The organism is Clostridium sediminicola, assembly GCF_050402865.1.
In the GTDB taxonomy this organism is placed as follows: Bacteria; Bacillota; Clostridia; order Clostridiales; family Clostridiaceae; genus Clostridium_AF; species Clostridium_AF sediminicola.
In genome coordinates this window covers 115,343-173,013 of sequence record NZ_BAABMF010000002.1, presented here as the reverse complement: position 1 = coordinate 173,013, position 57,671 = coordinate 115,343, and the positions used below count along the sequence as shown (strand labels likewise).

Below are 57,671 nucleotides of genomic sequence, written 5' to 3'. Positions count from 1 at the left end.
AGCTAATATTAAAATAGATGGAAGATGTGCTGTTATTGAAGGGGTGAATAATTTGACTGGGTGCAGAGTTAATGCTACAGATTTAAGAGCAGGTGCTTCATTGATATTAGCGGGATTGTCAGCAGAGGGTATAACAGAAATTCGAGATATTTACCATATTGATAGAGGTTATTGTAATATTGAGAAGAAACTTAAAGACCTAGGAGCTGATATAGAAAGAGTATAATATTCAGTGTGCAGTTAACAGTTTAAGAAATTTTTGCAATGAAAAATAATGAAATTTAAAAAAGACGTGAATTTTCACGTCTTTTTTTGCATATATTATCTTTTTCAATAGTAAGTTTAATAATGAGATTAATTGAATAAAGTTTAGTTTAACTTAAGTACTTTTGCACAGAATGGTTAAACCACAAAAAGTAAGTTCAACTAAATTTCTTTTTGTGGTTTAACCATAGAATGGGAGTGATACATATGAAAAGAGTAGCATTAGGGACAATTTTATTTATTGTTTTAATATTTATAGTGTCAAGAGTTTTAGTTGGTTGCAACAATGATAGCACCTCAATAGATTTTAAGGAAGATCAAAATTTAATGAAAGAAATTATCTATCAAATCAATAAGAATTCTAATAATATTCAAGTATCTTTATTAAAAACGAAGCAGAATACAATTGATAGCATTGGTTTAGAAGATTATGTAGTAGGTGTTGTAGCGGCTGAAATGCCTGCAAGTTTCGAAGTAGAAGCACTTAAGGCACAAGCTGTTGCTGCAAGAACCTATGCTGTTGCTCATTTAGAAGAGTTTGGTGGAAAAAGTAGTTCAGGTGCAAAAGGTGCAAATTTAACGGATACTACTGATTGTCAAGTTTATGTATCAAAAGAAGAACGGTTTAAAAGCTGGCCTTCAAATAAGTGCGATGAGTATTGGGAGAAAATTGTTGAAGCTGTGAATAGTACATCGGGGCAAGTACTTACTTATGATGGAAAGTTAGTTTTAAGACCATATTATTTTTCTACAAGCAGTGGAAATACAGAAAATGCTATTGATGTATTTAATGTAAATGTATCATATTTGAGGAGCGTTAAAAGTATTGGAGAAGAAAATTCACCTAAATACAAAACAGAAAATACTATAAACACTATTGAATTTATAAATGTAATTAATTCTAATTTCTCAGATGCCAATATTAGTTTTAGTAATTTTGACAAAGACATTGTTATTGAAGAAAGAAGTGAAGCAGGTACTGTTAAAAAAATAAAATTAGGAAATATAACTACTACAGGGGCAAAAGTCAGGAAAGCTTTTTCTTTAGCTTCATCCAATTTTCAGTTAAAAATTGAAGATAACAATGTTAACATTACTTGCTTTGGATATGGACATGGAGTAGGAATGAGTCAATTTGGGGCCAATGCTAGAGCTAAAGAAGGGAAAAAATATATAGATATTCTAAAGTATTATTATACGGATACAGAGGTTGGGGTAATTCAGAATTAATTGTATATTAAAGAAACTGATTTGTGAATAAAGATAATTATGTAGAATATAAATACTTAAAAAACATATAGAACAAAAAAATGTCGAGAAATCGACATTTTTTTATTGGATTCAATACATATTGTCGGAATTAATAGAAAAATTAGGAAAACTTTTTTGAAAATTTATGTATTTTTTAAGGTATACAGGACAAACTACAAAACAGGAGGTGTATTTATGGAAAATAATAATAACAAAAAGAAAGGAAATATTTTCAAAAAAGAAGGGTTTTACATAATCCTGTTTGTATGCTTGTGCTTAGTTGCAACAATAGTAGCAGTAACAACAAATAAAAAACTCACTGCTGATAAAAAAGGAGCAGAATCAGAAATTGCTGAAATAATGGATGAAAAAAGAGATTTAATTGGAATGGATTCAAGTGATGATGAATTTTATGATAATGCTTTACAAGTTCAAGATGGAGAAAACAAAGGTATAGCTGAAAAAGAGGACGAAGACGAAAAAAAAGAAGAATCTATTAATACTGAAGATGCTGAAAATACTGCTTCTGCAGAAACTGCATCTGTATCTAATACGTCTAATAAAAAATTTGTAAACCCTGTTCCAGGAGAAATTGTAAGACAATATTCAACTGCACCAGTATTTTGGAATACTACTGAATCAAACAGACCAAATTTTGGTATGGATATTAAAGCTGAATTAGGTAAAGAAGTTGTTGCTTGTTTAGATGGTACTGTTCAAAAGGTATCTTTAGATACTATTGATGGAGTTACTGTTGTTATTTATCATCCACAATCTGGACTTAGAACTGTTTATGCTAATTTAGATAAAAAGGTAAGTGTAAAAGACGGAGATAAAGTTCAGCAAGGAGATAAAATAGGATCTATTGGTGCTACTACAGTTAGGGCAGCATATGAATCTTATGGAAATAAATTTCTTCACTTTGAAGTTTTAAAAGGTGAAAAAGAACTAGCTCAATATTCTAGTGTTGATCCATTAAAATATGTAAAATACTAAAAAACACTAGCCAATTCCCAAACTCTTGGGAATTGGCTAGATACTAGGAATTGAAATATAAAAAAATGCATACTTATTAATATAGATAGTTAAGGAGGAAGTACTTTGAAGGATTATATTGAGGAGAGGGTTTTAGAAGTAGCAAAGTATATAATAGAATCAAAAGCTACAATTAGGAAAACTGCAAAAGTTTTTGGTGTAAGTAAAAGCACTATACACAAAGATATGACTGAGCGCTTACCCAAAATTAACCCTCAAATAGCTGAAAAAGCTAAAAATGTTTTGGATTTAAATAAGGCAGAAAGACACATAAGAGGTGGAAAAGCGACAAAAATGAAATACAAAACAATTTAAGAGTAAATTTATTGTAAAAAAACTAGATTTTTTCGTTAGGTTATAGAAATTCATCTCGCAAATGTATATAATAATATATAGTGAGTATTTAATCAAACTAAAGAGCAGGAGTGAAATAGGGATGTTTTGGAGTGTTAATACAGATGTGGGTATTGATTTGGGAACAGCTACAGTATTGGTTTATATTAAAGGAAAAGGTGTCGTCCTAAAAGAACCTTCTGTTGTAGCAATTAACAAAGACACCAATGAGGTTTTAGCAGTTGGAGAAGAAGCTCGAAAAATGATCGGAAGAACACCTGGCAATATTGTAGCTATTCGTCCATTGAGAGATGGAGTAATCTCGGATTATGATATTACTGAGAAAATGCTCAAGTATTTTTTCCAAAAAGCTTTTAAACAGAAGAGAGTTAAAGCATCTAGAGTTGTAATTTGTGTGCCATGTGAAGCTACTGGTGTAGAACAAAGAGCTATAAAGGATGCAGCAGTTAATGCCGGAGCCAAAAGAGTAACCCTTATTGAAGAACCTAGGGCTGCTGCAATAGGTGCTGGATTAGATATTACAAAAGCTAGCGGAAAAATGGTAATTGATATTGGAGGGGGAACTACAGATATTGCTGTACTTTCTTTAGGTGGTATGGTTGTTAGGAGTTCTATAAAAGTAGCAGGTGATAAGTTTGACGATGCTATTATAAGATTTATAAGGAAAAAGCATAAATTAATGATAGGAGAAAGGACTGCTGAAGCTTTAAAAATTAATATAGGTGCAGCATACAAGCGAGAAGATGATCTTACAATGGATGTAAGGGGAAGAGATTTAATAACGGGATTACCGAAAAATATAACTGTTACTTCAGAAGAAATTAGAGAAGGGTTAAGTGAAGCAGTGCATGCAATAGCAGAATGTACACACTCTGTATTAGAAAAAACTCCGCCTGAGTTAGCTGCAGATATTGCAGATAATGGAATTTATATGACTGGTGGAGGAGCTCTATTAAATGGGCTAGACAAGCTTATTGAAAGTGTTACTAAAGTTCCTGTTTATGTTGCGGATGATGCCATATCTTGTGTGGCGCTAGGTACAGGAGAAGCTTTGAATTATATAGATAAATTAGACGATGATCTTAGTTTTATGGAATAACAAAAGATGCCTCAATCAAGAGGCATCTTTTGTTATTTTCTTATTTGTACTGCAAATTGTTTGCAGGTAAATGTGTAAACTATATTAATGTTAATAAAGTATTTTATTCTTTTCACTTTATGGTATAAAGATAGTAAGAATGTATAATTGCATTAGTAATTACTTTTGACATCTCTATAATCAAATTTAATCTTATGTTTCTATTAGTAAACAGCTCATTATTATCACTAGAATCTATAATGCCGATTATTGAACTGTTACCTACATTAGGAAGTGATTTTCCAACGCCTTTTCCGGGATGTATTGGATAATCTCTTGCTTGGATTTCCCCAATACTTTTTTCGTCACCTAAGCAAGCGTCTATTCCGATTATTTTAGAATTTGGATTGTTCTTTTTTATCAGCTTAAGATTTGAGTCAAGGTTCAATGCGTGGATTGGAGATGAAATTGTTCCGTAAACTTTTAATGGAAAGTTTTTATTAACTAACATAGACCCTACTACTGGACCTAAACAATCACCTATACATCTATCTGTACCTATACAGATTATAATTGAGTTAGAATCAATATAATCTTTTAGAAAATACGCAATTTTATAATAAGAAAGAGTTTCGTTATAGTGGACTTTTAATTTGTTCAAAAGAGACACCTCCCTTTTAATGTATATGAATAATTGTTAATGAATATTAAAGATTGGTATAAAATTTTTTGATATTGGTAAAATTATTAAATAGAGGTGATTTGTTGAATAAAGAAAGAGTATATACTATAAGTTTTATATTAAGTTCAATTTTAGCTATATCTGCAATGATGTATAGCCTAAGCAATAATAAGAATATAGTTCATGGCGATATTAAAAAATCAGTATCAGTGAGAGAAGAAATTCCTACAGAAAAACAGTCCTTGTTCAAGGAAAAAGAAATTGAAAGTTCGAATGATAAAGAAAATAATGGTGAAAATAATGAGATGATTGAAAATATTGATGAAGTTACAAAAACAAATGAAAATGAGCAAAATTTATCTAATAATAATGATATAGTTATTAATAATGTAAAAGAGAAAACAGTTGAGGATATACCTGTTTTCAAAATAGCTTCATCAGAAATATTATCAAACCTGTCTTTGATAGATAAAGAAAATCTATTGGTTATTGGAAGTAAATTAGCACCTTTAGATTATGCAAGAGTAAAGGAATATTTGTATATGAAAGATAGAGAAGAAGGCGTAAAAAAAACAATTTTATTATTAAAAGAACGTTTATCTAGTAAAGATTATAAAAAGGTAAAAAATATAATGGATGATTATATAAATATGGAATTAATGGAGAAAGAAGATGAAAAATAGACTATTTTTCATCTTCTTTCTCCATATGCCAAACATTTATTTGATCTGTGTTTTTAAGTGCATTTAGTAAATTATCGTCAAGTTTTGGGATAGAATTTCTTAGATTCTTAATTAAATTTTTCATATCTTCTCTTTTTGTCAGTCCATCTGCTGGGCAAGGATTATGGATAATTGAGAATGAGAATCTTTCAGATAAACTTTTTATTTCATCTTCGTTAATATAAACCATTGGACGAATTACTGTTAAATCGCATCTACTCAGATAAGTTTTAGGTAGAAAGCTATTTATTCTTCCTTCATAAAATAGAGAGAGTAATAGAGTTTCAATAGCATCGTTTTTATGATGACCTAAAGCAAGTTTGTTGCATCCGAGTTTTTTTGCATTGTCATTTAATGCACCACGTCTTAGATTTGCACATAATGAACATGGATTTTTTTCTTTTTTGATATTAAATACAATATTTTGAATGTTAGTTTGGAATAAATAATAAGGAACTTGTATATCTTTACATAAATCTATCATCGGTGCAAAATTCATTCCAGAGCCAGGGTCTAGTGTGATAGCAATTAGTTCAAATTTTTGTGGAGAAAATCTTTGGTAGGCCTTCAATAGCCTTAATAGTGATATGCTATCTTTACCACCAGATAAACCTACTGCAATCTTATCTCCATCTTCAATTAATTTATAATCACTTATTGCTCTTCTTAATTTGCTTAGTAATTTTTGCATATGAATCCTCCGTTTATTTATAGTTACAAGTGATAAGTGACAAGTTGTGGATACCTGTCCCAATCGAAAGCTTTTAATTAAATAAAAGATAAATGATTTCTTTTGCATAGCAAAAGTTCATTAACTCTTAACTAACTTGGTTCGTATTTTATTTCAATTGAGAACTAGAAAAGTATTATTAACATCTTTTAAAAACATCTCCTCGTTATAAGGGGATATGAACTATTATAGTATAGAAATTGTTTTTCATAAAGAATAATTTATTTGTTAAATTTTACGAGTGAGCAATTTATTTCTTTATATAGTGATAATATAAAAATTGTTATAAAAAAGGGAAATGATTATATAAGAAATAGCTAGTATATAGAAGGATTATAAAGAAAGGTTGATTTAATAGTCGATAATGGGCGTATACTGAGGTTGAAATATATCTAATAACTAGTTATACTATATTTCGTCGGCGAATTAAATACCGACACAACTTAATAAGCTGGCATGGCTCAACTGGTAGAGCAACTGACTTGTAATCAGTAGGTTCCGGGTTCAAGTCCTGGTGCCAGCACCAATTGTGGAGGAGTTCCCGAGTGGCCAAAGGGGGCAGACTGTAAATCTGTTGCGTTAGCTTCGATGGTTCGAATCCATCTTCCTCCACCATTTAATGAATGGGCGCATAGCTCAGCTGGGAGAGCACCTGCCTTACAAGCAGGGGGTCACAGGTTCGAGCCCTGTTGTGCCCACCATTCAAAAATACAATTGGGTTAAGTTTAAAAATAAATATTATTTGGAGGAGTTCCCGAGTGGCCAAAGGGGGCAGACTGTAAATCTGTTGCGTTAGCTTCGATGGTTCGAATCCATCTTCCTCCACCAAAAACATCAATTTAAATATTGATGTTTTTTACTTTTATTAAAAAATTATATTGACACTTATTTTTTACTGTGTTACTATAATTACGATTTGATAATAAAATAAAAAACTCTTAATACTTATCAAGAGAGGTGGAGGGAATGGCCCGGTGAAGCCCAGCAACCAGTACTAATTTGTACCAAGGTGCTAAATCCTGCAGGAAACTGCGAGATAAGTGACGATTCAGTTCACAACCTCTTCGATAATTATTGAAGAGGTTTAATTTTTGAGGGGAGCGATGGCTATGAGAAAATTATTTACATCTGAATCTGTTACAGAAGGACATCCAGATAAAATTTGTGACCAAATATCAGATGCTATATTAGATGCGATTATGGAGAAAGATCCGAATGGAAGAGTAGCGTGTGAAACGGCTGTTACAACTGGAATGGTAATGGTAATGGGTGAGATATCTACTAATTGCTATGTTGATATACCAAAAGTAGTGAGAAATACTATAAGAGAAATCGGATATACGAGAGCTAAATATGGATTTGATTGTGATACTTGTGCAGTAATGACTTCTATTGATGAACAATCAGCTGATATAGCAATGGGAGTTGATAATGCCTTAGAATTTAAAGAAGGTGAAAAAGCTAATGTGGAATCGGTAGGAGCTGGAGATCAAGGTATGATGTTTGGTTATGCTAGTAATGAAACTGAAGAATATATGCCTTTACCTATAAGTTTAGCACAAAAATTATCAAGAAGATTAACAGAAGTTAGAAAGAATGGGACTTTATCATATTTAAGACCAGATGGTAAGACGCAAGTGACGGTAGAATATGAAGATGATAAACCGGTTAGAATTGATACTGTTGTAATTTCAACACAACATGACTCAGAGGTTTCTCAAGAAAAAATCAGAGAAGATTTAATAGAGAATGTTGTAAAACAAATTATACCAACTGAATGGTTGGATTCAAAAACAAAATTTTTCATTAACCCAACAGGAAGATTTGTAATTGGAGGGCCTCAGGGTGATTCAGGGTTGACAGGTAGAAAAATTATTGTAGATACTTATGGTGGAATGGGTAGACACGGTGGTGGCGCATTCTCTGGTAAGGATTGTACTAAAGTTGATAGATCAGCAGCTTATGCAGCTAGATGGGTTGCTAAAAACTTAGTTGCTGCTGGAATTGCTGATAAATTAGAAATTGAACTAGCTTATGCAATAGGCGTAGCTCAGCCGGTTTCAGTAACAGTAGATACTTTTGGTACTTCAAAATTAAATGAAGAAGAAATTGTTAAGATTATAAATAAAGTATTTGATTTAAGACCAGGGGCTATTATTGAGGAATTGGAATTAAGAAGACCTATATACAAACAAACAGCTGCATATGGTCATTTTGGTAGAAATGATTTAGAGCTTCCATGGGAAGAACTTAACAAAGTAGAAGAAATAAAAAAATATCTATAAAATTTTAAGAAGAGGTATTTCACATTATTGTGATATACCTCTTTAATGTTTAAGCAGATTATTAAATGTCAAAACTAATATATGTAAAGTGGTTAAAGCATGATATCATAAAAGTTGAGAAAATAAATATTTGCATTATAATTATATTATATATACGTTTAGTTAAACAATTTTAAGTAAAATACTTATGAAGTGTAACCATAAAATAATTAGGAGAGAGTTTATGTCAGAAATTTTAGGTACAGTGACAGATATTATTTTTCATAATGATAAAAATGGATATGTGGTAGCCAAGATTAAAGAAGATGATAATACTTATACAATAACAGGGATTGTTCCATACATTAGAGAGAAAATCAACTTAAAACTTCAAGGTGAGTGGGTTATTCATCCTCAGTTTGGGCAGCAATTTAAAATTGACTCATGTGAGGAAATTGTTCCCAGTTCTTTGGAAGGTATAAAAAAATATTTATCTTCAGGAGTAATATCTGGAATTGGGCCAGTGACAGCAAAAAAAATAGTTGATTTTTTTGGAGAAAATACTCTGAAAATTTTAGATACAAGTATAGAAAGACTGACTGAAATTGAAGGTATCGGTGAGAAGAAAGCAAAAAAGATTGCAGAATCATATTCAAATAGTATAGAGATTAGAAACATAATGATTTTTTTTCAAACATATGGCTTAACGGCAAAAAATTGTGTAGAAATTCATAAAAAATTCGGTAAAGACTCAATAGGCGTAGTGAAAGATAATCCATATTTACTTGTTGAAGAGGTAAGAGGAATTGGATTTAAAATAGCTGATAAAATTGCAAGAAATATGGGAATAGAAATTGATTCTCCATTTAGGATTCAAAGCGGAATCGTATTTGTTATCAACCAATTTTGTTCCATGGGGAACACCTATATGCCTATGGATAATTTGATAAATGAATGTAATAAAATACTATTAGTTGATAAAAATAAAATATTAACAAATATAAGCGAGTGTGCTTTAAAACATAAAATAAGAATTGACGAAATCAATGGAGTAAAGTGTGTTTTCGCTTTATCTTATTATTACTATGAATTAGGTGTAACAGTAAATATACTAACTTTAGCAACTGATGAATATAAAAAGATTAAGATTAATATAGAAGAAGAAATTAAAGATTTTGAAGAACATAATAAAATTAAATTTGCAGATATCCAGAAGGAAGCGATTAAAGGTGCATTTGAAAATGGAATCGAAATAATTACAGGAGGTCCAGGTACAGGTAAGACGACTATAATAAAATGCATAATTGAAATATTCGAAAATGCCAGTATGGCTGTACTTATGGCTGCGCCTACAGGAAGAGCTGCTAAAAGGATGTCGGAAGCAACTGGACGTGAAGCAAAGACTATACATAGATTATTGGAGTTTGGTTTTAATGATGAAGACGATTATGCTTTTCAGAAAGGTGAAGAATCTCCCTTAGAATGCGATGTTTTAATTGTTGACGAGGCTTCTATGATAGATGTTATGTTAATGAATAGTTTGTTAAAGGCTATCCCAAAGGGGACTAGACTTATAATTGTTGGAGATGCAGATCAACTACCATCAGTTGGGCCTGGAAATGTTTTGGGGGATTTGATAGGAAGCAAATGTGTGAAGGTAGTAAAACTAAAAGATATTTTTAGGCAGTCTGGAGAAAGTATGATTGTTGTAAATGCGCATAAAATAAATAGTGGAGAGATGCCTGTACTTAATAAGAAAGATACAGATTTTTATTTTTTAAATGAAGATAACCCTCATTTGATAATGAATTTATTGATAGATTTAATATATAAAAGGTTACCTAAGTTTAATAAAGCATGGGATAGTATAAGAGATATGCAAGTTTTGTCTCCTATGAAAAAGGGGATATTAGGGATTTCTAATTTAAACCCAAAACTTCAAGAGATATTAAACCCTAAAAGTGAAGCTAAGGCAGAAAAGGAATTGAAAAATGGTGTTTTTAGAGTTAGAGATAAAGTAATGCAAGTGAAGAATAACTATACACTAAAATGGAAAACACTAGATGGAGAAGAAGGTACAGGAGTTTATAACGGAGATATTGGGTATATTGAGAATATTTACAAAAATAAAATAAGTGTACTATTTGATGATAATCGGAGAGTTGAATACGATGATCTATATTATGATGAACTAGAACTGGCTTATGCAATGACAATTCATAAAAGTCAAGGCAGTGAGTTTCCAGTAGTAATTGTACCGATGTTTATGGGACCACCATTATTAATGAATAAAAATTTATTATATACTGGGATAACAAGAGCAAAAAAATTAGTTGTTTTAGTAGGAAATAAGAAAGCATTACATTTTATGATAAGCAATACAAAAAGTTATGATAGATACTCTGGTTTGAAATGGAGAATTTTAAATATATTAGACGATGATATTATAAAATAATGATGGAGTGGGTGAATTTGAGTGAATTCTTTTTTGATTGATAATGAGAAGAAAAAAATTAGCAAAGAATTGATTAAATGGTGCTATGGAAAAGAAAAATTTCTAAATATAGTAACTACTCCATACAATTCTTCCAATATTCTATATGAAATTATTCTTAGTAATTTAGAAACTAGAAAAAAAGTACTATATGTTACTGATGAAAATGAAAATGATATTGAGATAATAGATTTAATTAAAAAGTATAGTAAGTTTAGAAATTATATGTATATTAGAGAAAATTATGAAGAGAATTCTTCTAGTTTGGTTATAACTAAAAGTACAAAATTTAAGTCAATTAATGGTAAATTTGACCTTATAATATACAACGGAATTAGCAGCGTGATTAAAGTTTCATACAATGAATTGATAAAAAATATGATAAGATTGATAAATATTAGAGGAAAGATAATTTCTTATAATTTTGAATGTATTTTTAATGGAAATAAGGAGATAATTTTACCTATAAGAGATAATGGGTGTCCTTTAGTAGAACCTACTCTTTTTAAAACCAAAATAGACTTGAATAAGGATATTCCTTATGTTGCTTACGAGTATATAAAATGGTCATTAGAAAGTAGTAGGAAAGTTGTTATATATGTTCCAGATATAGAAAAAGTCAAGAAAGTATATAATTATTTATTTAAATACTGTAAGAATTTAGCAAAAGATGTTTATTGTTTTTTTGATAATGGTTTAGATGATAAGGAAATAAAAAAATTTCTAAATAGAAAAAAAACTATAATAATTACTAACGATTATAAAAACAAAGACTTGGATATAAGTAATATTAATGTCATGGTATTCTTTGCTGATAATATTTTATTTAATTATAAAAAACTTGTTTATATATGTGGAAAAGTAGGAAGAAAAGAGAAAAGACATTCTGGAGAAGTGATTTTTATTGCAAAAGATGAAAATATAGAAATTGAAAAATCAAAAAATATAATAAGGAATTTTAATAAAGAAGCATGGGAAATGAAATTATTAAAAATGCAAAATATATATTAGATTGTATTCTTGATATAATATTTGCAGAAGAAAATAAATGCCCTTGTTGTGGGGAGTATCTGTACGAAAATATAGTATTATGTTGCAAATGTAGTGGTAAAATTGAATTATGCAGAGAACCTATGGACGTAAATAAAGAAGATATAAACTTTATTTGCCATAGTTATTCGTATTATTCTGGTGTGGTTAAAAATCTAATAATTAAATTAAAATATGAAAGTGATTTTAAAGCAGGTGCTGTTTTAGTGGAATTTTTATATGATTATGTAAAGAATAATGATTTAAATTTTGATTACATTACCTTTGTACCATCTTCTAGAACTTCATTAAAAAAAAGAGGGTATAATCAAAGTAAATATTTAGCTAAGAAATTAGGAGAAAAAATAAATATTGGTGTTATTGATGTGTTATATAAAGTAGTTGAAACAAAAGATCAAATAGGGTTAGATAAAGAAAGTAGATGGGATAACCTTAGAGGTTCTTTTAAAATAAGAAAACATAGTTATATTGAGGATTCATCAATATTATTGGTAGATGATGTTATTACTACGGGATCTACGAGTTATTTTTGCAGGGAAGAATTGTTAAAAGGTGGAGCAAAAGAAATTGTGATTTTGTCGGTGGCGAGGGGACGAATTTAACCCACCAATACTATTATAGCATATTTTTCAAAATGATTCTTCTCATAAAAGTGGGTAAAAAAGGGTGTTTTAATAAGGATTATTAAATAAGAACAGAATAAATTGCTTAATTATTTAATATATTCAAAAAATGAATTTGTTTTTAGGATAAATTAGTAATAAAATATATATATAACAAAAATCATCTAGATAAAAATTAATATCAATTTTACATAATAAGAGAGGGGCTGACTTTATGAAGATTACAGTTAGTGGCAAAAACATTCAAATTACTGAAGGACTAAGAAATGCGGTAGAAAATAAATTGTGGAAATTGGAGAAGTATTTTAAGCCAGAAGTAGAAGTGAGTGCTACTTTGAGTGTTCAAAAGAGTAGACATATTATAGAAGTCACAATACCTTTCAATGGAGTTATATTAAGAGGTGAAGAAGTAAATGAGGATATGTATGTAGCACTTGATGTTGTTACAGAAAAACTTATCAGACAAATAAGAAAACAAAAAACAAAACTTGAAAGAAGAAAATATACAGGAGATTCTTTGAGATATCAAGTCTTTAGTGGAATTAGTAAAGAGGAAGAGCAAGAAGGTAAAATAGTAAAAACTAAGAAGTTTGCTATGAAACCAATGTCAGATGAGGAAGCAATTCTTCAATTAGAAATGCTAGGTCATAACTTCTTTGTTTACAAAAATGCTGATACAGATGATGTTAATGTTTTATATAAAAGAAAAGATGGAAATTATGGTTTAATAGAACCTGAATTTTGAATAAAGGAGGATAATCCTCCTTTATTTATTTGTTTTAAAAAAATTAATAATTTTTTAATGGTATATAGATGTGTGTGGCTTTATAATTTATTGAAGGAGTTATACCCAAATGGTATAATAATTAAGTATAGTCAAAAACTATGTTTTAATTCAATATATATAAATTAGATTATTTAACAGTATGTTAAAACATAAAAAAACACATAGCGAGGTCGGTAAAATGGGATTATTTGAAAAACTGTTTGGTACATATAGTGATAGAGAATTAAAAAAATTAGTAGGCACATTAGATAAAATAGATTCATATGAAAGTGAAATGAAAGCTTTATCTGATACTCAATTAAGATTAAAAACTGATGAGTTTAAACAAAGACTATCTAAGGGAGAAACTTTAGATGATATATTAACTGAAGCATTTGCTGTAGTTAGAGAAACATCAGTTAGAGTTCTTGGATTAAGACATTTCAGGGAGCAAATGATGGGTGCCATTGTGCTTCATCAAGGCAGAATATCTGAAATGAAAACTGGTGAAGGTAAGACATTAGTTGCAACACTTCCTGCTTACTTGAATGGATTAACAGGTAATGGAGTACACATTATTACAGTAAATGATTATCTTGCAAGTAGAGATGCCGAAGAAATGGGAAGAATATACGAATTCCTAGGATTAAAAACAGGTGTAATTATTCACGGTTTAAGTAATGAAGAAAGAAGAGAAGCATATAATTGTGATATTACATATGGAACAAATAATGAGTTTGGATTTGACTATTTAAGAGATAACATGGTTATCTATAAAAAAGAAAAAGTTCAGGGAAAACTTAATTTTTGTATTGTAGATGAAGTTGACTCAATTTTAATCGATGAAGCTAGAACACCGCTTATTATATCAGGTGCAGGGGATAAATCAACTGATTTTTATAAGGTAGCAGACTTTTTTGCAAAATCTCTAACTAATGAAGACTATACAGTAGATGAAAAAAGTAATTCTGTAATTTTAACTGATGAAGGTGTAAAGAAAGCTGAAAGTTATTTTCATTTAGATAACTATGCAGATGCTGAAAACATGCAAATACAACATCATGTAGTCCAATCTTTAAAAGGTAATTATATCATGAAGAGAGATATTGATTACATGGTAAAAGATGATGAAGTTATTATAGTTGATGAATTTACTGGAAGGCTTATGGAAGGTAGAAGATATAGTGATGGGCTGCATCAGGCAATTGAAGCAAAAGAAAATGTTAAAATTCAAAAGGAATCAAAAACACTTGCAACAATAACATTCCAAAATTACTTCAGAATGTATGATAAACTATCTGGTATGACAGGAACTGCACAAACAGAAGAAAACGAATTTAGAGAAATATATGGTTTGGATGTAATGGTTATTCCAACTCATGAACCTATAGCAAGAGAAGATTCACCAGATTTGGTTTATAAAACTAAGAATGGAAAGTTAAATGCAATAGTTAATGATATAGCAGAGACGTATGAAAAAGGTCAGCCAGTACTGGTAGGTACTGTTAGTATAGAAACATCAGAATTACTATCTTCATTATTAAAAAGAAAAGGAGTTCCGCATAAAGTTTTAAATGCTAAGTACCATGAAATGGAGGCTGAAATAATTTCACATGCAGGAGTAAAAGGTGGAGTTACAATAGCTACTAATATGGCTGGTCGTGGTACTGATATTAAACTTGAAGAGGGAGTAAAAGAATTAGGAGGATTAAAAGTTATTGGTACTGAAAGACATGAGTCTAGACGTATTGATAATCAGCTTAGAGGTCGTTCAGGACGTCAAGGAGACCCAGGTTTCTCAAGATTCTATGTTTCTCTTGAAGATGATTTGATGAGAATATTTGCATCTGAAAGATTCCAAACTATAGTTGATAAGCTTGGGCTAGAAGATGATGATGTTATTGAAAGTAAAATGGTTTCAAATGCTATAGAAAGCGCTCAAAAGAAAGTTGAAGGCAATAACTTTGATATAAGAAAAAATGTACTTCAATACGATGATGTTATGAATCAACAAAGAGAGGTTATATATAAACAAAGAGCTGAAGTACTTGAAGGGGAAGATTTAAAAGGTCAAGTTGAGAAAATGATTCATGAAGTTATTTCTCAGACAGTTGATACTCATTTATCTGGAGTTGCAGAAGAATTACATACTGAATTAAATAAGTTAATAGCGTATTTAGAAGAAATATGTATTCCTAAAAACATAATCAAAACAGAGGAAATAAAAGGGTTACCTAATGATGAAATAAAGCAAAAGTTAATTAATATAGCTATAAATTTGTATAACGAAAAAGAAGAACAATTTACTTCTGAACAAATGAGAGAAGTTGAAAGAGTTATTCTTTTAAGAGTTGTTGATACAAAATGGATGGCACATATTGATGATATGGATCACTTAAGAAGAGGTATTGGACTGAGAGCATATAGACAGCAAGATCCAGTTCAAGCTTACCAATTTGAAGGTAGTCAAATGTTTGATGCGATGATTTATGGAATAAAAGTAGATACTGTTAAATATTTATTCCATGTTCATATAGAAAAACGTCCTGAAAGAGAAAGAGTAGTTAAGGAAACATATACAAACAGAAGCGATGATTCTGTGAAAAAAGGACCTGTTACAAGAAAAGATAAAAAAGTAGGAAGAAATGAACCATGTCCATGTGGAAGTGGTAGAAAGTATAAAAATTGTTGTGGAAGAAATCAATAATTTATAGTTTTGAAAGGTGTGAAATAAATGGATGGGCTAGATGAATTTTTAAGTATTATTCAACAGCTAAAAGGAGAACTAGATGAAGTGAGGGTTTCACTTTGACATAACTGGTATAGAAATTAGAATAGATGAACTTGAGAAAAATATGCAGGAACCAGACTTTTGGTCTGACATTGAGAATGCGCAAATGATTTCTCAAGAAACAAAAAATTTAAAAAACAAACTTCAAAGATATACTTTAGTAAAAGATAAGATTGAAGATACAGAAATTTTGATAGAATTAAGTAATGAAGAAGAAGATTTAACATCTTTAAATGAAATAAAAAATGATATAAAAACTTTGAAAAATAGCATTGAGAATTTTAAAATTGAGATTCTTTTATCAGGTGAATATGATAAAAATAATGCTATTATGACTCTTCATGCTGGAGCTGGTGGATCAGATGCTCAAGACTGGAATGAAATGCTTTTAAGAATGTATTCAAGATGGGCTGAAAGCAAGGGATATAGTTTAGAAACGTTGGAATATATTCCTGATACAGAAGCTGGAGTTAAGAGTGCCACAATTAAGGTTACTGGTGAACATGCTTATGGATATTTAAAAGCAGAAAAAGGGATTCATCGATTAGTTAGAATATCACCCTTCAACGCTAATGGAAAGAGACAGACATCTTTTGCGGCCGTTGAAGTTCTTCCTGAACTAACAAAGGATCAAGATATTGAAATTAAATCGGAAGATTTAAAAGTTGATACCTATAGAGCTAGTGGCGCTGGTGGCCAACATATAAATAAAACGGAGTCAGCGGTAAGAATAACTCATATTCCAACAGGTATAGTTGTTCAGTGTCAGAATCAGCGAAGTCAGCATTCTAATAGAGAAACAGCTCTCAATATGTTGAAGGCAAAGTTAGTAGAGATAAAAGAAAGAGAACATAAAGAACGAATTGAGGATTTATCTGGTAATCTAATGGAAAATGCTTGGGGAAGCCAGATAAGATCTTATGTATTCCATCCATATAGTATGGTGAAAGATCATAGAACTGGAGCAGAATCGGGAAATGTTCATGCCGTAATGGATGGAGATTTAGATTTGTTTATTACTGAGTATTTAAGACAAAAATAAAATGGATGAACTAATTCAACTAAACAATAACACAAGTTCAAAACTCATGGATGCCTGAGATTTGGAACTTGTGTTATTTAAGTTTCACTGGATTATATACAAAATTGCGTATTTGGTTTTATTTATTTTGAAATAAATTTTTAAAGAAAATTATAATTATTATAAAGATGCTGATTGACATTATTTCTTTGTAATAAAGTAATAAGGGGTTCCCTTTATAGGCATATTTAATTATTTCTTTTGAAGCGACATTATAACATCTATAAATATTCTCTAAACTAATATTTTCTACGGTATCATTTGGTGTGTGTATAAGTGAAAGGTCATTGTCGCAAAAAGTAATAGCATCAATATTTTTTTCTCTAAAAGATTTGTGATCTGAAGAGTTTTGAAACAAATAATTATATTTTACATCTTCATCAGCACACGTTCCAGTTACAGAGCGCATAAATAGATTCGTTTCATTATCATTTATACCTCCCATTATGCTAAGAGGGACTGCATTATTAGAGCCAATCATATCAAAATTAAAAACTTTACTTCTAAGAATGTTATCTTTATATTTTTCAACAAAGGCTTCTGAACCTAAACAACCGAATTCTTCAGCATTGAATGCTACAAATAAAATATCTCTTTTAGGAGTTCCTAAAGAATTTACATAATTTATTAGTTCTAAAATAAATGATGTTCCGGAAGCGTTATCAAGAGCACCTGAGTAAATATTGTTATCCAAATCTACTCCTAAATGATCAAAGTGAGCAGTTATTATAATTGGATCTTTATTTGATTCACCTGGGATAAGGCCCATAATATTTCTAGCAGTTGTTTCTGAAATTTCATATGGAATAAAACAATTAATATAGTATCCGTTGTTTATATAATCTTTTATAGAGGTTAACGCAGTATCAGAAAGTACTATGGCCATACTCCAAGGGGAATCATGCATAAAGGAACTTCTGAAGTTAAGATTATGTTCTTGAGATGAGTATAACAAAAAATAATCTTTGCCTGTATTAGCTTGAAGCATGTTTTCTCTCATGAAAATTTCAGAATTTTTAGAAAAAGTAAATGTATTATTTTTGAAATTTATCATATCCTCTTTAAAATCTTTTCCATATGAAAATTCTTCGATTTTATTACCTTTTCCATCAGAAACGAATAAATAAGGTTCTCCATCAATTTTTTTTGGAAAACTTGTATTAAATGAATCTGTGTATTCACCCATAAATGGCTTTAAATCATTTTCAATAAATTTTAATTTAATGTATTCTTCAATTTCTTTATTTTCTATAGTTCCAGTTAACCTACCCTTAAAATAATCAGAGGAAATATATTTAATATTTTCATATGTGTTTTCAACATTAAAACTATGTATAGAAGAATTTACTCCATAACTAAGCGTAAACATTAATAATGCAAAAGATAAAATAATTTGATTTAATAATCTTTTCATAAAAAGCTCCTTATAAAGTTTTTTTATATAGTTTATGCCTATGCAGGCTTCCATTATGATGAAATAATGGACTTTTTAACTTTTATGGTATAAAATAATGTAAGCTAAGGACAGATAATCTGCTGTGAACTTTGAACTGTCAACTAATCATTATCGTAAGGATGTGTTAAGATGAGTATTATAGTAAACAAATTAGTTAAAGAATTTAATATTTCAAAAAAACAGATAGAGAATGTATTGGCTCTACTAGATGATGGAAATACTGTTCCATTTATTGCTAGATACAGAAAAGAAAAAACTGGTGGATTAGATGACGAGATACTAAGAAACTTGTATGAGAGACTAACATACCTTAGAAACTTAGAAGATAGAAAAAGTGATGTTATTAGAATTATTGAAGAACAAGAGAAGTTAACAGATGAACTTAGGATGAGTATAGAGAATTCGGAGACATTAACTGAAGTTGAAGATTTATATAGACCTTATAAAGCAAAGAAAAGAACAAGAGCAACAATTGCAGTGGAAAAGGGATTAAAACCGTTAGCAGCGGTAATATATAGTGGTGAATTCAAGGAAGATTTAGAAAAATTAGCTGCTGAATTTATTAATGAAGAAAATGAAGTGAATTCTGTTGAAGATGCTTTTAAAGGAGCAAAGGATATAATTGCTGAAATGATATCAGATGAAGCGGAATATAGAAAATGGATAAGAGATTTTGTTAGAAAAACAGGCAAGATTAAGTCTTCCGGAGATAGTAAAGAAACGAATCCATATGAAATGTATTATAATTATGAAGAACCAGTTATAAAAATACCATCTCATAGAATACTTGCTATAAATAGAGGGGAAAAAGAAAAAATTCTTTCTGTTAAAATAGAGGCTGACATAGAAAGAATCCTTGGATATTTAAAAAAGAATTCTCTGAAAAATAATGATATTACAGATAAATATATTGAAGAAAGTGCAGCTGATTCACTAAAAAGATTGATTTATCCATCTATTGAAAGAGAAATTAGATCAGAACTTACTGACAAAGGGGAAGAAGGGGCTATAGGTATCTTTAAAGCCAATTTAAAGGCTTTATTAATGCAAGCACCCATTAAGGGTAATGTTGTATTAGGTTATGACCCTGGCTTCAGAACCGGCTGTAAAATTGCTGTATTAGATGAAACAGGAAAACTATTAGATATAGCAACTGTTTATGCGACAGCTCCACAAAATGATGTAAAAGGTTCTATTAAAAAATTAAAAGAATTAGTATATAAACATGGAGTACAGGTTATTTCTCTTGGAAACGGTACTGCTAGTAGAGAGTCAGAAGAAGTTATCGCTCAATTGATAAAAGAAGTTAGAGAAGAAAAAGGTGTTAATCTTTCTTATGTTATAGTTTCAGAAGCAGGAGCATCAGTATACTCAGCATCAAAATTAGCATCTAAAGAATATCCAGATATAGATGTTTCTATTAGAGGAGCTATATCTATTTCTAGAAGACTACAGGATCCTCTAGCTGAACTTGTGAAAATTGATCCAAAATCAATAGGAGTTGGCCAGTATCAGCATGATGTTACACAGAAGAAACTAGATGAATCATTAAAAGGTGTAGTTGAAGATTCGGTAAATAGTGTAGGGGTAGATTTAAACATAGCAACACCAGCTTTGCTATCATATATATCAGGAATATCATCTTCTATTGCAGATAATATAGTAGCATATAGAGAAGAGAATGGTAAATTTACTACTAGGAAGCAGCTTTTAAAAGTTAAAAGACTTGGACCAAAAGCTTTTGAGCAATGTGCTGGTTTCCTAAGAGTACCAGAGAGTAAAGAAGTACTTGATAATACAGCAGTTCATCCAGAATCATATAAAGCAACCAAAGCTTTGTTAGCTACTTTGAAATATCAAGAGAACCAAATAGGTAAAGAAGATATTAGTATTATAGATAAAACTGCTGAACTTTATGGCTTAGAAAAATTATCTGAAAGTATAGGAATTGGAGTTCCAACTTTAAAAGATATATTAAAAGAAATTAAAAAGCCAGGTAGAGATCCTAGAGAAGAATTACCAAAACCAATACTTAAACAAGGGGTTATTGAAATGAATCAATTAAAACCGGGTATGGTTCTTGCAGGCACTGTTAGAAATGTTGCAGATTTTGGTGCATTTGTAGATATAGGAGTGCATCAAGATGGTTTGGTACATATTAGTCAATTATCAGACTCATTTGTAAAGCATCCACTTGATATTGTTAAAGTAGGTGATGTGGTGAATGTAGAAATTATTGATGTTGATGAAAAAAGAGGAAGAATATCATTATCAATGAAAAATATTAAACAATAAAAGCTTGATTATAACGAAAAGAGTTGTTATAATTATCTTATAAAATAGAATAAAATATCTTCAGGGCAGGGTGAAATTCCCGACCGGCGGTTATAGTCCGCGAGCCGAAAGGCTGACTTGGTGAAACTCCAAGACCGACAGTAAAGTCTGGATGGTAGAGGGTATAAGTATAATTATGTTATTACGTCCTGATGTTTATCGTCAGGACTTTTTTATTTATACTAACCTCTAATTTTATAGGTAAACCTTGCGTAAACTTAATCTATACATGTATAAAATCACAGGTATTAATGAGTTTTGGACTTGCATAGATTAATAGTTGAAGTGGCTTATCCTTATTTTCTTGAAGAATAAAAAATTAGGAGGGTTTTGCACATGAAAAATATTAAATTAAACAGAATGGTTAAAATTTCATTATTATCGGTTATGGCGTTTTTATTAATGTTTATCGACGTTCCACTTCCAATTTTCCCGGCTTTCTTGAAAATTGATATAAGTGATCTTCCAGCATTATTAGGGGCATTTGCAATGGGGCCTATAGCCGGAGTTGCAATTGAATTATTTAAGAACATACTTATTTTAATTCTTAAAGGAACTTCATCAGGATTTGTTGGAGAATTTGCTAACTTTACAGTAGGTGCAATTTTTGTTTTAGTTTCTGGTTATATATATAAATTGAATAAAACTAAGAAAATGGCAATCATAAGTTTATTTGCAGGAGTTTTGGCATTTTCAATAGGTGCAACAGTATTAAATTATTTTGTATTCTTACCTTTATATTCAGTTGCATTTAAGATGCCTGTAGAAGCATTCATTGGAATGGGAGCTGCGGTAAATTCGAATATAGATAGTTTATTAGATTTTGTATTACTTTCAATTTTACCTTTCAATTTATTAAAAGGTGTAGTAGTTGCAGCTATAACAATACCTGTATACAAATCTGTTTCGGGTTATCTTCAAAGTGAAGAGTTAACAGCTGATCAAAAGAAAACAGCATATAGATAATATTGAGACTGTTTATACACTTGGTGTATAAACAGTCTTTTTGCATTTATTAATAAGAAGTTTTCATATAATTATATAGAATCTATATATACCATAGATAGAACTATTGGATGGTGGCATGGTTTTTGCTAAATTAATTCAAAAGGAGGTTTTACAAATGAATAATTTTGAGTTAAAGAAAGTGCAAATTGATAACGGAGAAACACTTGGCTATAGAGAATGCGGTAGAGGCGATAAAACATTGGTACTCATTCATGGGAATATGACATCTTCTAAACATTGGGATATAGTAATGGAAAAGCTTGAGAATGATTTTAAAATTTATGCTATTGACTTAAGAGGTTTTGGTGTATCTACGTATAATAAAGCTATAGATTCACTTAAGGATTTCTCGGAAGATGTTAAAATGTTTGTAGATAAGCTTGACATTAAATGCTTTGCACTTGCAGGATGGTCTACTGGTGGGGGTGTTGCATTGCATTTTGCAGCTGATTATCCTGATTATGTAGAAAAACTAGTATTAATAGAATCTGTTGGAATAACAGGTTACCCAATTTTTAAGAAAGATAAAAAAGGACAACCAATAATTGGTGAATTCTTAAGAACAAAAGAAGAGATAGCTAAAGATCCTATACAAGTAGTACCTATATTAAATGCCATTAAAAATAGAGATAAAAAAACTTATAGGGTTGTTTGGAATGCATTGATTTATACAAAAAATAGGCCAGTAGAAGAAAAATACGAAGAATATCTTGATGATATGTTAACACAAAGAAATCTAGTAGACGTAGATTACGCTTTAACTAGGTTTAATATATCAAATATACACAATGGTGTTGTAGAAGGCACTGGAGATATTGAAAAAATAAAAGTTCCTACTATAGTATTCCAAGGAGATAGGGATCTAGTAGTACCAAGACGAATGGGAGAAGAAATAGCCGCAGCTTTGGGTGAAGAAGCAAAGCTAGTAATTTTAGAGGATTCAGGACATTCTCCATTTATAGACTGCCTTGAGAAGGTGGTTAGTTCCATTAAAGAATTTTTATAGAAGGCATATAAAATGTTATAGTAAAGCAATAATTATAAAGAGTAAACTTGCTATTTTAACCAATTCAATTTCTGTTATTTAAATATTTTTTAGTATTAACAGTGATGTTTTACGTACTTTTTTCTTAGATTTTTTGCCTAATTTGTTTATTATATAATATTCAACTTATGAATAAAAAAGAGTGGATTATAACCCTTTGTATGGGATGATCCACTCTTTTTTAAGATGCTTGTTTTCATATAATTATTTGAATTCTATTTACACCTTCAACAAAGGCTATACTATCAACTCGCATATATATATTCGATAGCGATAGCCATTTTCATTTTTGATTAAATATTTTTATGAATTGTTAGACAAATTCATGTACGGTTCTGTCGAAGAGCGTGTGAGGCGACGCACATGTTTACTCAAGCTAAGTGAATAATTTAGTTTGCTAATAGGAAGACGTACACTTGGATTAATATCTGAACTAAAGTACTTGCTCAATGTTATCATCCTTTCTAAAAGATATTGTTATATGTAGAATTTTATCATATAACTGGAAAGAGTTTTTTTAAGTCACTAATAAGTTGTCATACCTTAAAAAGCTTAATAGAGGGAATAATATTTTTGTTTTTGGGTGAATAGTAACAATAAATACAATACATGTAACATTTACCTTGATTATTGTTACACTTATGTTTTTAAGTGTAGGAGTTAATGCCAGTAATGTTTCTGATCCTTTAGAAAATTGGGGGACTGGTAATGGCACTTTTGGAGAAAAATGGGGAAAATTCAGTGGTAGCGATGGTGATTTCTTCTCACCTCAAGGTATTGCATGTGGCGATAATGGAGAAGTTTATACTGTTGATACTTTACTCAACAGAGTAATCAAATTTGTTCCATAAACACTTATTAAGTATCTTTTAAGAGAGTATTTTAAGTGCTCTCTTATTTTTGAAAATAATAATGTAACATAATATAAAAATGTAACAACCTTGTTACATTAGTTGAAAAGCAGGCTTGATTCACATTTGGGAAAATGTTTTGATAATATAATCAATAAAAGGTATATAATCATATGAAACGCTATAGAAAAGAGCGGGCTAGTACTTATCTATATTTAAAAATATATTGGTATAATAATTGCTACCAATGTATTGTATAGATTTATGTGAAAGGAGGATAGCTTTTGTAATAATAAAATCAAAAGGAGGAGTATTATGAAAATAGGTGATAAAAGAACAGGTATTTTTTTAGTTATTACATCTCTTTGGGTATTTATTACTATTAGTGGATGGGTGGGTACTTGGTTTATTGGTATGATTTCTAGTGTTATTTTAATGTTGCTTTATATGATGTTAGGTGCATCTAAGGAAGGAAAGCTAAATAAAAAATTGTTTTTGTATCCATTATTGTCATGGGCAGTTTTATGGAGTGTAGGCTTTTATTTTTCAAAATATTATGCAGAAGTTTTTGCTGGTAAAATGCCTAGTTTCACAATATTGGGTCTTCATCCTTCTTTTTCTTTTATAATTTTAACATATTGGATTGGTGGAGTACTTACACTGACAGTAGGATTTTATTTCTTTTCTGATAGTTGGCTATCCGATGAAGATTGGAATAATTTTAAAAAGAAAATTCAATCAATTAATAGTTCAAAGGAGGAAAGTTAGATGACCAGTGGAGTTAAGTATTTGATAATGTTCTTTTCTGTTGGAATGATTGTAGTGTCTTTCTTAATAGGATGGGCTGCAAAGAAAAAAGCTTCTGATGCTCAATCTTTTTTTGGGGGCACAGCACTTTTTGGCCCATTAACTGTTAGTTTATCTACCATAGCAGCAGTTGCAAGTGCATTTGCAATAGTTGGTGTTCCAGGTATTATTTATTCATTTGGTAATACCATGGGGTTATGGATGTTATCATCGTCAGCATTTGCAATGGCTTACTTAGCAATTGGTAAAAAAATCAGAGCAATGGCAGAAGTAGGTCCAATAGCAAGTTTAGGGGATATATCTGACCTAAGATTTAATAGGCACAGAGGCATTAAGGCCACATTATCTGTAGTGCTTTTCTTGGGTGCGATAGCATATTTAGCGTCTCAAATAAGTGCTGTATCAACATTGTTTGCTCATTTGCTAGGATGGAGTCCAATGTTGGCAGGCTTTTGCATCTTCGGTATTCTTACAATATACACAGCTATAAGTGGAGAGGTGGGTGGAGTTCTCACACAGGCTTTCCAAGGATTGGTAATGGTAGTGGCCGGAATAATTATGATTATAGCCTTCTTCTCAATTACTGGAGGATTCCAAAATGTTGTTGAAGTTGTTTCAAACGCAGGAAATATTACAGCAAATGTTGATGGACAAGAGGTTACCAAAGCATTTAGTCCGGGTATGCTAGATGCTTGGGGAATACTTCCGGGTTCAATTGCTATGACATGGATGTTCATCCCTATCCTTGGAACAATGGGACAGCCCCAAGTATTAACAAGAATGTATGCATTGAAGAATCCAAAGGATATGCCAAAACTGGGATTATATGCAGCGATAGGACATATGATTGTGGGTCTATTTGCAGTAACAATGGCATATGCAGCCCTTTATCTTGTTGGTAAGGGAAGTATTCCTCCATTATTAAAGGGAGATAAGGCAATATTTGCTGTTGCTGACCATGTTGGAGTATATGCTCAATTATTTGTATATACGGCAATACTTGCAGCATCAATGTCCACAGCTAGTATGTTTTTAACTCTATCATCTAATATCATTTCAAGGGATTTACCAAGTGCTCTGGGTAAAGAATTAGACGCTAAAAAGCAACTGAAAGTTTCAAGAGTTACTACTTTTATAATAGGTATATTTGCTATAATGTTTGCATTAACAAGTGGAGAAGCTGTGGCTATATTAGGTACATTTGGATGGGGTACATTAATGTCAGCTACTTTCCCAGTTTTTATAACAGGGTTGTTATGGAAAAAAGCAAGCAGTCAAGGAGTATTTTCAGGTTTGATAACTGCTTTAGTACTTAATGTTACTGCTCTTGTTCTAAATAGAAATGGATTTAAATGGCCTGGTGGTTTGCCTTGGTATGTTAACGTAATCTGTGCTGCATTGGTAGTAACAGTGGTTGTTTCGTTATTTACTAAAGGAGCTACAGGTGATGAGCTTGATAAGAAAGTTGAGGCTGTAATAGATTTATAGAGTTTTATAATAGTTTAAGCCTCATCATATGGGGCTTTTTCTCCAAAATTTTAAATCGTAAGCTGATAAGAAAAGCCCAATTTATGCTTTCGTGGTAAAATTGGGCTTTTCTTATCAGCTATTATTTAACTTTCAGATTCACAGTTTTTAAGCTTTCTATAAAGTGTCATTCTTTTTATACTTAGCATTTCAGCCGCCTTTGACTTATTATAATTACACATTTCTAAGGTGTCTTTAATTATCTTAAGTTCGATTTCTTTTAAGATATTATTTAAAGAGCCATTCTTAGACAATAAATCAGAGGAATTATATGAGCTTGCAATATTTTTAAGGTTACTTTCCAATATATTATTAGGTATTGAAGATTTTAAAACCTTATCTCCAGAAGCAATAACCATTAGGCGATAGACAATGTTTTTTAACTCTCTAACATTTCCAGGCCAATTATAATTAGTTAATATTGATATAACTTCATTAGAGAATTCTTTATGGATTTCATACTCTTGATAAAATAAAGTTCTGAAATTTTCCAATAAAAGTGGAATATCTTCAGGTCTTTCACGGAGTGAAGGTATGTTTAAATTTAATACATTTAGTCTATAGTACAAGTCAGCTCTAAACTTCTTTTCATCTACTTTTTTTACTAGATCATGGTTTGTTGCTGCAATAATTCTTACGTCAACATTAATGGATTTGTTGCTACCAATCTTCTGAATTTGGTTTTCTTGTAGGGTCCTTAAAAGTTTAGACTGCATATTGATAGGTAAGTCACCAATCTCATCCAAAAATATTGTTCCTCCCTGAGCTAATTCGAATTTTCCTACTTTCCCAGATTTATTAGCCCCAGTAAATGAACCACCTTCATAACCAAAGAGCTCTGACTCAAGTAAAGTTTCTGGTATGGCAGCGCAATTAATGCTTACAAAGGGCTTAGTCATTCTCTTGCTATAATTGTGAATAGAATGGGCAAATAGTTCCTTACCAACACCACTTTCGCCAATTATCAATACTGGTAAGTCTGTTTGAGCAAAGGCTTGTGCCCTAGTTTTCAAGTTTTTTATCAGTGAAGAATGAGTAATTATATCATCAAATGAGTATTTTGCACTGAAGCTAGAGTTGGTTTTAATCTTGTTACTATTGTTTATTGGATTTATAGAACTGATTATAGAATTCCTAATATTATTAGAGCTTGATAGTGTTTCAATATTATCTAAAACTATTATTCCAGCTCCACCTATAACTTTATCACCATCAAAAATAGCAATTCTATCAACAATAGATTCCTTTCCATTTGCAAACTTATGATTATGTCCTATTTCTGATATTCCAGTTTTAAGGATTGTTGGAAGCCGAGTTGTATGATCGATTTCCGAAAGATGCTTACCTACTACATCTGATAAAGGTATATCTAGGTAGTTTAAAAAAGCTTGATTCATTACAATAACTCTACAATTGGCATCAACAAAATTTATTGGCAGGGGAAGTTTATTAAATAAGGAAGATGGAATGCTTTTGAAAAATTTATCAATACTATTTTCATAATTAAATTCATACATCCAATCACCTCCGAAACTTAGTTAATTTCCTTAATTATATCACAAACTTAATCCCAATTAAATGTAAATAATGCAACCAATGTAACATTTGTGATAATTGTAACAATTAAATATATTATTCTTTAAGATAAGATTTATGCTTTTGTTTTGAAAGGAAGTCTTCTGAAGAGTAACCAATTGTTACAACATAGATAATTGGAGAAGTTGGTTTTAAAAATTAAACTTAATAAAATATTCCCCACATATAGTGAAGTCATTTAATAAATATGCTATTTAAGCCAGGTACACCTTAGTATAAAGAATATTATTTTTTAGTACAACTATGAAAAGTGGCATGATTAATGCTTAAAAAGTAAGGGGGAAGTTTTAGTATACTTCAGTGAGTTCCTAGTTGATTTTTTAGTCTTAGTGTTCATGTCTCAAAACTTTGACATGAAGTCATTTTAAAATTTTTCTAAATCTACAAAGGGGGAGAAAAGATGAGAGTTATTGGTATTTCAGGTAGTCCTAGAGAAGAAGGAAACACAGAATTTTTTATTAAAGCAGCATTGCAACAATTAGAAAACAAAGGAATTAGCGTTGAGTTAATAAGACTTAAAGATAAGAAAATCAATGAGTGTAGTGGATGTTATTCCTGCACAAAGAAGAAGGAATGTAGAATAAAAGATGATTTTCAAGAAGTGTTTAAAAAAATGATAGAAGCAGATGGAATTATATTGGGATCGCCAGTCTATCATTCATCTATTACACCTAAATTAAAGGCATTATTAGATAGAGCGGGTTTTCTTGGGCGATGGGTATCTAATGAAATGAAGAATGAATCAGATAGTTATGAATGGAATGGTACTGCTTTTTCAGGTAAGATTGTTGCACCAATAACAGTGGCAAGAAGAGCTGGACAAAATTTCACCTTTGCACAGCTACTATTGTGGGCTACAGTAAATGACTGTATTGTAGTAGGGTCTCATTATTGGAATGTAGGCGTTGCTGGAAAAGGTGGGAACATAGATGCTGATAAAGATATGGAAGGAATAGGAATTATGGAGCATTTAGGGGATAATATTGCCCATGTGATTAAGCGATTAAAGAAATAATTTATAAAAGGGGGAATTTAAATGAAAAATACTGGATGGATAGGAAATTATTCTTATTTTAGGTCAAGGATATCATCAGAAAAAGAAGCGATTTATGATATGGATAATCATATGCATTATACTTATGGAGATTTGGATAATAGATCAAATATTGTAGCTAATTATATGGCTGAAAAACTAGGTATAAAAAAAGGGGATAGGGTGTCGTTTATTTCCAGAAACGGTATAGAATTGTTTGATGCATATTATGCTACTGCTAAGGTAGGTGCAATTCTTGTACCATATAATGCACGATTATCTGTTGATGAATTAGAACAACTAATAAAAAATGAGACTCCCAAAATTTTATTTTATGAAGAAAGCTTTAAATATATTATAGAAGACTTAAAGAAAAGAGTAGATATTAATCAATATATTGTTTTATCAAATGGAAAACCAGAAAATAATGACCTACATTATGAGGAAGTACTTGACTATGAAAATAATGTTGAGAGATATTGTACAGATCTGGATTTAGAGGATATTCATATGATTATCCATACTGGAGGAACAACTGGTTTACCAAAGGGAGGAATGATTTCTCATAGAGCAATGTTATTTAACTCAATGAATGAAGTATTGACATGGGGAATATCCCATAGTGATAGTGCTCACATTTTACTTCCACTATTTCATACTGGTGGATGGAATTTGCTCACATTGCCGATATTGCATGCAGGTGGAAGGATTATCATCAATAAACAATTTGATCCCCAATTAGCATTAAAAATTATAAATGATGAAAGACCAACCTTTATATTTGGAGCTGCTACGATCTTTAGGATGATGATCAATTTACCAGAATTTAAAACAACAGATTTTTCATCTGTAAAATGGGTAATGGCAGGTGCTGCTCCTACTCCAATCAATATTATGGAAAGATTCTGGGAAAGAGGAATTCGATTTGTATTAGGTTATGGTATGACGGAAGCAGGCCCTAATAACCTTACGGCTCCAGCAGAATTTATGACATTTGAACAAATGCAGCGTAAATATCAGTCTGTTGGTAAGCCTATGTACTTTACACAAGCAAAAATTGTAGACAATGAAGGTAGAGAAGTAGGAGTAGATGAATCTGGAGAACTAATTTGGAGTGGGCCACAGATTTTCTCAGGATATTGGAATAATGAGGAGGAAACTGCAAAAACCATAAAAAATGGATGGGTATATACTGGTGATATGGCGAAAAAAGATGAAGATGGATTTTATTATATCGTTGGAAGAAAGAAAAACATGTTTATAAGTGGTGGCGAAAATGTCTTTCCACCAGAAATAGAGAGAGTATTATATGATATTGAAGAAGTTCATGAAGTATGTGTCATTGGTGTACCTGATGAAAATTGGGGAGAAGTGGGGAAGGCCGTGATTGTCTTAAAATCAGATAGTAAAATTACAAAAGAAGAAATATTAAATCATTTAAGAAGTAAATTGGCACATTATAAAATTCCTAAATATATACAGATTATTGAAGAACTTCCCAAGAACAATGTAGGTAAAATTGTAACGGCAACTGTGATGAAACTTTATGGAAAAGCACAGGACTAGGAAGGAGAAACTGATATGATAAATAATAATGTGGTTGGAATACAAAATATAGGGATATATGTACCAAAAGAAACTCAAACTAGTGCATATATTGCAGATAAGTCAGGTATCCCACAGGATATAATAGAAAAAAAATTTGGAATCATAGAAAAACATAAAGCAGGTCTTAATGAACATGTTTCAGATATGGCAATAAAGGCAGCTAAAATTACGCTTGAGAATTTTGATCCTATGGATTTAGATCTCGTTGTTTATTGTGGTAGTGAATATAAAGATTACTATTTATTTAATTTGGCTGCCAAGGTACAAAATGCGATAGGAGCAAAAAATGCCAATGCTTTCGAAATACACTCATTGTGTTCAGCAGGTGTGTGGTCACTAAATGTTTTAAAGAGTATGATGTTAAGTAATTCTGATATAAATAACGTGCTGCTAATATCCTCTTCAAAAGAAACTGATTTAATTGATTATAAAAATGAAAGAGCAAGATTTATGTTCAATTTTGGAGATGGAGCATCTGGAGCCTTATTAGTTAAGGGCTGTACAAAGAATCAGATTTTATCAACCCATATGATAACTGATGGTGGATTTGCAGAGGATGTTGGGGTTTATGGAGTAGGCTCACAAAATTATTATAATTATGAAACTCTGAATTATGATTTAAGAAATTTAGACGTTAAAGACCCCAAATCCATGAAGGAAAGACTTGATCCCATATCATTGGATAATTTTTGTAAGGTCATTACAAAGGCAGTTGAAAAAAGTGGATACACAGTAGATGAAATTAATTTCCTAGCGTCTATTTTTATGAAAAAATCTATCCTAAACAAGGTACTTGAAAGAGTCCATTTAACAGAAGAAAACTCCTTCGTTTTAGAAAAGTATGGACATTGTCAATCTGCTGATGCATACATATCTTTAGTAGAAGCAGAGAAGTTAGGACGTCTAAAAGATGGAGATCTTACGGTAATGTTAGGTTCTGGTACAGGATATACATGGGCTGCTACTGCAATATTATGGGGAGAATTAAAATTAAAATAAGGAAAAGATTAGTATGAAAAAGTAGAGTACCTTATTTTAACCCTCTACCACAAGGGAAGCATATCAAAATCAATAATAGCATTATATTCTACAGCCATGAAAGGAACTATTTCAACTATAGTGCCTGCTTTAAGCATTGGAACAGGGGTATCTCTTTCTAGAAATGATGTAGATTATGTTGTAACAGAATATGGTGTTGCAGAATTGAGAGGAAGATCTATTAGAGAAAGAGTTAAAAACTTAATAAATATAGCACATCCTGAATTTAGAGAAGAATTGAAAAAAGAAGCTGAAAAAAACTTTATTTGTTAAATTTATTTGAAATATAGAAACTTTATTTTAATAAGAATTTTAGAGGGAAATTAATGGGAGGTTTTTTAATGAGACTAGATGGTAAAGTAGCTATTATTACTGGATCAGGTAGAGGAATAGGTGCAGAAACTGCAAAGAAATTCGTAAAAGAAGGAGCAAAAGTAGTAGTATGTGATATTAATGAAATTGATGTGAACATAATGGTGGAAGAGTTAAAATCCCTTGGTGGAGAAGCGTTAGGATTAGTTGTAAATGTTCTTGATAGAGATGCTGTAGAAAAGATGATTCAAGATGTTAAAGATAGATTTGGGAAAATCGATATTTTAGTTAATAATGCAGGGATTACCGCAGATGCTCAGTTATTAAAAATGAAAGAAGAAGACTGGGATAAAGTAATAGGTGTAAACCTTAAAGGTGTATTTAACTGTAGCCAAGCAGCAGCTAAATTTATGGCTGAACAAGGAAGTGGAGTAATATTGAATGCGTCTTCGGTTGTGGGTATTTATGGTAATTTTGGGCAAACAAATTATGCTGCAACTAAATGGGGAGTTATTGGTATGACAAAATCTTGGGCAAAAGAACTTGGAAGAAAAGGTATTAGAGTAAATGCCGTGGCTCCCGGATTTATTTTAACGCCAATGACTGATAAAATGCCAGAAAACGTATTAGATTCAATGAAAGGAAAATCACCTTTAAAAAGATTGGGATTCCCCGAAGATATTGCAAATGCATATTCATTCTTAGCTTCAGATGAAGCAAGTTTTATTACTGGTACTGTACTTAGTGTTGATGGTGGTGTTGTTTTATAATGGAGAATAGATTAAGAGAAGTAGCCATAATTAGCGCAGTAAGGAGGTGTTGCGGCAAAAGCTGTAATTGAAAGGGCAGTAGTAAAAGATTTGGATAAAATTTATACATGTCTAAAATTATTGGTATGTTGATATTTCGGACATGTATAAATTAAATTGCACATGAGAAACGAAATATTATAAGTTAATGGTTCTTTTCCACATAATTATGGCATCTTCACCGTTTTCATAATATTTTTTTCGTATTCCTTCTTCAATGAATCCGAATTTAGTATAAAGATTTCGAGCTGGAATATTGCTATCTCTCACCTCTAAAGTTATTGCAACAATATCATGCTTGTGGCACAATCTTAGAGCGGCTTGAAGCAATTTATTGGCAAGTCCCATTCTTCTGAAATAAGGATATACGGCAACATTTGTAATATGTGCTTCATCCATAATAAACCATATTCCTATATAACCAGCTAATTTGTCATCTATTTTTATACCAATGTAGTGAGCAAATTTATTGGTAACTTCGCTAAGAAAAGACTCTCTACTCCAAGGATGCTCAAAGCTATTATGGTTAATATCTACAAGTTCATCAATATGACAAGCATCAATTTTGCATATTTCAGTTTTATGCATTACTTTTCATCTCCATTTTTTTATCGTACTCCCTTTCGGCTTGGGATTTTTTTAGATAAATAGGAGCTAAACTAAATATATTTTCATTCTCACCATTTAATAATTTTTTAATACCCAATTCGCCTAAAGAGGACGCTTTCACCACATTTAAATGTATAGGTGCAAAAAAAGTATTTTCAAAATTATTATATAATTTTTCTCTAAATTTTGGTACAGCATCTCCAATGAAAGTCGTTGATTTTTCATTTTTTGATTGCAAAATGTTTATTAGTTCATCAATATGAATTGCCATATAGTCAGTTAATCTAACAAGAGATTTTCCTTCAAAAGAATATAGTGCGGTATAGACATTATCTCTTAGAGCATCCATTATTGGACAGATTATGCCCTGTGTATAAGCCATATTAAATGCTAAAGCATCAAGAGATGATATAGCAGCTACAGGTTTGTTTAAAGGTTGTGCTAAACCTTTAATAGTGGCCATACCTATTCTTAGCCCTGTGAAGGAACCTGGTCCTTTAGATACAACAAAACCATTTATCTCTTCAATAGTTAAATTCAAATTTTTCAACAAAACATCTATTTGACTCATTAAAACTACTGAATGTTGTTTTTTATCATTATAGGTAATTTCACCTAAGAGTTTGTTATTCTCTACCACGGCACAAGTAGCAGACGTAGTAGAGGAATCTACACTTATTACTTTCATAATTTTATCTCCTCTATATATTGGAATCTTTCACTAGTCCATTCTATTTTAATCTTTCTGAAATCTTCACCAAGTTGTGGAAGTTTATCTATATGAATTGTTAGTCTATCTTTTGGAAGAAGTTCTTCAATATAATTCGCCCATTCAATAACAGAAACAGCATCACTAAAAATATACTCATCAAAACCAATTGCAGAAATTTCATCAGGGTCATTTACTCTATAAACATCAAAATGATAGAATTTTAATCTTCCTAAATATTCATTTACAATTGTAAATGTAGGACTAGTAATATGATCATCAATTGAAAGTCCTCTTGCAATTCCTTTTGTGATGTGAGTTTTACCTGTACCTAAATCCCCAATCAAGCATATTATATCCCCACTATTGGCAAGTTGACCCAGTTGATACCCTATGTTGAATGTTTTATCTAAATTATCTACTATAAATTCCATGGTATTCACTCCATATGATTAAATTATTGATTCATTTGTTATTTTATCTTATAATGAGTAAAAAGAAAAGCTAAATACAAATAATAATGAATAACATAGAATTCACAATCATTGCAGAAAATTAACATAATTTTTATTATGTTAATTTTAAAAAAAGCTTGCGCGGTTAAAATTATTATGATATAATTAATTTCGTTGTGAAGGGGTATGGCTCAATTGGTAGAGTAGTGGTCTCCAAAACCATTGGTTCCGGGTTCAAGTCCTGGTGCCCCTGCCAGATTCAAAGACAGTAATCATAAAGATTACTGTCTTTTTTGCTGTGCAAAATTAAATTTATAACATTTTGTAATATCAAACTTGAAAACTTTAAAATATTATTTTAACAAGTTTAAGAAAGAGACAAAATAATTGTCCATCTATGGTGAACGAAAAATAAAGGTGGAATTATTAAAATATAGAATAATTACATCTAATATTAAAAATATATTGAAAAAAGTAAGATTATGATTATATAATAAGAGCAAGGGAAAATTTTATGGCACTGTACAAACGTTTGCGCAAATTTAATAATTTTAAAAAAAGGGGAGATTATAATGTGCATAAAAGCTTTTATATTTGACTTAGATGGAGTAATAACAGATACTGCGGAGTACCATTACCTTGCTTGGAAGAAAACCTCTGATACTCTAAATATATCATTTGACAGAGAATTTAATGAAAATTTAAAAGGTATAAGCAGAATGGATTCATTAGAAAAGATTTTGGAAAGAGGAGATATGCAGAATGAATTTTCTTATGATGAAAAAATTCAGTTAGCAACAGATAAAAACGATTTTTATAAGGAATTAATACAGAAAATAACTAAAAATGACTTACTTCCAGGCATAGAAGACTTATTGAAAGAACTAAAAAGAAGAAATATAAAAATTGGATTAGCATCAGCTAGTAAGAATGCTTTGACGGTTATTAAGGGGCTTCAAGTTGGAGATTATTTTGATTTTATTGCAGATGCTGCTATATGCAATAATAGTAAACCAGCACCGGATATTTTTTTAATGGCTGCTAACGGGTTAGGAATTGAACCAAAGTATTGTATTGGGGTTGAAGATGCGGAAGCAGGGATAGATGCAATAAATTCTGCAAAGATGTTCTCGGTAGGAGTTGGAGAAAAAGTATCAATGAGAAAAGCTGATATGATGGTATCTAATACAAATGAATTAAGTTTAGAGAATATAAAAAATATGTATAATTCTAAATACTTAACTAATAAGTAAGTTATGATTTTATTCAGGAAGAGAAAATTCTCTTTCTGAATTTTTTTTATTAATAATTTAAAAAAATTTACATTGAGATTATAAGAATAATATTATAAACTAAAAAAAGGAAATAAAAAAGGAGGCTATTATAATGGGAATACTAAGCGGACTAATGGGTAATGCAAGTGAAATTGATATTGAAAAAATAGAAAATGAATTTCAGCCGATACTTGCAGATATCGAAAGAGTAGAAAAAGCATATAAATTGGTAAGAGATTTGTTTGTGTTTACAAATAAAAGATTAATTCTTGTGGATAAACAGGGAATGACAGGGAAAAAGACAGAATATCATTCTATTCCATACAAAAGCATTACTCACTTTAGCGTAGAATCAGCTGGCCACTTTGATTTAGATTCAGAACTAAAAATATGGATATCAGGAACGAGCATGCCAGTGGATAAGCAATTTAAAAATGACAAAAGTATCTATGACATTCAAAAGACATTAGCAGATTACATTTTCAAATAAATATTAACTTAGAATTGGAGGCTTTTATATGAAATTTGATTATTTTATACCGACAAAAATTATGTTTGGACAGGGTAAATTGAATAAGTTAGCTAAAATTAAATTACCAGGTGAAAAAGCGCTTATTGTTATTTCAAACGGAACATCAATGCGGAAGAATGGATATTTAGATAGGGTTATCTCTTTACTAAAAGAAAATAACGTTGAAAGTATTGTTTACGATAAGATACTTCCTAATCCTATTAAATCTCACGTAATGGAAGGTGCTAAACTAGCTAAAGATGAAAATTGTGATTTTGTCATTGGCCTAGGTGGGGGAAGTAGTATTGATTCTGCTAAAAGTATCGCTATAATGGCTAAAAATCCAGGAGATTATTGGGATTACATTTATGGAGGGTCTGGTGGTGGAAGACCGCTCAAAAATGGTGTCCTGCCAATTGTTGCAATTACTACTACAGCAGGAACTGGAACTGAAGCAGATCCATGGACTGTTATTACTAAAGAGGATACAAATGAGAAAATTGGATTTGGAACTTCAGAAACATTTCCTCTTATTTCTATAGTTGATCCTGAACTTATGCTTACTGTACCACCACATTTAACTGCTTTTCAGGGATTTGATGCTTTATTCCATGCTGTAGAAGGTTATATTGCAAAAATTGCTAATCCTATGAGTGATATGTATGCATTGAAAAGCATAGAACTTATTGCAAAATATCTTCCTGTTGCTGTTAATGAACCAGATAATATAGAAGCTAGAACAAATGTTGCTTTGGCAAATACTCTTTCGGGTTTAGTAGAGTCAACTTCAAGTTGTACTTCTGAACATGCTATGGAGCATGCTCTTAGTGCATATCATCCTGAGCTACCTCATGGAGCAGGATTAATAATGCTATCGGAAGCTTATTATAATTTCTTTAGTGATAAAGTGCCAGAGAGATTTATAGATATGGCAAGAGCTATGGGAGAAGATGTAGGAATGTCAGAAGAAACTGATAAATCAAAAATATTTGTTAGCGCGCTTTGTCATTTAATGAAAAAATGTAATGTGAATAATCTCAAAATGTCCGATTATGGAATAGAAAGAAAAGAAATTGGAGATATTGCAAAAAATTCATTAGATACAATGGGAGGGCTTTTTAAAGTTGATAGATATAAATTATCTGTTGATGAGATTAAGGGAATTCTTGAAGAAGCTTATAAATAAGGGGTATATTGAGAGAACTTTAGAGGTTAGGTTGTAATAGAAATAAAAGACGAAGTTCTTTTCTTCGCAATTTATAATCATTGTGTATTGATAGTTTTTGAAAGGTGGGGAATTAATATGATTAATAAAACTATAGATATATGGGGAACAGGAAATTATCAAAGTGAAGGAACTGATGGTTTTAAGCCAACTATGGATACTTATATTTTAAGTGGAGAAAAGAAAAGACCTGCAATTTTGGTATGCCCAGGCGGCGGTTATGAATTTACTTCTGAGCGGGAGGCGGAACCAATCGCTATGAAATTTAATGCTGCAGGATACCATACATTTGTTTTGAATTATAGTGTATCCCCTAGAAAACACCCACAACCTCTTTTAGATGTATCAAGAGCGATGTGTATTATAAGAGAAAATTCTGAAGAGTGGAAAATTGATGGAGATAGGATTGCGGTTTGTGGTTTTTCTGCAGGAGGTCATGTTGCTGCAAGTTTAGCAGTTCATTTTGAAAAAGATTATTTGTTTAATACACTATTAATTAATAAAGGTATGAATAAACCTAATGCATTGATATTGAGTTATCCTGTAATAACGTCTGGAGAATTTGCTCATAAAGGTTCTTTTAAAAATTTGATAGGAGAAGAAGGAAGAGAAGAACTACGACAGCATTTGTCTTTAGAATTCCAGGTAAATGCAAATGTACCACCGACATTTTTATGGCATACTTTTGAAGATTCAGCTGTACCTGTTGAGAATACGTTGTTGTTTGCAACAGCTTTACGCAAAAATAATATTCCATTTGAATTACATGTTTACCCTGAAGGACCACATGGTTTATCTCTTGCCACAGAGGAAACAGGTAATGAAAACATGCCATCAATGCCACATGTTGCTACTTGGATAGAGTTATGTGTTCAATGGTTAGGTAACTTAGCGTTTAAAACAAAGAAAATAAAAACTCTTTGATTATCATAGAGTTTTTATTTGTATTAAATTATAAATATTTATAAATATTTTTTTGACTTTTACATATAGGTTGAACATATTTCTTTAAATGATAGACTATAGATAAGGAATAATAATACTATGAAATAAATATTATGAATTATTTATAGAAGGGGATAATATAATGGAAAAATTAGAAAAAACAATTTCAGAAATTAAACCACTTTATGAAGATATAATGAAAAAAGCTTGGCATAGGCTAGATAATTTAACAAAACCTATTGGAAGTCTAGGACGATTAGAAGAATTAGCGGCTCAAATCGCGGGAATTACCGGTGAAGTTCATAGTAAGATACATAAGAAAAATATCGTTATTATGTGTGCAGATAATGGTGTTATAGAAGAAGGATATAGTTCTAACCCACAAAATATAACTGAAATTGTTACTAACAATTTTACCAAGGATATTACAGGAGTATATGTACTAGCTAAACATGTAAATTCTGAGATGACTGTAGTTGATATTGGTGTTAATGCAGAGTTTAATAATGAAAAGATATTAAACAAAAAAATAGTATATGGAACAAAAAACATGGCAAAAGAACCAGCTATGACGAGACAAGAAGTTGTACAAGCTATAGAGATTGGCATAGATATTGTAGATGAGCTTGCCTTAGAGGGAGTTGATCTACTTGGAACAGGCGAAATGGGAGTTGGAAATACTACAACTTCAGCAGCAATTTTAACTGTATTATCAGGTTTAGATACCGAAATTACAGTAGGAAAAGGTTCGGGTCTTACAGAAGAGCAATACGAACATAAAAAAAGAGTAATTAAAAAAGCTATTGAAATAAATAATCCTGATAGTAATGATGTACTTGATGTAATGGGCAAAGTAGGAGGATTAGATATTGCAGGACTTTGCGGATGTTATTTAGGTGCTGCAAAAAATAGAATTCCCATTGTTATAGATGGATTTATTGCATCTATTGCTGCATTATGTGCCTATAGATTATGCAAGAGTTCAAGAGGATTTATGATACCTTCACATTTATCACAGGAGCCTGGGGCAAAATATATTATGGATGAGTTAAATTTGGAACCATATTTAAATTTGAATATGAGGTTAGGGGAAGGATCAGGTTGTCCGCTTGCCTTCAATATAGTAGAAGCAGCACTAACTATAATGAATAATATGGGAACTTTTGAAGATGCATCACTTAATAGAGATGATTATGTGGATATTAGGGAAAATGATCTTGAACAGTGAGTAGATAAGTTTACTAGGAGGAAAATTAATTGTTTATATTCGGTGTATTTGGAGCAGGGACAAAAGAAAAAGAAATAAAAGATATACAGAATATTATATGTAAAAGATGCAATAGTATGTCAGTTTATAAATTGAGTAAAAGCTACAACTATTTTCATTTATTTTTTATACCTGTATTCACTTGGGGAAATAAATACTATTTAAAATCAAGATGTTGTAAGACTATATTTGAATTAAATAGTGAAATAGGGAAAGATCTAGAAAAAGGTGAATCCTTAGTTATTAAGAATGATGATATGATTGAAGTTTATAGTGAAAATGACAATTATACAAGAAGAGTCAATAATATAAAATGTAGAGGATGCGGCAGAGAGATAGATTTATCATATACATTTTGTCCTCATTGTGGATATAAAAATCTATCATAGAGAATATGCATAAATTTTTATTGCAATATCCATTTTCTTGTGCTATCATTAAGTTATAAAGTTAATATGACTGAGGCAGAGATATGAGAGCCTTAATTTAGGAAATATTTTTCAAAAAATGTTTCCTAAATTAAGGCTCTTTTTTTATTTTATAAAGGAGGAAGAATATGTTTGATATTACAATTATAGGTGCGGGTGTTACAGGATGTGCTATTGCAAGAGAATTATCTAGGTATCAATTAAAAATTTGTGTACTTGAAAAAGAGATTGATGTTGCAAGTGGAACAACTAAAGCAAATAGTGCTATTGTTCATGCAGGAGAAGATCCTATTCCAGGAACACTAAAAGCAAAATTAAATGTTTTAGGAAATGAAATGTATGACAAGCTTTCAGAAGAATTAGACTTTCCGTTTAAAAGATGCGGATCTTTAGTTTTATGTTTTGATGAAGAGGATATTAGTAAACTAGAAGAATTGAGACAAAGAGGTTTGATAAATGGATTACCTGATACTATGGAAATATTGAAGCGAGAGGAAGCATTAAATTTAGAACCTAATTTGTCAGAGAGTGTAGTAGCAGTTTTAACACTTCCTACAGGCGGTATAACTTGCCCTTATGAAATGACTATTGCTCTTGCAGAAAATGCATATACAAATGGAATAGAGTTTAGATTTGAAACTGAAGTTAATGATATAATAAAAGTTCAAGAAGAATACTTAATGAAAACAAATAAAGGCGATATAAAAACAAAGTTAATAGTAAATGCAGCAGGAGTTTACGGAGATATTTTTAATAACATGGTTAGTAAGAATAAGTGCAATATTATTGCAAGAAAAGGTGAATATGTTTTATTTGACAAGGAAGTAGGAGATATGGTTTCTAGAACTTTATTCCAACTTCCAACTAAACTAGGAAAAGGTGTGCTTGTAACACCAACTGTAGATGGAAATTTATTATTAGGACCTACTGCACTTGATATAGAAGATAAAGAAGATTTTGATACTACTTCAGGTGGTCTTAATAGTGTTTTAGAAAAAGCTAAATTTAGCATAAATTCAATTCCAATGAGATCTATAATAACACAATTTGCAGGGCTTAGAGCTCATTCTGAAAAAGGAGATTTTATTATAGGAGAATCAGAAGATGCTAAGAACTTTATAAATGCTATTGGAATAGAATCGCCAGGTTTAACAGCAGCACCTGCAATTGCAAAGATGGTTGGAGATATAATAGTTGAAAAATTCCATCCTGAAATCGATAAAACTTTTAATCCTATAAGAGAAGGTATTCCAAAGTTCAGAGAAATGACTAATGAAGAAAGAAAAGAAATTATAGCAAAAGACTCATCTTATGGTAAAATTGTCTGTAGATGTGAAACTGTTACTGAAGGTGAAATTTTAAGAGCTATTAGAGGCCCTTTGGGTGCTACAACAATTGATGGAGTTAAGAGAAGAACAAGAGCTGGTATGGGAAGATGTCAAGCAGGTTTCTGTTCAAATAAAATTGTTGAAATATTATCAAGAGAATTAAATGTTCCTCCTACTGAAGTAACTAAGTTTGGAAAAGGCTCTAATTTTTTAGTAGGAAAAAATAAAAATGATGTAGAGTAATATAAGGAGGGTTATTGATGATTCAGTACGATATTGTTGTAATTGGTGGTGGCCCAGCAGGGCTAGCGGCAGCTATCAAAGCTAAAGAAGAAGGAATTGATTCGGTTTTAATTATAGAAAGAGATGGTCAATTAGGTGGTATATTAAATCAATGCATACACAATGGTTTTGGACTTCATACTTTTAAGGAAGAGTTAACTGGACCAGAATATGCAGAGAGATTTATTAGAAAAACTCAAGAATTAAGAATAGATTATAAGTTAAATACCATGGTATTAGATCTTAATAAAGATAAAATGATTACAGCAGTTAATGAAGATGAAGGAATAATCGAGATAAAAGCTAAAGCAGTAGTATTGGCAATGGGATGTAGAGAAAGACCAAGAGGTGCTATCAACATACCTGGTAGTAGATGTGCAGGAATATATTCAGCAGGAACAGCTCAAAAATTTGTAAATATTGAAGGATATATGCCGGGTAAAAAAGTTGTAATATTAGGATCTGGTGATATCGGGTTAATAATGGCGAGAAGAATGACTTTTGAGGGTGCTGAAGTAAAAGCAGTTGTTGAACTTCTTCCATTCTCAGGAGGTTTAAAAAGAAATATAGTTCAATGCTTAGATGATTTTGATATTCCATTAATGCTTTCACATACTATTACAAAGATAGAAGGTAAAGATAGGGTTGAAGGTGTTGTTATTGCAAAGGTAGATGAAAACAGAAGGCCAATAAAAGGAACTGAACAACACATTGAATGTGATACATTGTTATTATCTGTTGGATTACTTCCAGAAAATGAATTATCAAAAAATGCAGATGTTAAATTATCAACTATTACTGGTGGACCTGAAGTTGATGAAAAAATGCAAACGAATATAGATGGGGTATTTGCATGTGGTAATGTTCTTCATGTACATGACCTAGTTGATTTTGTTACTTTAGAAAGTTACCAAGCAGGTAAAAGTGCTGTAGATTATGTAAAAGGAAACTTTGTTGATGGAAACAAAATTGAGGTTGTTGCAACAGAGGGCGTTAGGTATACAGTACCTGAAACAATTAATCCAGCTAATATAGGAAAACTAATTGATGTTAGATTCAGAGTTGATAATGCTTATGAAAATAAATATGTTTCAGTTTATTTTGATGATATAAGAGTAAGTCATAAATTAAAGAAAGTTTTAGCTCCAGGAGAAATGGAAACAGCTAAATTGCCTAAGGCATTCTTTGATAAATATCCTGATTGCAAAACAATTACAATCAAGTTGGAAGGGGAGTAAATTTAATGGAAATTAGAAAAATGATTTGTATTGGATGTCCTTTAGGTTGTCCGCTTGAAGTAAGTTTAGAGGCAAATAAGGTTATTGAAGTTAAAGGAAATACATGTCCTAAAGGAGTAACTTATGCGGAAAAAGAATGTACTAATCCTACAAGAATAGTTTGTTCATCAGTTTTTGTAACAAATGGGGAGATTGACTGTGTTCCTGTTAAAACAGAGAATGATATTCCTAAAGGCAAAATATTTGATTGCATAAAGGCTTTAAAAGGTATAGTGGTAGAAGCACCAGTTAAAATTGGAGATGTAATAGTTGAAGATGTAGCAGGTACTGGAGTAGATGTAGTAGCAACAAGGACGATAGAAAATAAAAATTAGGTTAAAAGATTTCTCCAAATAATTTCATTTGAAATTTTAAATCGTCTAAAGCCATAATAAGAAAATGACCAGGTTTGACTTGGTCATTTTTATTTATTAGAAAAGTTTTTTTAAGCAATTTCTACATATAAGTGTTTGTCCATTATTTGCAGTGATAATTTGATTATCGGTTATTGTTTTACCACAAATTTCACAGCGTTTTCCACAACTAATATCATTTTTGAGTTTTCTTTTAGTTGAAACTGTGGATTTTTTATTTGGTGGTGGAGAATATTTCACAGGTTCTTGTTCTATAGTACTTTTCATTAGTTCATATTTTATAGTGTAAATACTTTCGCAAAAAAGTTCTAACTCAAATCTTGGATTTTCTCTGTCATAGAATTCTTCGATTATTAACTTCCTTACTTGGGCATCGTTTATTATTAATCCACTTTTTTCAACACCATCAAATATACTTTTAGGAATATTTGTGGTATCAGGATGTCTTTTATTACTTTTATAAAAAACTTTTAATACTGCTATCAGTGATTCTGTTAGACTGACTCCTGGATTTTGAACTCTTGCTTCATAGGCAATTTCTTCTTCATATAGTGCATATCTATCATGATATTTACCTGAGGCATAAGGAAGAATACTTCTACCATTCTTATTAGAAAGTTTGAAATTTGATTTTGTTATGGGAGAACCTTTAACTACAATTTTTGCATATTTTTTGTTCATATAATTCTTCCTTTCTAAAGATAAATCATACGAAAATTTAATCTATGCAAATCCAAAAGTTCAGGCACCAGTGAGTTTTGGATTTGCATAGACTTATAGTTGAAGTGATTTATCTATACATATAAATCTAAAGAAATTATAGCACAATGAGAGAGAATTTCATATTGTTGATTAATGGAGATAGTTAAAGTATAATTTATTTAGTTTAGAATATTTATAAATTGCGAAACAAGTTCGAAATTTATAGTGACAAGTTACAAGTGATAAGTGACAAGTTGTGGATACCTTTCGTAAACGAAAGATTTTAATTAAACAAAATATAAAAAGATTAATTTTGCGTCAGCAAAATCACATTATTTAATCATCATTAACTTGTCACTAATGTAGTTCACTTTTTATTTCAATTATCAAATAATAAGCAACAAAAAATATATTGAATACTATTGAAAGGATATACTATGGATAAGAAAATAAAAATACTAGCAATTGAATCTAGTTGTGATGAGACGGCGGCATCTGTTGTGGTCGATGGTAGAGAAGTTTTGTCAAATGTTATAGCATCACAAATTGATACTCATAAAAAATTTGGTGGAGTTGTACCTGAAGTTGCATCACGAAAACATATTGAGGCAATAAGTGCTGTTGTAGATGAAGCAATAAAAGAGGCTGGAGTTACCTTTGATGATATAGATGCGGTAGGAGTAACTTATGGTCCGGGATTAGTAGGCGCTCTTTTAGTAGGTTTACAATACGCTAAAGGACTGGCATATTCTTTAAATAAGCCATTAATTGGGGTAAACCATATTGAGGGGCATATTAGCGCAAATTTTATTCAACACAAAGATTTGAAACCTCCATTTATTTGTCTTGTTGTTTCTGGAGGACATACATTTATAGTTTATATGAATGACTATGGACAGTATGAAGTTATGGGTCAAACTAGAGATGATGCTGCAGGAGAAGCTTTTGACAAAGTAGCACGTGCAATTGGACTTGGATATCCTGGAGGACCAAAAATTGATAAGCTTTCTAAAGAAGGAAATGCAGATGCAATAAAGTTTCCAAGAGCTAAATTTGCAGATAAAGATTCCTTAGATTTTTCTTTTAGTGGAATTAAATCGGCGGTTCTAAATTATTTAAATAAAATGAAAATGAAAAATGAAGAAATAAATAATGCTGACATAGCAGCATCATTTCAAAAGGCAGTTATTGATGTATTGGTAGATAATGCAATAAAAGCTTGTAAAATCAAAAAAGTAGATAAGATTGCTATTGCAGGAGGTGTAGCTGCCAATTCTTCGTTAAGAGAAGCAATGATGAAAGCAGGAGAAAAGAACAATATAAATGTATTATTTCCAGAATTAATACTATGTACTGATAATGCAGCTATGATAGGAAGTGCTGCATATTATGAATTTATAAAAGGAAAAATAGCAGATTTAGAATTAAATGCTGTTCCTAATCTAAAACTTTTGTAAATATTAAAAAAATATGAACAAGAATGGAAACTTTTATCCATAAGTATGTTTAAAAACAAAGCAAAATAGAGAAAAAACGAGTAAAAACATTATAGTTTAAGCTATTCGCTCAAAATAAACAAATAGTTGAAATATAAATGTTTACATTATAAAGACATTTGATAATATCAAATGTCTTTTATGATTTATGAATAATGTGTTTATAAATTAGAATTTATTCACAAATAATATTGTTGGCTATTAGTCATAAATGTTTATAATAATAAACATAGAACGTGACCAATAGTCATATTTATGAGGAGAGGTATTAATAAATGGTAAAGAAAGGTAGAAAAGTTAGTGAAAACAAGAAAAACAAGAGAGATAATCTTTTTAAAGCAGCGGATCAATTATTTTCAACAAAAGGGATAAACGATACAGTAATAGATGATATAGTAAAAAAAGCTGGTGTTGCTAAAGGGACTTTCTATTTATACTTTAAAAATAAATATGACATTATTGAAAGATTGATGGTTAGGAAAAGTATGAAGATTCTAAAGAATTCTATGGAAAAGCTAGAAGAATATTTAGAAAAAAATACTGTTGAATACTCAGAGCAGATTCTTGTCTATACAGATTTTATTATTGAAGATTTAAAAAAAGATAAGAAGACGTTGAAGCTTATTTACAAAAATTTGTCCTGGGGATTTTTTAAAAAAGTAATATCAGAGGGGGATTCAGAACATAGTGAAGAGGTTAAAAATATTCTAAGTACTTTTATTGATTATCTTGCTAGTTATGGAATAGAAGAAAAGGAAGCCATGATTACTTTATTTATGATTATTGAGCTTACAGGATCAATTTGTTATAGTTCTATTATTTTAAATGAACCATATTCAATGGATGAGATGAAACCTTATCTATTTAAGTGTATAAATAAAATGGTTAAATGTGGAGGTTAAAAATATAAAATTTGATTTTAAAGAACTTTAAGGGTTTATTGAAATACCAATAAACTATGATTCGGAAAGTTCTCTTACAACAGTATACTATACTTTAGATGAATCACTACCAAAAGATTTACCTTCAATTGTAGCCACTAATAAGTTAAAAGAAGATTATAATATGACAACTACTCATTTTATTGTAATGAAGGATACAGTAGAGTCATTTAAAGTAAAAGAAATGGTTGATAAGATAAGAAAATTGGATGGTATCAACTAGTTCTAGCTAATTTGGAATACCAAGCTGCTAGAGATGAGGAAAATAAGCAAATAGATGAAATTATAAAAATAGTTAAAAGTTATGATTCATAAGCTTATGTGGCAGGAGAGGGGCCATTAATATGGTAGTTATTGTATTTATACTTCCATCAATACTACTAGCATGTGAAAAAATAATTTCTGTTAGTTCATTACATTAGAAAAATAAGCCTCAATTAAAAAGATGATTTCAATCAGCAAATAGTAAGGCATAAATATATAAATTAGCCCCCATGTAAATATAAGGGGGCTTTTCTGCTTAAAGTTTTAAATTTTCAATGAAAAGTTAAGTTAACTAGTAAGCTCATTAGTAGGATAAATCACATTAATTGCAGAAGGAAGTATTTGGAATTCGATATGTTGTGATTGTATTAATTCACCGTCAATGTTTATATTAATATCTTCTTCACAATTAACACTTACTTTTTTTGCATTAAAAAAGGTAACTTCTTTTATTTCACTATGTATACCTTTAATTAACTTTGGAAAAAGCATTAAAATCTTAAGAATACTAATATTTTCAACTAGACATACATCAAAGTAACCATCACTAATTTTCGCAAAAGGTGCTACATGCATTCCACCTCCATAGAAACATCCGTTACATATAGCTAAAAGAGTGGTTTTTGCATTAAATTTTTTATTATCTAAAATAATTTCTAAATTTCTATTTTTATGAAAGAAAACTGCAAGGAAAATAGATAATAAATAAGCTAGTTTATTTGGTATAAATGAAGATTTTTTTAACTTAATAGAACTTTTAACTACATCTGCATCAAAACCAATTGATGAAATATTTATAAAATATTTATTGTTTACAATTCCTACATCTACTTTTTTACTTTCACCAAATATTGTTTTTTCAAGTATATTTTCAGCAGTAATATTTTTATCAATAATTAGTGATTTGATAAAATCATTACCAGAACCTGCTGGTATTATTCCTAATTGACTTTGGGTATTAATTATTCCGTTCAAAATTTCGTTGAGGGTTCCATCTCCTCCAACAGAATATATACGATAATTATCCAGCTGAACGTATTTTTGCACGATTTCAGTGGCATGTCCAGGTTTTTGTGTTATTTCAATTATTGGTTCTTCTTCTAACGATTCAAATATTTCTTCTATTTTTGGAATAAGGTCTAAAGATTTTCCTTTGCCTGCTTTTGGATTAATAATAAATAAATGTTTCATATAATGCACCCTTTCAAAAGGAACTTAAAAATATTTCATATTAATATAATTATAATACAGAATACAGAGGTTTAGAATAAAATTGTGCACTTCTATACTATATTACTATAGAATGATAGTGTAGAAAAGTATAAGGGTGGTTATATTTGAGGACATTAAAGTATGGTTCTAGAGGTCCAGATGTAAAAAAAGTTCAAGCTGTTTTGAATAAAATTGGCTATGATGTAGGTGCAGTTGATGGAGTATTTGGTAGTAAGACTGAAGAGGAGGTAAAAAGATTTCAAAGAAATTTTGGCCTTTATCCTGATGGAATAATTGGTACAAAAACATGGAGTATATTACAAAAATATTATCGAGGTTATGACAACTATAAAATTAGATATGGAGATACATTGTATAAAATTGCTGAAGCTTATTATAGTGATGTTGATGCGATTTTAACTGCTAATCCTGGTTTGAATCCGTTTAACTTAAAAGTTGGAATGGAAATTAAAGTACCATATATGATTGATATAGTAGATACAAATGTAGATTATACTTATAATATCTTGGAGAGTGATATAGAAGGATTAAAAGGACTGTATCCGTTTTTACAAGTAACAACTGAAGGAAAAAGTGTTTTAAATAAAAATTTATACACAATAAAAATTGGAGATGGTCCTAATAAAGTGTTCTATAACGGATCTCATCATGCACTAGAATGGATAACAACTCCGGTTCTTATGAAGTTTATAGAAGAGTTTTCAAGAGCATATGCAACTGGAACTAAAATAAATGGATATGATCCAAAAGAAATTTGGGATAAAAGTACAATTTATATAATGCCTATGGTTAATCCAGATGGTATAGAATTAGTTCTAAATGGATTAAGCAGAAGTAATCCATATTATAATGATTTGATTAAATGGAATAAAGGAAGCACTGACTTTTCAAGAAATTGGAGTGCAAACAATAGAGGAGTAGATTTGAATCATAACTATGATGCATCTTGGCAGAAATCGAAAGACATGGAAGCAGCTTATGGAGTAACGGGGCCAGGCCCAAGAAGGTATTCTGGACCTGCACCAGAATCTGAGCCTGAAACAAAAGCGGTAGTAGAATTTACAAAGAAAATATTGCCTGAACTTGTTCTAGCATACCATAGTCAAGGTGAGGTTATATACTGGAATTATTTAAACATGGCAACAGAAAGAATGAAGAAAATAGGAGAAGAACTTGCTAAGGCATCAGGATATTCACTTGCAGAAACTTATGGATCAGCATCATATGCAGGATATAAAGATTGGGTAATTGAGAAATATATGAAACCTGGATACACAGTTGAGGTTGGTCTTGGGCTTAATCCACTACCGATAAGTCAGTTTGATAAGATATATGAAGATAATTTAGGATTACTTTTAGAAGCTGCAACGATAACTACAAAAATGTGAAGAAGAATAAAGGCTTCTTCACATTTTTGTATAATGTGTAATTAATAATGAACAATATTACAAAACTTATGCTAATCTAAATGCATTAAATTGAGTAAAAAGGACAATTAGGCAGTGAGATGTTATAATAAATCAAGAGCTTTTAATCTTTATTGTGAATTGGGAATTGCGATTTGTGCATTGTATGGAGGGAGTTTTATATGGCAACTATAAAAAGCAAAGAAAGGTCAGTACATAAAAAGCGAAACAAACTAATTAGTGATTCAATAGTAGTATATTTATTTTCTGCATTTATACCATTATTAACATTTTTAAAATTTCAATATATTTATATAATTCAACTTGCAATTTTAACTTCAATAATTTCAATTATCCAAACCAATATGTTTAAAATAAAAATTCTTAATGTAGGAATAAAGGGTGAGAAAAGAGTTTATAAGAAGCTAAAAAAGCTTAATAAAGAATACCTTGTTTATAATGATATAACTCTTTGGGATGGACAAAATGGTGCTCAGATTGATCATTTAATCATGTCTAAGTATGGAATTATAAATATTGAAACTAAAAATATGACTGGTGAAATTATTGGAAATGAGAATGACGAATACTGGATACAAAAGAAATTTGGACGAGGTAGTAATATTTATTCAAATAAATTTAAAAATCCATGTTTACAAGCAAAAGAGCATGAAAGAATTATAAAGAGTTCTCTAAAATTTAATGGGGTGCGAGAGAATTTACCTATAAAGTCTATTGTTGTATTTAATGAAATTCAGGGTGGAAGAATAAATGTAAACACTAGAAACGTAAAAGTTTTTAAGGAATCAGAATTATTTAACTATATAAACAACCAATTTGGGAAAAAACAAATAATTAATGATGTACTTGTGGATAAAATTATTGAAATTTTTGATAAAAGAATTGAAGGGCGTAAATAGAAAAAGCAGGATTATGTCCTGCTTTTAATTTATTCTACAGAATTTAATCTATCAAGAATAGTTTTCTCCATTACTTCAATGTTTTTAGCTGCCTCTTTTTGAGAGCTAGCTTTTGTATAAAGGTAGATTTTAATTTTGGGTTCTGTACCTGAAGGTCTTACAGCATACCAACTTCCATCTTCAAGATAGTATCTCAATACATTTGAAGCAGGGATATCTTTATATCCATTATTATAATCAATTGCTTCAGAAAGCTTTTTGTCTCCTATTGTAGTTGGATAATCTTTTCTATATGATTCCATCATTCTCTTGATTCTTTCTCCACCTTCTACTCCTTCTAAAACTAAAGAAATTTGTTTTTCTTTATAAAAACCATATTTTTTGAAAATTTCTTCACGTACTTCTAAAAGAGTTTTGCCTTGGGATTTGTAATAAGCTGCAGCTTCACATAATAACATTGAAGAGCTTACTCCATCTTTATCTCTAACTTGTGTACCTGTTGTATAGCCTATGCTTTCTTCATACCCAAAGATATAATTATATCCTTTTTCTTTTAATTCAGGAATTCTACCACAGATATTTTTGAATCCTGTTAAAGCTTCGAAAGTTTCAACTCCGTATTCAGCGGCTATTGCTTTCCCTAAATCCCCGGTCACAATAGATTTAACAATAGCAGGTTTTTCAGGAAGGTTTCCTAATGAATTTAATCCTTCTACTATATAATTTATAAGTATTGCACCAGTTTGATTTCCGTTAAAAGATACATAGTTGCAATTTTCATCTTTAACTTCTATAGCAAGTCTATCGCAATCTGGGTCTGTTGCAATTAGAAGTTCTGCTCCGATTTTCTTTCCTAGATCTTCTGCATATTTAAATGCCCTTGTATCTTCAGGATTTGGGTATCCTACTGTAGTAAAGTCAGGATCTGGATGTTCTTGCTCAGGTACAACAGTAATGTTTGTAAATCCTCTTTCTCTTAGAACTCTTTGCACAGGAACGCTTCCTGTACCATTTAGAGGTGTGTAAATAATATTTATATCTTTATCAATGTCTTTATCTCTTATACTTAGACTTTTTACCATATTTATGTATTTTTCATCCATTTCTTTACCTAATATAGTAAGTAATCCTTTTTCTTTAGCTTCTTTTTCATCTATTTTTTTTACAGATTCAAAACCTTCTACTTGGGAAATTTTTTCTGTCATAGCATCTGCAATATTGGATAATACTTGAGCACCATCTTCCCAATAAACTTTATATCCATTGTAATCCTTAGGATTATGACTTGCAGTAATTATAATACCAGCAGCAGTATTTAATTGTCTTATTGTATAAGAAAGCTCTGGAGTAGGTCTTAGAGATTCAAATAAGTAAGCTTTTATTCCATTTGCAGCAAGAACTAGTGCAGCAAGTTTGGAAAAGTCATCTGAGAAATGCCTGCAATCATAAGCTATTGCAACACCTCTATCCATATAATACTGACCTTTTTCTATTATAAAATCTGCAATACCTTGAGTTACTTTTGATATATTGTATGCATTCATCCTATTAGTACCGGCACCCAATTTACCTCTCAATCCCGCAGTTCCAAACTCTAAGGATTTATAGAATCTATCTTGGATTTCAGACTCGTTGCCTTCTAGTGCTTTCAATTCTTCTCTAGTCTTTTCATCAAAAAAATCATTATTTAACCAGTCTTCGTATATCTTTCTGTATTCCATAAAATTCACTCCTTTTTATAAAAAATATTTTGTTATATGAATCATTAAAAATAGCATATATACATGATTATTATTACTCTACAATCAAAATATATCAGTAAGATTTGATTTTTGCAAATATTTTGTTATAGGTAGTAAATTAAAGTTTTTCTAATCTAGAAAGAGAAATAAAGAGATAAATATTGTTAAGGGATTAAAACAGTATTTTGAAATAGTAAAACATTTTAGATACTCAGCATATATTATGACTATAGAGTCACATGACTCATGAGTCACATATTTGAAGTTTATAAAAAATGATTTTAAAACAAGTTATGATCAAAGGGGTGAAGTTTTATGACAAAAGAGACATTTTTAAATTTACCAGAAGAAAAAAGAAAAAAGATTATAGATACATCATTAGAAGAATTTTCAAAATATCCTTATGATAAAGCTTCTTTAAGTAGAATAGTAGAAAAAGCAGGAATTGCAAAAGGAAGTATGTATCAATATTTTAAAAATAAAAAAGATTTATATAAGCATGTTATAAACTTAATCATCGAAAAGAAAAAAGAAATCTTGAATAAAGCACAAAAGAATGAAAATGTTACTACTTTAGTTGGGTTTATGAAAATGTCTATTAAGCAAAGTGTGATGATGTGTGAAAAATATCCAAGGATGTTTATGGTTAATTATTGGTTGGATAAAAGTGAAGGAGCTTTTAAAAAAGAAATATTAGGAGAGATTTATGCTGTTGGTGATGAATACATGAAGCAGTTTGTTAAGAAAGCTAAAGATAGTGGTGAAATTAGGCAGGACTTAGATACAGAAATAATCACTAGGATTTTGATTAGAACTTTCAGTTCTATTTCAGATATTACTAATGAATTTTATGTTAAAGAAAAGAAAATTGATATGATTTATGAGTATACAGATACACTTATTGATGTTATTTCAAATGGTATTTTAAATAAAAGGGAGTGAGTTTATGATAGAAGTTAAAAGTTTATTTCATAAATATAATGTACAAGATGATTATTCAGTAAATGATGTTTCCTTTACTATAGATAAAGGAGAAATATTTGGGCTATTAGGTCCTTCAGGAGCAGGAAAAAGTACTATTCAGAATATAATGATAGGACTTTTAAAGCTACAGAACGGAAAAGTTGATTATAATGGTGAAAGTATATTAAATTTAAAAGAGGATTTTTTCAATAATATTGGAGTTTCATTTGAACAATCAAATTTATTTGATAAGCTAACTGCTAGAGAAAATTTAAAATATTATGCTGGATTGTTTGATGTAGAAACAAAAGATCCTGAGATGTTGTTGGAAATGGTGGGGTTAAAGGCAGCGGTAGACAAAAGAATAAAGCAATTTTCTAAAGGGATGAAACAGAGAGTGGTATTTGCTAGAGCGTTAATTAATAATCCAAAAATATTGTTTTTAGATGAGCCATTATCGGGATTAGATCCTACTACAGCTGAGAGAATAAAAGATATAATTAAGGCTAAAAAGAAAGAAGGCACAACAATTTTCCTCACAACTCATAATATGTATGTGGCTGATGAGCTTTGCGATAGGGTAGCATTTTTAAATAACGGGAAAATTATTGCAATGGATTCTCCAAGAAATCTTAAATTAATGTATGGTAAACAAGCGGTTAAAGTTGAATATAAAGTGGGAGAAGAAATAAATTCTGAATTGCTATTTCCAGAGAAAGAAGCTGATAGGTCTAGGCTTAAAGATTTAATTGATAAGAAAAATCTTCAGACTATGCATTCTCAAGAGGCAACACTTGAGGAAATATTCATTAAACTAACAGGAAGGGGGCTATCCTGATGAACAAACTCTGTTCATTATTAAAACAGGACAGTAAATTAGCTATAAGGAATGGATATATCGCAGTGGTTATAATTCTCGCGGCAATTTATATTTTATTAATCAGATTTGTAGTACCGGAAGAATTAAAGATTGGTATAAGTGAAATAGCATACGATGTAACAGATGGAAACTTCAATGAATATTTAAAAGACTTTCCAGAAGACAGATTATTAACGTCAAATGAAGAGTTCTATTTAAATTTAAAAGATAATCCCAATACTATTGGAATTATCTTTGATGGGACAATTAAAAACCCTAAAGTAACGATAGTGAAGCAAGGTATAGAATATGATAAGGCTTTGAATCTTTTGGAAGCATCAATAAAAAGAACTCTTGGAGATTATAAAGGGGAAGCGGATAATGCTACTATCACTACCACTTATTTAAGACCACAATCTGATAAAATTCCTTTTAATAAATCCTTGCTACCACTGTTTCTTTCAACTGAAGTAATATCCTTTGGTTTCATTATAATAGCTGTAATGGTTTTTCAAGAAAAGAAATTAGGAACATTAAAAGCATATAGAGTTTCACCAGGTGGAGTGTTTAATTATGTGTTATCAAAAACTATTGTAAATGTAGCCATGGCTATGATTTTTGGAATGCTACTTACTGTGGGAGTAATGGGGTTTGATATTCCTTATTTAGAATTTCTTAGTGTTATTGCTTTGGCCAGCATTTTGATGACACTTCTGGGGATATGGTTAAGTGTGTATTTTGATGATTTAGAGAGTTTTTTATTTGTAGGTGTGGGGTTGATTTGCATTTTTGCAATACCATTAATGTCTTATTTATTCCCAGCTTTCTCATATAGATTTTTTGAATATATACCTTCATATCCAATAATATTTGGAGTTAGAGAAATGTTGTTTTATACAGGTAAAGAAAACTTTTTATTACCAATGTTTTCTACATTAATTGTAGAAATATTGGGAGTAGGAATTATTACTTTAAAAACTGTTAAAAAACGTCTATTAAAGGGGGCATAAACTGTGAGAAAGATATTAAACCTTGTAAGACAAAATTTTAAGTTATCATTAAGAAATAATTTGCTTTTGTATATGATAGGATTCGTATTAGTAGGATCTATTGCCATTAGGGTTTTTCTTCCTTCAGTAGATAATATGGAGATGAGCTTTGTGGTAAATAAAGAAGCGGCACAGGATATTGGAGAAGAGTTAGAGGATTACGGTAAAATTGAGATTTATAATAGTATTGAAGAAGTTGAAGAGAGAGTATTAAGAATGGATGATACTCCTGGTATAGTAAAGGTAGAGGATGAATACAGAGTTATTTTGGAAGGAAATGAAATGGAAGCTGTTGCAGAACTACCAGCATATATTATAGATGTGATTAAATCAGGAGACGAAGAATCTTTCATTGAATATGAAAGCTTGGGTAAGAGCAGTAGTTTTACAAAACATTTTATTACTATTATATTCATAATTGCAGCTATAGTAATAGGAGGAATGGTTATGGGATTTTCTATAATTGAAGAAAAGGAAACAAGAGTTGGTAGAGCATACTCTGTATCTCCTTTGAAATTTGGAGAATATATCATTAGTAAGAGCTTAATAACAGGAGTATTAGGACTAATATTAGCAATTATGTCAACAGTAATACTTTTGGGAAACGGTATTAATTATGGTCACTTGATAGTTGGGATTATCTTCTCAATTGGGTTTGCATTAATATTTGGGTTCATAATTGGAGGATATGCAGATAATCTAATGACTGGTATCGCAATAATGAAGAGTTTGTTTTTTATCCTAATGGGAATTCCAATAGCAGCAGTTTTTGTACCTGATAAATTTCAATGGGTCATGTATCCTTTCCCAAATTATTGGAGCTTTAGAATATTCAAATCTATAATTGTTGACAAAGGTACATGGGTGGAAGTTTTCAAGTTTGGTAGCTTTAGTGTATTTTTAACATTAATAATGTTTCTAATAATGAGGAGTAGTTTAAAAAAGCGTTTGAAATTCTAAAAACCACTAATAAAGTGGTTTTTATTATAATGTTACATCTTTAATAAATCTTAAAGCATTTTTATAGAATATTTTTTCAATTTCTTTTTCTGTAAAATGATCCTTTTTTAGAGCTTGAACTAATAAATCCATTTTACCAATGTTCTTAAGTTCTAGGTTAGAATTAATGCCATCAAAATCAGTTCCAAGGGAGATTATATCAATTCCACCAACTTGTTTAATATGTGTAATATGTTTAACTATATCATCAATACGGCTTTCAGCAGAGCCATTTAAGAATAAACCATAAAAATTAATACCTAAAAGACTACCTTTCTCTGCAAGAACTTTTATCATTTCATCTGTTAAATTTCTTTCATTTGGTTCAATTTCTCTAGCGTTTGAATGAGATGCGATAAATGGAGATTTTGAATATCTTGCAACATCATAAAATCCTGCGTCTGATAAGTGAGAAACATCTATTATCATTTTTTTATCATTCATTTCACTTATTAATTCTAAACCAAAAGGAGTTAAACCTTTATCTGCATGAACCCAATTATAGTTTGGGTATCCTATTTCATTAGGAAAATTCCAAGTTAGAGTTATTAAGGATACACCTAATTTTTTAAAAATTCTTAAATTCTCTAATTTACCTTTTAGAATTCCACCTTCTTCAATTGTTAGAAAAGCTGAAATTTTATTTTCCTTTTTATTATTCATAATTTCATTATAATTTGTAGCTAAATTAATTTTATCTTTATTTTTTTCTAATTCAGTATGAAATCTATCTACCATCAACAGACAGTCTTGAAGTGGATCTTTTGATTCATATAAATTTACACACATTGCAAAAAATTGTGCTATTGAATTTGATTTTATTAATTTATTAATATCAACATGATAAGAATTATTTAAAAGATTTGAGTTATCTTTTAAAACTTTATATATGGTATCGCAGTGAAAATCAATTAAATTCATATTATTCTCCTAAGAATTAATAGTTTTATTTTTCATTAATATAAAAAATATGTAATACTTGTCTATACTATTATACTACAATTGAATCATTAAAGTAGTAAACGGCGCATAATTTGACAGTTACAAGGGTAAATATTATAATCTGTATTAGTATAGTTAAACTTGTTTATTTGAATTGAAGTATTGCAGAGAATTTGTTATATTTAAAGTTAGTAAATTATAAGTATAAAAATTAATAATATATACTTTTGGTAATAAAATAAGGGAGGAACACCGATGAAAAACGTACTAATAAAGCAGTTATATAGAGAAACGGAAGGTTTTTTTGGTAATGAAGTTAAAATTTCAGGTTGGATAAGAACTTTGAGAGCTTCAAATAAATTTGGATTTATTGAAATAAATGACGGAAGTTTTTTCAAAAATGTTCAAATTGTATTCGATGCAGAATTAGATAACTTCAAAGAAATCTCTAAATTTCCTATAAGTTCAAGTGTTGAAATAGAAGGACAATTTGTAAAAACTGAAGGAGGTAAACAGCCTTTTGAAATACATGCTAAAAAGGTTACTCTTATCGGAAAATCAGACTCTTCTTATCCACTTCAAAAGAAAAGACATTCTTTAGAGTATCTTAGAGAAATTGCTCATTTAAGACCTAGAAGTAATACTTTTTCTGCTGTGTTTAGAGTAAGATCTGTAGCAGCCTATGCAATTCATAAGTTTTTCCAAGAGCAGGATTTTGTTTATGTAAACACACCAATAATCACAGGAAGTGATTGTGAAGGTGCAGGAGAAATGTTTAGAGTAACAACATTAGATTTAAAGGATGTTCCAAAAACTGAGGAAGGTAAAGTTGATACTAAGGAAGACTTCTTTGGTAAAGAAA

The 57,671-nt window shown here is 30.4% G+C and carries 52 protein-coding genes, 5 tRNA genes, 1 pseudogene and 2 riboswitches (2 of these 60 running past the window's edge); of the genes and pseudogenes, 47 read left to right on the top strand and 11 right to left on the bottom strand.

The genetic code is table 11. The annotated features are described in order from the left end of the window. The 5 genes from murA to mreB all read left to right on the top strand — a co-directional run. Positions 1–226 carry the 3' portion of a UDP-N-acetylglucosamine 1-carboxyvinyltransferase gene (murA, locus tag ACQ3F0_RS04565; RefSeq protein ID WP_428863892.1) on the top strand. It extends 1,022 nt beyond the left edge of the window, so 226 of the gene's 1,248 nt are visible here — the last part of the coding sequence; the start codon falls outside the window, past its left edge; the stop codon is at positions 224–226. Positions 227–471: 245 nt separating this feature from the next. Further along, positions 472–1,494 (top strand): stage II sporulation protein D, encoded by a 1,023-nt coding sequence (gene spoIID, locus ACQ3F0_RS04560; protein ID WP_428863891.1) that lies wholly within the window; start codon positions 472–474, stop codon positions 1,492–1,494. 216 nt (positions 1,495–1,710) lie between these two features. Beyond that, positions 1,711–2,511: a peptidoglycan DD-metalloendopeptidase family protein gene (locus ACQ3F0_RS04555; protein WP_428863890.1), complete on the top strand. Its 801-nt coding sequence runs from the start codon at positions 1,711–1,713 to the stop codon at positions 2,509–2,511. 105 nt (positions 2,512–2,616) lie between these two features. Further along, complete coding sequence (gene spoIIID, locus ACQ3F0_RS04550; protein ID WP_428863889.1) at positions 2,617–2,865, top strand: sporulation transcriptional regulator SpoIIID; 249 nt, start codon at positions 2,617–2,619, stop codon at positions 2,863–2,865. Positions 2,866–2,986: 121 nt separating this feature from the next. Continuing rightward, a complete protein-coding gene (mreB, locus tag ACQ3F0_RS04545) occupies positions 2,987–4,003 on the top strand; it encodes a rod shape-determining protein (RefSeq protein ID WP_428863888.1) in 1,017 nt (338 codons plus the stop codon). Positions 4,004–4,115: 112 nt separating this feature from the next. Here mreB and yyaC read toward each other — a convergent pair whose 3' ends face one another. Beyond that, a complete protein-coding gene (gene yyaC, locus ACQ3F0_RS04540; RefSeq protein WP_428863887.1) occupies positions 4,116–4,643 on the bottom strand; it encodes a spore protease YyaC in 528 nt (175 codons plus the stop codon). 104 nt (positions 4,644–4,747) lie between these two features. Here yyaC and ACQ3F0_RS04535 point away from each other — a divergent pair, with 104 nt between their 5' ends. Continuing rightward, positions 4,748–5,347: a hypothetical protein gene (locus ACQ3F0_RS04535; protein WP_428863886.1), complete on the top strand. Its 600-nt coding sequence runs from the start codon at positions 4,748–4,750 to the stop codon at positions 5,345–5,347. Position 5,348: 1 nt separating this feature from the next. Here ACQ3F0_RS04535 and ACQ3F0_RS04530 read toward each other — a convergent pair whose 3' ends face one another. Next, positions 5,349–6,077, bottom strand: coding sequence for a tRNA 2-thiocytidine biosynthesis TtcA family protein (locus tag ACQ3F0_RS04530; protein WP_428863885.1), 729 nt, complete (start codon positions 6,075–6,077; stop codon positions 5,349–5,351). Between the two features lie 489 nt (positions 6,078–6,566). On the opposite strand from ACQ3F0_RS04530, the gene ACQ3F0_RS04525 reads away from it, so the two are divergent. The 11 genes from ACQ3F0_RS04525 (at position 6,567) to prfB (ending at position 17,146) form a co-directional block, all read left to right on the top strand. Beyond that, positions 6,567–6,642: transfer RNA gene (locus ACQ3F0_RS04525), tRNA-Thr, on the top strand. Between the two features lie 5 nt (positions 6,643–6,647). Beyond that, positions 6,648–6,731 (top strand) — tRNA-Tyr (locus tag ACQ3F0_RS04520). Between the two features lie 10 nt (positions 6,732–6,741). Next, positions 6,742–6,817: transfer RNA gene (locus tag ACQ3F0_RS04515), tRNA-Val, on the top strand. Positions 6,818–6,860: 43 nt separating this feature from the next. Continuing rightward, positions 6,861–6,944 (top strand) — tRNA-Tyr (locus tag ACQ3F0_RS04510). A 114-nt stretch (positions 6,945–7,058) separates the two neighbouring features. Further along, positions 7,059–7,159: riboswitch (SAM riboswitch) on the top strand. Positions 7,160–7,225: 66 nt separating this feature from the next. Further along, positions 7,226–8,401, top strand: coding sequence for a methionine adenosyltransferase (gene metK / locus ACQ3F0_RS04505; protein WP_428863884.1), 1,176 nt, complete (start codon positions 7,226–7,228; stop codon positions 8,399–8,401). Between the two features lie 223 nt (positions 8,402–8,624). Then, on the top strand, positions 8,625–10,835 hold the full coding sequence (gene recD2 / locus ACQ3F0_RS04500) for an SF1B family DNA helicase RecD2 (protein WP_428863883.1): 2,211 nt from the start codon (positions 8,625–8,627) through the stop codon (positions 10,833–10,835). A gap of 21 nt (positions 10,836–10,856) precedes the next feature. Beyond that, positions 10,857–11,885, top strand: a complete 1,029-nt coding sequence (locus tag ACQ3F0_RS04495) for a hypothetical protein (RefSeq protein ID WP_428863882.1) — start codon at positions 10,857–10,859, stop codon at positions 11,883–11,885. After that, on the top strand, positions 11,846–12,526 hold the full coding sequence (locus ACQ3F0_RS04490) for a ComF family protein (RefSeq protein WP_428863880.1): 681 nt from the start codon (positions 11,846–11,848) through the stop codon (positions 12,524–12,526). The genes ACQ3F0_RS04495 and ACQ3F0_RS04490 overlap by 40 nt, the downstream gene beginning before the upstream one ends. A gap of 235 nt (positions 12,527–12,761) precedes the next feature. Further along, a complete protein-coding gene (gene hpf, locus ACQ3F0_RS04485) occupies positions 12,762–13,292 on the top strand; it encodes a ribosome hibernation-promoting factor, HPF/YfiA family (protein ID WP_428863879.1) in 531 nt (176 codons plus the stop codon). Positions 13,293–13,512: 220 nt separating this feature from the next. Further along, the gene (gene secA, locus ACQ3F0_RS04480; RefSeq protein WP_428863878.1) at positions 13,513–16,020 is read left to right on the top strand and encodes a preprotein translocase subunit SecA; all 2,508 of its coding nucleotides are present in this window, start codon (positions 13,513–13,515) and stop codon (positions 16,018–16,020) included. Between the two features lie 27 nt (positions 16,021–16,047). Continuing rightward, positions 16,048–17,146, top strand: a protein-coding gene (prfB, locus tag ACQ3F0_RS04475; RefSeq protein WP_428863877.1) for a peptide chain release factor 2 whose coding sequence is annotated in 2 segments (ribosomal slippage) — positions 16,048–16,110 and positions 16,112–17,146 — 1,098 coding nt in all. Because the reading frame shifts where the segments join, the coding sequence is not laid out codon by codon here. A gap of 118 nt (positions 17,147–17,264) precedes the next feature. Here the strand turns inward: prfB and ACQ3F0_RS04470 are convergent. Next, entirely contained in the window at positions 17,265–18,599 is a 1,335-nt protein-coding gene (locus ACQ3F0_RS04470) for a M28 family metallopeptidase (RefSeq protein WP_428863876.1), read from the bottom strand. A 171-nt stretch (positions 18,600–18,770) separates the two neighbouring features. Between ACQ3F0_RS04470 and ACQ3F0_RS04465 the strand changes: the two genes are divergently transcribed. The 6 genes from ACQ3F0_RS04465 to ACQ3F0_RS04440 all read left to right on the top strand — a co-directional run bounded on the left by ACQ3F0_RS04465 (position 18,771) and on the right by ACQ3F0_RS04440 (position 26,174). After that, entirely contained in the window at positions 18,771–20,936 is a 2,166-nt protein-coding gene (locus tag ACQ3F0_RS04465) for a Tex family protein (RefSeq protein WP_428863875.1), read from the top strand. A 52-nt stretch (positions 20,937–20,988) separates the two neighbouring features. Next, a riboswitch (FMN riboswitch) is annotated at positions 20,989–21,103 on the top strand. Positions 21,104–21,311: 208 nt separating this feature from the next. Next, positions 21,312–21,941, top strand: a complete 630-nt coding sequence (locus ACQ3F0_RS04460; protein WP_428863874.1) for an ECF transporter S component — start codon at positions 21,312–21,314, stop codon at positions 21,939–21,941. A 157-nt stretch (positions 21,942–22,098) separates the two neighbouring features. Then, complete coding sequence (gene phaZ, locus ACQ3F0_RS04455; protein WP_428863873.1) at positions 22,099–22,989, top strand: intracellular short-chain-length polyhydroxyalkanoate depolymerase; 891 nt, start codon at positions 22,099–22,101, stop codon at positions 22,987–22,989. Positions 22,990–23,669: 680 nt separating this feature from the next. Further along, positions 23,670–23,879, top strand: a complete 210-nt coding sequence (locus tag ACQ3F0_RS04450) for a hypothetical protein (protein ID WP_428863871.1) — start codon at positions 23,670–23,672, stop codon at positions 23,877–23,879. Positions 23,880–24,194: 315 nt separating this feature from the next. Further along, on the top strand, positions 24,195–24,647 hold the full coding sequence (locus ACQ3F0_RS04445) for a hypothetical protein (protein WP_428863870.1): 453 nt from the start codon (positions 24,195–24,197) through the stop codon (positions 24,645–24,647). Next, a complete protein-coding gene (locus ACQ3F0_RS04440) occupies positions 24,648–26,174 on the top strand; it encodes a sodium:solute symporter family transporter (protein WP_428863869.1) in 1,527 nt (508 codons plus the stop codon). 125 nt (positions 26,175–26,299) lie between these two features. Here ACQ3F0_RS04440 and ACQ3F0_RS04435 read toward each other — a convergent pair whose 3' ends face one another. Next, positions 26,300–27,730, bottom strand: coding sequence for a sigma-54 interaction domain-containing protein (locus tag ACQ3F0_RS04435; protein ID WP_428863867.1), 1,431 nt, complete (start codon positions 27,728–27,730; stop codon positions 26,300–26,302). Positions 27,731–28,209: 479 nt separating this feature from the next. Between ACQ3F0_RS04435 and ACQ3F0_RS04430 the strand changes: the two genes are divergently transcribed. From ACQ3F0_RS04430 to fabG, 5 genes and pseudogenes are all read left to right on the top strand, one after another. Then, a complete protein-coding gene (locus ACQ3F0_RS04430; protein WP_428863866.1) occupies positions 28,210–28,824 on the top strand; it encodes a flavodoxin family protein in 615 nt (204 codons plus the stop codon). 21 nt (positions 28,825–28,845) lie between these two features. Further along, positions 28,846–30,408, top strand: coding sequence for an AMP-binding protein (locus ACQ3F0_RS04425; protein ID WP_428863865.1), 1,563 nt, complete (start codon positions 28,846–28,848; stop codon positions 30,406–30,408). Between the two features lie 15 nt (positions 30,409–30,423). Next, positions 30,424–31,449 (top strand): 3-oxoacyl-ACP synthase, encoded by a 1,026-nt coding sequence (locus tag ACQ3F0_RS04420; protein WP_428863864.1) that lies wholly within the window; start codon positions 30,424–30,426, stop codon positions 31,447–31,449. A 66-nt stretch (positions 31,450–31,515) separates the two neighbouring features. Next, positions 31,516–31,761 (top strand): annotated as a pseudogene (locus tag ACQ3F0_RS04415) (acetyl-CoA hydrolase/transferase C-terminal domain-containing protein); the annotation flags it as partial. 68 nt (positions 31,762–31,829) lie between these two features. Next, positions 31,830–32,570: a 3-oxoacyl-[acyl-carrier-protein] reductase gene (gene fabG / locus ACQ3F0_RS04410; RefSeq protein ID WP_428863863.1), complete on the top strand. Its 741-nt coding sequence runs from the start codon at positions 31,830–31,832 to the stop codon at positions 32,568–32,570. A gap of 177 nt (positions 32,571–32,747) precedes the next feature. On the opposite strand, the gene rimI is transcribed toward fabG, so the two are convergent. From rimI to tsaE, 3 genes are read right to left on the bottom strand one after another with little or no spacing between them, the layout of a single operon-like run. Next, positions 32,748–33,197, bottom strand: a complete 450-nt coding sequence (gene rimI, locus ACQ3F0_RS04405) for a ribosomal protein S18-alanine N-acetyltransferase (protein ID WP_428863862.1) — start codon at positions 33,195–33,197, stop codon at positions 32,748–32,750. Then, complete coding sequence (gene tsaB / locus ACQ3F0_RS04400) at positions 33,190–33,906, bottom strand: tRNA (adenosine(37)-N6)-threonylcarbamoyltransferase complex dimerization subunit type 1 TsaB (RefSeq protein ID WP_428863861.1); 717 nt, start codon at positions 33,904–33,906, stop codon at positions 33,190–33,192. The genes rimI and tsaB overlap by 8 nt, the downstream gene beginning before the upstream one ends. Continuing rightward, the gene (gene tsaE / locus ACQ3F0_RS04395) at positions 33,903–34,361 is read right to left on the bottom strand and encodes a tRNA (adenosine(37)-N6)-threonylcarbamoyltransferase complex ATPase subunit type 1 TsaE (protein ID WP_428863860.1); all 459 of its coding nucleotides are present in this window, start codon (positions 34,359–34,361) and stop codon (positions 33,903–33,905) included. Before tsaE ends, tsaB begins: the two co-directional genes overlap by 4 nt. 201 nt (positions 34,362–34,562) lie before the next feature. On the opposite strand from tsaE, the gene ACQ3F0_RS04390 reads away from it, so the two are divergent. From ACQ3F0_RS04390 to ACQ3F0_RS04345, 10 genes are all read left to right on the top strand, one after another. Further along, positions 34,563–34,638: transfer RNA gene (locus ACQ3F0_RS04390), tRNA-Trp, on the top strand. Positions 34,639–34,954: 316 nt separating this feature from the next. Then, a complete protein-coding gene (gene pgmB, locus ACQ3F0_RS04385; RefSeq protein ID WP_428863859.1) occupies positions 34,955–35,635 on the top strand; it encodes a beta-phosphoglucomutase in 681 nt (226 codons plus the stop codon). Between the two features lie 133 nt (positions 35,636–35,768). Continuing rightward, the gene (locus ACQ3F0_RS04380) at positions 35,769–36,146 is read left to right on the top strand and encodes a PH domain-containing protein (protein ID WP_428863857.1); all 378 of its coding nucleotides are present in this window, start codon (positions 35,769–35,771) and stop codon (positions 36,144–36,146) included. A gap of 28 nt (positions 36,147–36,174) precedes the next feature. Continuing rightward, a complete protein-coding gene (locus tag ACQ3F0_RS04375; RefSeq protein WP_428863856.1) occupies positions 36,175–37,353 on the top strand; it encodes an iron-containing alcohol dehydrogenase in 1,179 nt (392 codons plus the stop codon). 117 nt (positions 37,354–37,470) lie between these two features. Further along, a complete protein-coding gene (locus ACQ3F0_RS04370; protein WP_428863855.1) occupies positions 37,471–38,316 on the top strand; it encodes an alpha/beta hydrolase in 846 nt (281 codons plus the stop codon). 163 nt (positions 38,317–38,479) lie between these two features. Continuing rightward, a complete protein-coding gene (cobT, locus tag ACQ3F0_RS04365; RefSeq protein WP_428863854.1) occupies positions 38,480–39,565 on the top strand; it encodes a nicotinate-nucleotide--dimethylbenzimidazole phosphoribosyltransferase in 1,086 nt (361 codons plus the stop codon). A gap of 29 nt (positions 39,566–39,594) precedes the next feature. Then, complete coding sequence (locus tag ACQ3F0_RS04360; RefSeq protein ID WP_428863853.1) at positions 39,595–39,993, top strand: zinc ribbon domain-containing protein; 399 nt, start codon at positions 39,595–39,597, stop codon at positions 39,991–39,993. A gap of 167 nt (positions 39,994–40,160) precedes the next feature. After that, positions 40,161–41,603, top strand: coding sequence for an NAD(P)/FAD-dependent oxidoreductase (locus ACQ3F0_RS04355; RefSeq protein WP_428863852.1), 1,443 nt, complete (start codon positions 40,161–40,163; stop codon positions 41,601–41,603). A gap of 17 nt (positions 41,604–41,620) precedes the next feature. Then, positions 41,621–42,880 (top strand): NAD(P)/FAD-dependent oxidoreductase, encoded by a 1,260-nt coding sequence (locus ACQ3F0_RS04350; RefSeq protein WP_428863851.1) that lies wholly within the window; start codon positions 41,621–41,623, stop codon positions 42,878–42,880. Between the two features lie 5 nt (positions 42,881–42,885). Further along, complete coding sequence (locus tag ACQ3F0_RS04345; protein ID WP_428863850.1) at positions 42,886–43,254, top strand: DUF1667 domain-containing protein; 369 nt, start codon at positions 42,886–42,888, stop codon at positions 43,252–43,254. 96 nt (positions 43,255–43,350) lie between these two features. Here ACQ3F0_RS04345 and ACQ3F0_RS04340 read toward each other — a convergent pair whose 3' ends face one another. Further along, the gene (locus ACQ3F0_RS04340) at positions 43,351–43,974 is read right to left on the bottom strand and encodes a RusA family crossover junction endodeoxyribonuclease (RefSeq protein ID WP_428863849.1); all 624 of its coding nucleotides are present in this window, start codon (positions 43,972–43,974) and stop codon (positions 43,351–43,353) included. 458 nt (positions 43,975–44,432) lie between these two features. Here ACQ3F0_RS04340 and tsaD point away from each other — a divergent pair, with 458 nt between their 5' ends. Both tsaD and ACQ3F0_RS04330 read left to right on the top strand, forming a co-directional pair. Beyond that, on the top strand, positions 44,433–45,452 hold the full coding sequence (tsaD, locus tag ACQ3F0_RS04335) for a tRNA (adenosine(37)-N6)-threonylcarbamoyltransferase complex transferase subunit TsaD (RefSeq protein ID WP_428863848.1): 1,020 nt from the start codon (positions 44,433–44,435) through the stop codon (positions 45,450–45,452). Positions 45,453–45,766: 314 nt separating this feature from the next. Then, positions 45,767–46,393, top strand: coding sequence for a TetR/AcrR family transcriptional regulator (locus ACQ3F0_RS04330; RefSeq protein ID WP_428863847.1), 627 nt, complete (start codon positions 45,767–45,769; stop codon positions 46,391–46,393). Between the two features lie 591 nt (positions 46,394–46,984). On the opposite strand, the gene ACQ3F0_RS04325 is transcribed toward ACQ3F0_RS04330, so the two are convergent. Beyond that, the gene (locus tag ACQ3F0_RS04325; RefSeq protein ID WP_428863846.1) at positions 46,985–47,887 is read right to left on the bottom strand and encodes a diacylglycerol/lipid kinase family protein; all 903 of its coding nucleotides are present in this window, start codon (positions 47,885–47,887) and stop codon (positions 46,985–46,987) included. A gap of 146 nt (positions 47,888–48,033) precedes the next feature. On the opposite strand from ACQ3F0_RS04325, the gene ACQ3F0_RS04320 reads away from it, so the two are divergent. Both ACQ3F0_RS04320 and ACQ3F0_RS04315 read left to right on the top strand, forming a co-directional pair. Then, positions 48,034–49,317 carry a M14 family metallopeptidase gene (locus ACQ3F0_RS04320; RefSeq protein WP_428863845.1) on the top strand — a complete coding sequence of 428 codons (1,284 nt, stop codon included), beginning with the start codon at positions 48,034–48,036 and terminating at the stop codon, positions 49,315–49,317. A gap of 200 nt (positions 49,318–49,517) precedes the next feature. Further along, positions 49,518–50,255, top strand: a complete 738-nt coding sequence (locus ACQ3F0_RS04315; RefSeq protein WP_428863844.1) for a nuclease-related domain-containing protein — start codon at positions 49,518–49,520, stop codon at positions 50,253–50,255. 29 nt (positions 50,256–50,284) lie between these two features. On the opposite strand, the gene ACQ3F0_RS04310 is transcribed toward ACQ3F0_RS04315, so the two are convergent. Then, a complete protein-coding gene (locus ACQ3F0_RS04310; RefSeq protein WP_428863843.1) occupies positions 50,285–51,976 on the bottom strand; it encodes a phospho-sugar mutase in 1,692 nt (563 codons plus the stop codon). 336 nt (positions 51,977–52,312) lie between these two features. Between ACQ3F0_RS04310 and ACQ3F0_RS04305 the strand changes: the two genes are divergently transcribed. From ACQ3F0_RS04305 to ACQ3F0_RS04290, 4 genes are read left to right on the top strand one after another with little or no spacing between them, the layout of a single operon-like run. Beyond that, positions 52,313–52,939, top strand: coding sequence for a TetR/AcrR family transcriptional regulator (locus ACQ3F0_RS04305; RefSeq protein WP_428863842.1), 627 nt, complete (start codon positions 52,313–52,315; stop codon positions 52,937–52,939). A gap of 4 nt (positions 52,940–52,943) precedes the next feature. After that, on the top strand, positions 52,944–53,798 hold the full coding sequence (locus tag ACQ3F0_RS04300) for an ABC transporter ATP-binding protein (RefSeq protein ID WP_428863841.1): 855 nt from the start codon (positions 52,944–52,946) through the stop codon (positions 53,796–53,798). Further along, positions 53,798–54,829 carry an ABC transporter permease gene (locus tag ACQ3F0_RS04295; protein WP_428863840.1) on the top strand — a complete coding sequence of 344 codons (1,032 nt, stop codon included), beginning with the start codon at positions 53,798–53,800 and terminating at the stop codon, positions 54,827–54,829. The genes ACQ3F0_RS04300 and ACQ3F0_RS04295 overlap by 1 nt, the downstream gene beginning before the upstream one ends. A 3-nt stretch (positions 54,830–54,832) precedes the next feature. After that, entirely contained in the window at positions 54,833–55,828 is a 996-nt protein-coding gene (locus tag ACQ3F0_RS04290) for an ABC transporter permease (protein ID WP_428863839.1), read from the top strand. 24 nt (positions 55,829–55,852) lie between these two features. On the opposite strand, the gene ACQ3F0_RS04285 is transcribed toward ACQ3F0_RS04290, so the two are convergent. Then, positions 55,853–56,788 carry a dipeptidase gene (locus ACQ3F0_RS04285; protein WP_428863838.1) on the bottom strand — a complete coding sequence of 312 codons (936 nt, stop codon included), beginning with the start codon at positions 56,786–56,788 and terminating at the stop codon, positions 55,853–55,855. A 276-nt stretch (positions 56,789–57,064) separates the two neighbouring features. Between ACQ3F0_RS04285 and asnS the strand changes: the two genes are divergently transcribed. After that, positions 57,065–57,671, top strand: partial view of an asparagine--tRNA ligase gene (gene asnS, locus ACQ3F0_RS04280; protein WP_428863837.1) — the 5' portion only. 785 nt of this gene lie beyond the right edge of the window; 607 of the gene's 1,392 nt are visible here — the first part of the coding sequence; it begins with the start codon at positions 57,065–57,067; its stop codon lies off the right edge, out of view.

Coding starts and splice junctions, on each gene's coding strand:
- spoIID (WP_428863891.1), top strand. CDS start 472: ATGAAAAGAGTAGCATTAGGGACAATTTTATTTATTGTTTTAATATTT.
- ACQ3F0_RS04555 (WP_428863890.1), top strand. CDS start 1,711: ATGGAAAATAATAATAACAAAAAGAAAGGAAATATTTTCAAAAAAGAA.
- mreB (WP_428863888.1), top strand. CDS start 2,987: ATGTTTTGGAGTGTTAATACAGATGTGGGTATTGATTTGGGAACAGCT.
- ACQ3F0_RS04530 (WP_428863885.1), bottom strand. CDS start 6,077: ATGCAAAAATTACTAAGCAAATTAAGAAGAGCAATAAGTGATTATAAA.
- metK (WP_428863884.1), top strand. CDS start 7,226: ATGAGAAAATTATTTACATCTGAATCTGTTACAGAAGGACATCCAGAT.
- recD2 (WP_428863883.1), top strand. CDS start 8,625: ATGTCAGAAATTTTAGGTACAGTGACAGATATTATTTTTCATAATGAT.
- ACQ3F0_RS04490 (WP_428863880.1), top strand. CDS start 11,846: ATGGGAAATGAAATTATTAAAAATGCAAAATATATATTAGATTGTATT.
- hpf (WP_428863879.1), top strand. CDS start 12,762: ATGAAGATTACAGTTAGTGGCAAAAACATTCAAATTACTGAAGGACTA.
- secA (WP_428863878.1), top strand. CDS start 13,513: ATGGGATTATTTGAAAAACTGTTTGGTACATATAGTGATAGAGAATTA.
- ACQ3F0_RS04470 (WP_428863876.1), bottom strand. CDS start 18,599: ATGAAAAGATTATTAAATCAAATTATTTTATCTTTTGCATTATTAATG.
- ACQ3F0_RS04465 (WP_428863875.1), top strand. CDS start 18,771: ATGAGTATTATAGTAAACAAATTAGTTAAAGAATTTAATATTTCAAAA.
- ACQ3F0_RS04460 (WP_428863874.1), top strand. CDS start 21,312: ATGAAAAATATTAAATTAAACAGAATGGTTAAAATTTCATTATTATCG.
- phaZ (WP_428863873.1), top strand. CDS start 22,099: ATGAATAATTTTGAGTTAAAGAAAGTGCAAATTGATAACGGAGAAACA.
- ACQ3F0_RS04450 (WP_428863871.1), top strand. CDS start 23,670: ATGTTTTTAAGTGTAGGAGTTAATGCCAGTAATGTTTCTGATCCTTTA.
- ACQ3F0_RS04445 (WP_428863870.1), top strand. CDS start 24,195: ATGAAAATAGGTGATAAAAGAACAGGTATTTTTTTAGTTATTACATCT.
- ACQ3F0_RS04440 (WP_428863869.1), top strand. CDS start 24,648: ATGACCAGTGGAGTTAAGTATTTGATAATGTTCTTTTCTGTTGGAATG.
- ACQ3F0_RS04435 (WP_428863867.1), bottom strand. CDS start 27,730: ATGTATGAATTTAATTATGAAAATAGTATTGATAAATTTTTCAAAAGC.
- ACQ3F0_RS04430 (WP_428863866.1), top strand. CDS start 28,210: ATGAGAGTTATTGGTATTTCAGGTAGTCCTAGAGAAGAAGGAAACACA.
- ACQ3F0_RS04425 (WP_428863865.1), top strand. CDS start 28,846: ATGAAAAATACTGGATGGATAGGAAATTATTCTTATTTTAGGTCAAGG.
- ACQ3F0_RS04420 (WP_428863864.1), top strand. CDS start 30,424: ATGATAAATAATAATGTGGTTGGAATACAAAATATAGGGATATATGTA.
- fabG (WP_428863863.1), top strand. CDS start 31,830: ATGAGACTAGATGGTAAAGTAGCTATTATTACTGGATCAGGTAGAGGA.
- rimI (WP_428863862.1), bottom strand. CDS start 33,197: ATGCATAAAACTGAAATATGCAAAATTGATGCTTGTCATATTGATGAA.
- tsaB (WP_428863861.1), bottom strand. CDS start 33,906: ATGAAAGTAATAAGTGTAGATTCCTCTACTACGTCTGCTACTTGTGCC.
- tsaE (WP_428863860.1), bottom strand. CDS start 34,361: ATGGAATTTATAGTAGATAATTTAGATAAAACATTCAACATAGGGTAT.
- pgmB (WP_428863859.1), top strand. CDS start 34,955: ATGTGCATAAAAGCTTTTATATTTGACTTAGATGGAGTAATAACAGAT.
- ACQ3F0_RS04380 (WP_428863857.1), top strand. CDS start 35,769: ATGGGAATACTAAGCGGACTAATGGGTAATGCAAGTGAAATTGATATT.
- ACQ3F0_RS04375 (WP_428863856.1), top strand. CDS start 36,175: ATGAAATTTGATTATTTTATACCGACAAAAATTATGTTTGGACAGGGT.
- ACQ3F0_RS04370 (WP_428863855.1), top strand. CDS start 37,471: ATGATTAATAAAACTATAGATATATGGGGAACAGGAAATTATCAAAGT.
- cobT (WP_428863854.1), top strand. CDS start 38,480: ATGGAAAAATTAGAAAAAACAATTTCAGAAATTAAACCACTTTATGAA.
- ACQ3F0_RS04355 (WP_428863852.1), top strand. CDS start 40,161: ATGTTTGATATTACAATTATAGGTGCGGGTGTTACAGGATGTGCTATT.
- ACQ3F0_RS04350 (WP_428863851.1), top strand. CDS start 41,621: ATGATTCAGTACGATATTGTTGTAATTGGTGGTGGCCCAGCAGGGCTA.
- ACQ3F0_RS04345 (WP_428863850.1), top strand. CDS start 42,886: ATGGAAATTAGAAAAATGATTTGTATTGGATGTCCTTTAGGTTGTCCG.
- ACQ3F0_RS04340 (WP_428863849.1), bottom strand. CDS start 43,974: ATGAACAAAAAATATGCAAAAATTGTAGTTAAAGGTTCTCCCATAACA.
- tsaD (WP_428863848.1), top strand. CDS start 44,433: ATGGATAAGAAAATAAAAATACTAGCAATTGAATCTAGTTGTGATGAG.
- ACQ3F0_RS04330 (WP_428863847.1), top strand. CDS start 45,767: ATGGTAAAGAAAGGTAGAAAAGTTAGTGAAAACAAGAAAAACAAGAGA.
- ACQ3F0_RS04325 (WP_428863846.1), bottom strand. CDS start 47,887: ATGAAACATTTATTTATTATTAATCCAAAAGCAGGCAAAGGAAAATCT.
- ACQ3F0_RS04315 (WP_428863844.1), top strand. CDS start 49,518: ATGGCAACTATAAAAAGCAAAGAAAGGTCAGTACATAAAAAGCGAAAC.
- ACQ3F0_RS04310 (WP_428863843.1), bottom strand. CDS start 51,976: ATGGAATACAGAAAGATATACGAAGACTGGTTAAATAATGATTTTTTT.
- ACQ3F0_RS04305 (WP_428863842.1), top strand. CDS start 52,313: ATGACAAAAGAGACATTTTTAAATTTACCAGAAGAAAAAAGAAAAAAG.
- ACQ3F0_RS04300 (WP_428863841.1), top strand. CDS start 52,944: ATGATAGAAGTTAAAAGTTTATTTCATAAATATAATGTACAAGATGAT.
- ACQ3F0_RS04295 (WP_428863840.1), top strand. CDS start 53,798: ATGAACAAACTCTGTTCATTATTAAAACAGGACAGTAAATTAGCTATA.
- ACQ3F0_RS04285 (WP_428863838.1), bottom strand. CDS start 56,788: ATGAATTTAATTGATTTTCACTGCGATACCATATATAAAGTTTTAAAA.